Source organism: Terrihabitans aquatilis (assembly GCF_052542005.1).
Genome location: NZ_JBOCUO010000002.1, coordinates 167,173 through 222,967, shown reverse-complemented (window position 1 = coordinate 222,967; position 55,795 = coordinate 167,173). Strand labels below are relative to the sequence as shown.

Genomic DNA, 55,795 nt, shown 5'->3' with positions numbered 1-55,795 from the left:
ACGCCCGCATGGCGCTGGAACTGGCCGACCGCGCCTATGTGCTGCAGCACGGTCATGTGATCGCGGAGGGCACGGCGGCCGAACTCTCGCAGAACGAGGCCATCCGGCGCGCGTATCTCGGGATCGTCTGAGGAACTCACCGATGAACAATCCCCTGCGCGTCAATGCCCAGCGTCTCTGGAGCACGATCGAGGACACCGCGCGGTTCGGCGCAACGGCGAACAACGGGCTTGATCGGCAGGCGCTGACGGCCACCGACGGCACGGTTCGGGACTGGTTCTGCGCTCAGGCCCGGGGGCTCGGGCTCGATGTCCGCGTCGACCGTCTGGGCACGATCTTCGCCACACGCGCCGGCCGGAACGCCGCGCGCGATGCGGTGGCGATCGGCTCCCATCTCGACACCCAGCCGAAAGGCGGCCGCTTCGACGGCGTGCTCGGCGTGCTGGCCGGGCTGGAGGCGTTGCGCACGCTCGATGACGCGGGAATCGTCACGGACGCTCCGCTGACGCTGATCAACTGGACCAACGAGGAAGGCGCGCGCTTTGCGCCACCGATGATGGCGTCGAGCGTATATGCTGGCGCGTTTCCCTTCGAGGCGGCGATTGCGGCGCGCGACAGCGCGGGCACGTCCGTGGGCGAAGCCTTGGCATCCATCGGCTATGCCGGCGAGGAGGATGTCGGCCAGCGCCGCTTCTCGGCCTATCTCGAACTGCACATCGAACAGGGGCCGGTGCTCGAAGCCCAGGGCAAAACCGTCGGGGTCGTCGGCGGCGCCAAGGGCATGATCTGGTACGATGTAGTCATCGCAGGCTTCGAGGCGCATGCCGGAACGACGCCGATGACGTTGCGGCGCGATGCGCTGGCGAGCTTCGCGGAACTGGCCAATGGCATCGAACGGCTGGTGCTGGCCGAGGGGCCGGAGGCTGTCGGGACGATCGGCAGAGTGTCGATTGAGCCGGGATCGCGCAACACGGTACCGGGCAGCGCCCGTTTCACGCTGGAATTTCGGCATTTCGACGCCGACGCGCTGTCACGGCTGGATGGCGCGCTGCGGGATCTCGCGCAGGCCATCGGTACGCGACGGCACACCCCCATTCAGATCCAGCCGGTGTTTTCCAAGGATCCGGTGCTGTTCGCTCCGGCGATATTATCCTCGATCGAGAACGCCGCTCGCGCGCTCGGGCACGATCCCGGATTTCTTCCATCCGGCGCCGGGCACGATGCCTGCGCCATCGCCGGCGCCGTGCCGTCGGGAATGATCTTCATTCCGTGCCGAGACGGCATCAGCCATAACGAGGCGGAATGGGCCGAGCCGGACCATTGCGCGGCCGGGGCCGATGTTCTGCTGAACGCGGCCCTCGACCTGGCGCGTTAATCCTGCGTGGCGGCGTCGCTTGGCGCGCTTTCATCGAGCGTGTAGCGGAAATCGCAGTGTGAGGCGCCGCCCATGATCGTCTGGGTGCGCTCCATCTTGATGCGCGGATCGTAACCCTCGCAGAACGTGCCATCGCGATTGCACGACAGGAGATGGCCGATCGAACCGAGGCCCATTTCCTTGTACATTTCGGCGTAGCGGCAGCGGTGCACATTGTAATCGAAGCGAGTGTCGCTGGCGGTCACGACCTCCACGGTCAGCGCATCGTCCTGCGTCCACAAATGCTGCAGGTCGATGAAGCTGCGCATGCTCGTGCCGCCGGGCGTCTTCTCGGCGAAGCTCTTGCCGGCCGCGATCGCCGCATCGCGTATCGCCTTGTCCAGCACACGGTTGGCGATTTCCTCGCCGAGCTCCTCGCGCATGGTCTGGTAGATCGGGCGGATGATACCCGCCTCGATCCGGCGGCGGGCGAGGATGCCGAGTTCGCCCTCTCCCGGCGCCGGGGGCACCGCACCATTCGTCAAAGAGGCCGAATTCGACATCGTGTTCCTGCGTAAATCTGCTGACATAGCTATCACGAAACTAGATAATCACGGCGTCGGCGTCTGTCATCCCTTCGCATAGCCGAGCGCCCTCCGGTCGGTTGGCGTTCAGGCCTTCAGATCGAGTTTTTCGCGATCCTGAAAATGCTGGGGAAGCACGAAAATCGTGTCGAACACGAAGGTGAACACGAACGTATAAACAAGAAAGAATAAAAGGAGCGCCGCCTCCATCATGAAGGCGTCTACAAAGCCGACGCGATACCAGAGCATGTAAAGCGGAACGATCACGACGAACAGGCCGAGCTCGAAGCCGATCGTGTGGAGGATTCGTACCTTCAGAGTTCGCTCGGAGATCTTGCGCCAGCGCTCCCAAGCCTCGAACATCATGTTGAAGGCATAGTTCCACATCATTGCGATGGCCGAGACGATGATGGCGATCGGCAGGGAATCCTGCGCCGGTCCACCGCTCAGGAACATCAGGAGGAGCGTCGAACTCGCAATGGCGATGATCTCGAAGACGATGACGTAGACAACGCGCCGCAGACGCGGTTCGAGGGCGAACATCCTGGCTCCCGAAACCTCAAGGGTTTCAACGATGAAGGCTGGACCGCCCCAGACATGTTTCATTGCGAGCATGGGCCACGGTTTCCGCCCATAGGTGGAGAGATAGTCGCCCGCCTCCGAAAAGGTCAATCAAGACCAACGCTGCATAGAGGCGGCTGCCGTTGCCGCGCCGCCACCAGGTCAGTGCGGCGGCGTTATTTGAGAAAATATTGTGTGTCGCCTGTATTCAGACGTGATGGAGCGCCACCGGGCGGCCGTCGATCATTTCTACCCGCATGTCGTAGCCGAAGATCTTGGCCAGCTGACCGGTCGTCAATATCTCGGCGGGCGCGCCGTCGGCCACGACGCGGCCGTCGCGCATGCCGATGATCCGGTCGGAATGGTGGGCGGCGTGGTTGATGTCGTGCAGCACAACGATGATCGTGCGCCGATCCTCGTCGGCGGCACGGCGAAGCCCGCGCATGAGGTCGCGCGCGTAGAACATGTCGAGATTGTTGAGCGGCTCGTCGAGCAGCAGGTAATCCGTCTCCTGACAGAAGGCCATCGCCACCAGTGCACGTTGGCGCTGGCCGCCGGACAGCGTGTCGATGAAGCGATCGGCGAGGCCCGTGAGGTCGAAGCGTTCGATCGCGGCGCGGGTAAGGGCGCGGTCATTGTCCGTGGCGCGGCCGCGATTGTGCGGGAAGCGGCCGAACGCAACGAGCTCCCGCACCCGAAGCCGGCCGGCGACACCGGGGTCCTGCCGGAGGATCGCAAGCGTGCGGGCAAGTTCGCGGCCGGGTGTCGTGTCGACCGGCAGATTGTTGACCGTGATGCGGCCGGTTTGGAGCGGCTGAAGGCGGGCGATCAACGACAGAAGCGTCGATTTGCCGGCGCCGTTCGGGCCGACCAGCGCCGTGACGCCGCCCTTGGGGATGTCGAGGCTGATCCCGTCCAGGATGCGTGTGGTGCGACGGGTCAGGGAGACGTTCTCGATCCGGATCATCGCCGCACCGCCGAAATCAGCATGGCCAGGAAAACGAGGCCGCCGACGAATTCGATGACCACTCCCAGCGTGGTTGCGCCGCCGAGCAGATGCTGGAAGAGTGCCTGCCCACCCACGAGAACCACGATTGCGACCAGCGCGGCGGCGGGCAGCAGCACCGCATGGCGGCGGGTGCCGGCAATCCGCTCGGCCAGCGCGGCGACGAGAAGCCCGAAGAAGGCGACAGGGCCGACGAGCGCCGTCGATACCGCGACGAGCGAGGCCACCAGAACCAGCATCCAGCCGATGGTCCGCCGCCATTCGACGCCCAATCCGATGGCGGGATCGGCCCCGAGCGCGACGATGTCGAGGACGTGCCGCTGCTGCCAAGCGGCGGCACAGGCAATGATCGTGACGATCGTGCCGACACCGAGGAGGGCGGCGTCGACATCGGCGAAGTTCGCGAAGCTCGATCCCTGGAGCACCGCGAAGTCGTTGGGATCGATCATGCGCGAGAGGAATTGCGACAGGCTGCGAAACAGCACGCCGAGGGTCACGCCCGCCAGCAGCATCATCGTCATATCGATCCGCGCGCGCAGCATGGGCACGAAGATCGTGACAGCCAGCGCGACGAGAAGCAGGCTTTCGCCGGCGAATTTCAGACGGGCGTCGAGCGCCGAGAAGCCGAAGCCGCCCAGTGTGAAGATGAGCGAGGTTTGCACCAGGATATAGAGGGCGTCGACGCCCATGATCGAGGGCGTCAGAAGCCGGTTTGCCGTGACGGTCTGGAAGATTACGGTCGAAACGGCGATGGCGATGGCGACCTGAACCAGAGCCGCAAGCCGTACGGCCCGCAATTCGAGCACGAAGGCGAGATTGCCGCGCAGCCCGTAAAGCATGAACGCCGAGACGCAGAGAAGCGCGGCGAGGCCGAGGCCGCCGAGGAGGACATGCCGCTCGGGCCGGATGCGCGTGTGTGACGGGAAAGCGGCCGCCGGCTCAGGCATCCGCTCGCCTCCGGAACAGCAGGATCAGAAACAAGGCCGCGCCCACGACGCCGAGAATGGTGCCGATGGGGATCTCGTAGGGATGCCTCACCAGCCGTCCGAGGATGTCGCACAGAAGGACGAGCCCGCCACCCGAAGCCGCGACCCAGGGAATGGCGCCCCGGACATCGTCGCCCATCACGCGCGACACCAAATTGGGCACGACAAGGCCGATGAATGGAATGATGCCGACGACGACGACGGTCAGCGCCGAGATCACCGATACGATCACGAGGCCGATCTGCATCATGCGCCGGTAATCCAGCCCGAGGCCGATCGCCACATCGCGGCCGAGCGACAGGACGGTGAGCTGATCGGCCACCCACCAGGCCAGCGCGATCATGACAAGCGTGACCCACAGCAATTCATAGCGCCCGCGCAGCACGCCCGAGAACTCGCCTGTCGTCCACACCTCGACATATTGCAGCAGGTCGGCCTGCCAGGCCAGGAACGTGAGAGCCGCGCCGACGACTCCGCCATAGACCAGCGCGAACAGCGGAACGAGAAGCGGCTGCTCGGGGGGCAGCCGATGCGCCACCATCAGGAAGACGCTCGTTCCGACCAGCGCGGCGAGGCTGGCCGCCAGCGTCTTCACGGCAATCGAGGCATCCGGCGCGAGCAATGTGACGATGAGGATGCCGAGCGCGGCGCTTTGTCCGCTGCCGGCGGTCGTCGGCTCGACGAAACGGTTGCGTGCGAGCGTTTGCAGCACAAGGCCCGCGATGGCCAGTGCGGCGCCCGCCAGCACCGCCGCCAGGGTGCGGGGCAGGCGGCTGTCGAGGATCAGGGAAATCGCCTCCGCGCTGCCGCCCGGCGCGAGATCGCCCACGCCGACGAAAAGGCTCGCCGTCATGAGCGCCGCAAGCAGCATGGGCGCCGCGATCGATGTTGGCGCCCGGCGGCTGCGAAGCGTCATCAGGGGCGGGCGAAGCGCGACGTCAGTGTTTCGAGCACGCGCGTCATGGCCTGAACACCACCGGCCGCAATGTAGAGATCGGCGGCGGGCAGGTAGACCACCCGGTCGCGCTGCCATGCGCCGGTCGCGCGCACCAATGCATTGTCGAGCGTGGCGCGGGCGCTCTCGTCCGACGCCCCGATCGCTGCCGCCCGGTCGATGACGATCAGCCAGTCGGGATCGACCTTGCGGATGAACTCGAAGGAGATGACCTCGCCGTGGATCGCGGAGGTGATGTCGGCGGAGGCGGGTTCGAGGCCAAGTTCGGTGTGCAGCCAGCCGAAGCGCGACCCCGGCCCGTAGGCCGAGATCTTCGGGCCGTTGGTCATGATGATCAGGCCGCGCCCCTTGCCGGCGATCGCGGAGCGCGCCCCGCCAAGCGCCGCGTCCAGATCCTGCGCGGCTTTTGCGGCCTCGTCCTCGCGACCGAACAATTGGCCGTAGGTGGCCAGGCGGGCCTTTGCGTCCACGACCAGATTGCCGTCGCGGATCGACATATCGATCGTCGGCGCCACGCGCGTGACGGAGGCGAGCCGTGGCGAGGAGCGTCCTCCCACGATGACGAGATCGGGCCCGAGCGCGCTCAGCGCTTCGAGGTCGGGCTCGAAGATGTTGCCGACGATCTTCGCGTCCTTGGCCGCTTCCTGAAGCTGCGGCAGGTAGACCCGCTCTGGCACGCCGGCCGGGCGCACGCCCAGCCGTGCCAGCGTGTCGAGTGCTGCGATGTCGAAGACGGCAACGGTCTCGGGCCGCGCCGCGATCTCGACCTGTCCCTGCGCCGTTTCGACGCGCACAGGCTCGGCGACGGCCAGTAAGGGCGCAATCGCGAACAGGGCGGCGGGAAGCAAACGCGTGACGATCATCATCATCCTGTCCAGCCGACGCAGAGTGGGCACGGCCTTCAGATCTTTCGAAAGCCGGCGATAATTCATCGTCGTGCGGATGGCAACGTCAAGCGGTAATCTCCAGACTAGTCTTTAATTAGAAGAATTTAAATTTCTATCTCTGCCGTTGACTCGGATTTATTCATGAGAAATGGAGAACATGTCGAAATATAAAAAAGTATAACTTTTCTAATCTGTGGTTGGGGTCGGGGAATGCGCGAGCTTGCGAGAACCGCACATCTGTGTGGCACATTATCTCTCAGTGTCCTTGGGCTGGCGCTCGCAGGTGGAGAGAAAGCCTCCGCGCAGGATGCAAGTGCGCGCAATTCGGCGAATGCGACGTCGGTGGTGCTCGACGAAATCGTGGTCGAAGGCGCCGCCGGCGATGCGGGGCGGGCTCCCCCGACCGGCACCGTGGGGCAGCCGCCGGCTCCCTATGCGGGCGGGCAGGTCGGCTCCGGCACGCGTCTCGGCATCCTGGGCAATCGCTCGGTGCTGGAAACGCCCTTCAACGTCACCGGCTATACGGAGAAGCTGATCCGCGATCAGCAGGCCCAGTCGGTTGCGGATATCGCGCTGAACGACCCGTCGGTCCGCGCCGACGCGCCGCCCTTCAGCGAGCGCGATTCCTTCTTCATCCGGGGCTTCTCGGTCACCAATCTCGACGTTTTCTATGACGGCCTGCCCTACATCGCCAATCCGCGGCGGCATTTCCTGGAAGGCATCGAGCGCGTCGAAATCCTGAAGGGGCCGACGGCGCTCATCAATGGCGGCACGGGTCGCGTCGGCGGCACGATCAACCTCGTTCCGAAGCGCGCCACCGACGAGCCGCTGACGCGCCTGACGACCACCTATCGCAGCGATACGCTCATCACCCCGCATCTCGATGTCGGCCGCCGCTTCGGTGAGGACAATGCGTGGGGCATCCGCGTCAACGGCTCCTACCGCAACGGCGATACGGCCTTCGACAACAACGAAGCGGAGGTCGGCGTCGCGTCGCTCGGCCTCGATTATCGCGGCGACCGCTTCCGCGCTTCGCTCGACCTCAACCATTCCACCCAGAACCTCGACGCGCCGACGTCGCTGTTCAACGCGCTGGAGGCGGGCGTTCCCGTCCCGCGCGCGCCGGATGGCCGTATCAACACGGCAAATCCGTGGGAGTATCACGACAGCGAATACAACATGGCCGCCGGGCGGGTGGAGTACGACATCCTGCCCAACACGACGGTGTATGCGGCCGCGGGTGCCAGCCGGTATCGCGAAGACTTCCTGACCACGTCCTACACGATCCTCAACGAGGACGGGGATGCGCGGGCTGAATTTGGCTATAACCCGCAGCAGATCCAGGGCTTTTCCGGCGAGATTGGCGTGCGATCGGAATTTGACACCGGGTTCGTCGGCCACCGGCTGAACGTCTCGTTTTCAAGATCCCTGAACGAGAACAATCGTGGTGAGTTCAATCCCAGGATTCTCGGTTTTCCGACCTATACGACGAACATCTATAATCCTGTTTACGTGCCTCCCGGCTTCGCGGATACGACCGGGCTGCCCCGCTCGAACAACCTGATCCCGTTTGCGGATCTTCTCTCCACTAGCGTTGCGATCTCCGATACCCTGTCCTTTGTCGATGACAGGCTTCAGCTGACCATCGGCGGTCGCTATCAGGACATGCTTTCGAGGGGCTTCAACACCCGTCCCGGAATCCCCAATGTACCTGTCGGCGAGATCAATTATTTCTACGAGGAAGATCGGTTCAGCCCGGCCGTCGCCGTTCTGGCGCGGGTGACGGACAATTTCTCAGTTTACGCCAATTACGTAGAGGCGCTGACGGAAGGACCCATCGCGCCGACCAGTGCGCTTAATTCCGGGGAAGTCTTTCCGCCCTCGGTAAACGAGCAGAAGGAAATCGGCTTCAAATACGATGCCGGGTCGTTCGCTTTCACGACGTCCTTGTTCGAAATTCAGCAGCCCAATGGGTTCACGATTGGGCGTGAGTTCGGCCTCAATGGTCTTCAGGTCAATCGCGGTCTTGAGTTCACGTTGTTCGGGCAACCGATCGAGGGCCTGCGGCTTCTCGGCGGTATCACCTTCATCGATGCCGAGCTTGAGAGCACCTTGGAAGGTAGGTTCGACGGCAATCGCGTGCCCGGTGTCGCCCGGACGGCGATCAGCCTGTACGGCGAATACGATCTGCCTTGGGTCGCGGGCCTCACCGCGACGGGTCGCCTCGTCTACAACGGCAGCACCTTCTACAATCAGGCCAACACCCAGAAGGTGCCCGACTGGACGCGCGTCGATGTCGGCATGCGCTGCGCGTTCGAGGATCCGTGGGACCGGCCGGTCGTGGTTCGCGCGGGCGTCGAGAACGTTTTCGACGAGAATTACTGGGCCTCGTCGGCGCGTGGCTTCCTTGCCGCCGGCGCGCCCCGGACCTTCACGCTCTCCGCGTCGATCGACTTCTAGCCGGCACCTCGGCCGGTCTGTGGCCGAGGTCCACCTCAAGCAAAGGGGCGGAGATCAATCTCCGCACCTTTTCCATGGAAGAGAGCCGCCATGAGCGTTCAGGAAATCTCGGGCACCGTTCCGACCGCCAATGCGGGCCGTTACCTTCAGCAGCTCTGCCGCCATTGGCAGCACAAGCTCGAGGTTTCGCACAGCGAGGAACGTGCCGAGATCCGGATGCCGTCAGGCGACCTGGTGAACCTCGAAGCGGATGACGCGGCCCTGAACATCAGCATCCGCAGCAGCACCACAGACAGCCTCGCGATCACGCGCGGTGTGGTCGAGGAGCATCTGAACCGCTTCGCCTTCCGTGAAGCGCCGCTCGCTTTCTCCTGGGCCTGAGCCGGAAGGCCTTTAGGCCTCAGCGGGTACCGAATCCTCAAGCATTCCAAAAGTTTCGGCGAGCTTCCGGCCGAGCGCGCTTGCGCGAGCACCCCCGAGGTGGGCTCAACAATCTCCCGGTCATCGGTTAGTGTCGGGCCATGATCGTTTGCAGGGCGCTTTTCGCGCGACTAGCCCCGGCAAGATCCATCAAAAACTTGGCGTGCGGCGGCCTGTGGATGCTAAACGGTCCCGCGTGGGACGCGACGCGTTTCGGCAAAGCTATCAAATCCGCGCCGGCAGCGGCGCAGCAGAGGGCGAACCCCATGTACATTCCGACGCTTGAGGACATGCTCACCGCGCGTCAGCGCATCGAGCCGCATATTCATCGTACGCCGGTCCTCACGTCGCGGATGCTGAACGAACTGACCGGCGCGGAGCTGTTCTTCAAATGCGAGAACCTGCAGAAGGCCGGCGCGTTCAAGGCGCGTGGGGCGTCGAACGCAGTGTTCGGCCTGTCGGACGAGCAGGCGGCCAGGGGCGTCGCCACCCATTCCAGCGGCAATCACGGCACCTGTCTTGCCTATGCGGCGGGCCGTCGCGGCGTGCCCTGCACCGTGGTGATGCCGCGCACCGCGCCGCAGGCCAAGAAGGACGCCGTTCAGGGATATGGAGCGCGCGTGGTGGAGTGCGAGCCTTCGACCTCCAGCCGCGAAGCGGTGTTCGCTGAGGTGGTCGCCGAGACCGGCGCCGAGTTCGTGCATCCCTATAACGATCCGCGCGTGATCGCTGGCCAAGCCACCTGCTCGGCCGAGATGATCGAGCAGATCGAGGGCCTCGACGCCGTAATCGCGCCGATCGGCGGCGGCGGCATGGTGTCCGGCACCTGCCTGACCTTGTCGCAGCTGGCCCCTCAAGTGAAAATCTACGCCGCCGAGCCCGAGCAGGCCGACGACGCCATGCGCAGCTTCAAGGCGGGGCACATCATCGCCGACGATGCGCCCGACACCATCGCGGACGGCTTGAAGGTGCCGCTGAAGGACCTCACCTGGCATTTCGTGCAGAACCACGTCACGGACATCCAGACGGCCTCCGAGCAGGAGATCGTCGATGCGATGAAACTGATCTGGAAGCGCCTGAAGATCGTGATGGAGCCCTCCAGCGCCGTGCCGCTGGCCGCCATCCTGAAGAACCGCGAGACCTATGCCGGCAAGCGCGTCGGCGTCATTATAACCGGCGGCAATGTCGATCTCGACAAACTGCCCTGGAATTGAGGAGAGGATCCATGAACGCACCCTCTAACATTGCCGCGGGCAATTACGCCGATCTCGAAGTCGGCTACGACGTGCCGGCCGTTCCGGGCATGAATGAAGCCGACATCCAGACGCCGTGCCTGATCCTCGATCTCGACGCCCTGGAGCGCAACATCAAGAAGATGGGCGATTACGTGAAGGCGCACGGCATGCGCCACCGCGCCCATGGCAAGATGCACAAATCCGTCGACGTGCTGAAGCTGCAGATGGAGCTTGGCGGCGCCATCGGCGTCTGCTGCCAGAAGGTGTCCGAGGCGGAAGTGTTCGCCCGCGCCGGCATCAAGGACATCCTCGTCAGCAACCAGGTGCGTGACGCTGCCAAGATCGACCGGCTGGCGCGCATGCCGAAGCTGGGCGCACGAACCATCGTCTGCGTCGACGACGTGGCCAACGTGGCCGACCTGTCGGCGGCGGCGCAGAAGCACGGCACGACCATCGAATGCCTGGTCGAGATCGATTGCGGCGCCGGCCGCTGCGGCGTCAAGACCACCCCGGAAGTGGTCGAGATCGCCACCGCGATCGACGCCGCGCCGGGCCTGAAGTTCACGGGGCTGCAGGCCTATCAGGGCGCGATGCAGCACATCGACAGCTATGAGGACCGTAAGGCCAAGCTGGACGCGGCCATCGCCCAGGTGACGGACGCTGTCGAGGCCTTGAAGGCCAAGGGGCTGACGGCGGAACTGGTGTCCGGCGGCGGCACGGGCAGCTATTATTTCGAGAGCAATTCCGGCGTCTACAACGAGCTGCAGTGCGGCTCCTACGCCTTCATGGACGCCGATTACGGCCGCATCCACGACGCCGACGGCAAGCGCATCGACCAGGGCGAATGGCAGAACGCGCTGTTCATCCTGACCAGCGTGATGAGCCATGCCAAGCCGCATCTGGCGGTGGTCGATGCCGGCCTAAAGGCACAGTCGGTCGATAGCGGCCTGCCCTTCGTCTACGGCCGCGACGATGTGAAATACATCAAGTGCAGCGACGAGCACGGCGTGATCGAGGACAATGGTGGCGTGCTGAAGGTGAACGAGAAGCTGCGGCTGGTGCCGGGCCATTGCGACCCGACCTGCAACGTCCACGATTGGTATGTCGGCGTGCGCAACGGCAAGGTCGAGACGCTGTGGCCGGTCTCGGCGCGCGGGAAGGCCTATTGATGTGGGTCGTTCCTGAAAAGGACATCGCCGGACTGATGACGGCCGAGGCGGCATTCGATGCCGTCGAGGCCGTCTTCGCCGCCATGGCGCGGGGCGAAGCGCGCAATTTCCCCGTCATCCGCGAGGCTCTCGGTCATGAAGACGCACTCTACGGCTTCAAGGGCGGCTTCGACGCCAGCGGGCTCAATCTTGGCCTGAAGGCCGGCGGCTATTGGCCGAACAACCAGAAGCACGGGCTGATCAACCATCAGTCCACGATCTTCCTGTTCGACCCGGACACGGGCCGCGTCTCGGCGGCGGTGGGTGGAAACCTGCTGACCGCACTGCGCACCGCCGCCGCGAGCGCCGTCAGCAGCAAGCATCTGGCGCCGAAGGGTGCGAAGGTGCTGGGCATGATCGGCGCGGGCCATCAATCGGCGTTCCAGATGCGGGCCGCCGTGCGGTTCGGTGCGTTCGAACGGGTGCTGGGCTGGAACCCGCATCCCGACATGCTGTCGCGTCTCGCCGACACCGCCGCCGAACTGGGCCTGCCGTTCGAAGCGGTCGAGCGCGAGCAATTGGGCGCGGAAGCGGATGTGATCATCTCGATCACCTCGGCCTTCGAGCCCTTGCTGCTGGACGGCCACGTGAAGGGGCCGACCCACATCGCGGCCATGGGAACTGACACCAAGGGCAAGCAGGAGCTCGACCCGGCCCTGGTCGCCCGCGCCCGGCTGTTCACCGACGAGGTGGCCCAGTCGCTGACCATCGGCGAGTTTCAGCACGCCGCTGCGGCCGGCTCCATCACCGAGAGTGATGTGGTGGCGCTCGGCAAGGTGATCATTGGTGAGCACGAGGGACGTGGTGACGCCGGGATTACGATCTTCGACGGCACTGGCGTAGGCCTTCAGGACCTCGCGGTAGCGGGCGCCGTCGTCGAACTGGCGAAGCAACAAGGCAAGGCCCTTCAGGTCGAGATCTGACCGGATCCTCAAACGTGAAAGCCGTCCCCGATGGAAAATCAGGGACGGCTTTTTGCTGTAACCTTGCTGGTTTCGATCAGCTGTATCGCTTGACGACGCCGTCATCGGCGTACCAGTCGAACACATCGTCCTTCAGATTGACGATGACGTTTTGGATCTGCGTGTATTCTTCATAGGCGACCAGCCCGTTCTCGCGTCCGATGCCGCTCATCTTGAAGCCGCCCCAGGGCGAGGCCGGATCGATGCGGTGATGGTCGTTTATCCAGGTGATGCCGGATTGAAGCTTGGCCGCCACACGGTGGGCGCGGGCTACGTCGCGCGTCCAGATGCTGGTCGCCAGGCCGAACTCGGTGCCGTTGGCGATGCGTATCGCCTCTTCCTCGCTGTCGAACGGCATCACGCAGACGACAGGCCCGAAAATCTCCTCCTGCGCGATGCGCATATCCGGCGTCACATCCGTGAAGATGGTGGGCTGGATGTAGTAACCGGCGTCGAATTCGGCGCCGTCGGGGCGAACGCCGCCATAGGCCAATGTCGCGCCCTCGTCGGTGCCGATGCGGACGTAACGTTCCACCATGTCGCGCTGCTTCTCGGAGACCATCGGGCCCATCTGGGTCTCGGCAAGCTGCGGGTCGCCAAGCCGGATCCGTGCCGCGCGGCGGACCAGGCCCGCGACGACCTCATCATGCACGGAGCGATGGACGAGGAGCCGCGCGCCCTGCACGCAGGTCTGCCCCGAGGCGATGAAGGAGGCGAACATAGCGGCGGATACGGCGCGATCCGCATCGGTGTCGGGGAACACGATCACGGCGGCCTTTCCGCCAAGCTCGGCCGCGACCTTGGTGAGGTTCCGGCCCGCGATGGAGGCCACCGCCTTGCCGGTTTCCGTGCCGCCGGTGAGGTCGATCTTGCGGATGCGCGGGCTCGCCGACAGCGCGAGACCCGCCGTGCCGCCGAAGCCGGGGACGACATTGTAAACGCCGTCCGGCACGCCCGCTTCCTTCAGCACCTCACCCAGCAAAAGCGGAGTGATCGGCGCGAGTTCGGACGGCTTCACCACCATGGTGTTGCCGGCGGCGAGCGAAGGCGCGACCTTCTTGGTCAGGATCAGCAGCGGATGGTTCCAGGGCGTGACATGGCCGACCACGCCGAGCGGGACGCGGCGGGTGTAGTTGAGGTAGTCGCCGGCGAAGGGCGGAACCGTGTCTTCATGGGTGCGCGCCACCGCACCGAAATAGGAAAACCATTCCGGCAGGCGGGCAAGCTGCGCCGCCATCTCGCGGCGCGGGCGACCGATCTGGTCGATCTCGATGGTGACGAAATCGGGCAGGCGCCGCTTCAGGATCTCGGCCGCGCGATGCATGATGTCGCCGCGCTCGGCGCCGGTCAGGGACGACCAGACCGGGAAGGCGCGCTCCGCCGCGTCGATCGCAATGTCGACGTCGGCGGCGTCACCTTCCGCCACTTCCGCCATGACTTCGCGGTTCTTCGGGTTCTCCACCGTGAAGGTGCGGCCGGAGATGGCGGGGCGAAAGGCGCCGTCGATGAACAGGCCCCAGGCGGTGTCGGGCATTGGTCTACCTCGATGGATGGCGATATCAGTGGACGCCGAGGAAGCGCATCAGGGGCGCCTCGTCCTGGCGGATCTCGGCGGCGCTGGCCTCATGCACCACCTTGCCGGTTTCCAGCACATAGAGCCGGTCGGCCACGGACAGCGCGCTGTAGAGATTCTGCTCGACCAGAAGGATCCCGAGCCCAGTTTTGCCGAGATCGGCGATGATGGATTCGAGGTGCTGCACCATCACCGGCGCCAGACCCTCCGAGGGCTCGTCCATCAGGATCAGCTCGGGGTCGATCATCAGCGCGCGGCCAACCGCGAGCATCTGCCGCTCGCCGCCGGACAATTGATTGCCGCGGTGCTGGCGGCGCTCGGCGAGACGCGGGAACATCTCGAACACCCGGTCCACCGTCCACCCCTCTTTGGAACTGGCCGGCTTGAGCATGGTCAGATGCTCCGTGACGCTCAGCGAGGGGAACAGCCGCCGGCCCTGGGGAACGAGCGCGATGCGCCGCTTGGCAACCTCGTGCGGCGTCAGCCCCCGCAATTCCTCGCCTTTCCACAGGATCTGGCCGTCACGCACCTGCGGATTCGGCAGGCGCATGATGGAGCGGATCAGGCTGGTCTTGCCCATGCCATTGCGGCCGAGCAAGGCGACGACCTCGCCGGGCTCCACATGCATGGTCACGCCGTGCAGAACATGCGCATCGCCGTAGAAGCTGTGAACGTCGCGGACCTCAAGCATGGGCGCGCGCCTTTCCGAGATAGACGTCCTGGACGCGCTGGTCGTGGCCGATCGCGTCGGGCGCGCCCTCGGCGAGATGCTGGCCGTTGTTCAGGCAGGTCACCCAATCGACGAGCTTCAGCACCAATTCCATGTCGTGCTCGATCAGCACCATGGTGAGGTCGCGGGGCAGGGAGCGGATGATGTCGGAAACGATGACGCGCTCCACGGGGGAGAGGCCCGCCGCCGGCTCGTCCAGCAGCAGCATGCGCGGACGGGTGACGACGGCCATGGCCATTTCGAGCTGGCGCTGCTCGCCGTAGGAGAGGTCGCGCACCGGTGTCGAGCCACGCTCGCGCAGCCGCGACAGCGACAGGGCGGACGCGACGCGCTCCTCTTCCTCGGCGTTCAGGCGCGTCGAACCGAACAGCGAGAACTTGCCCCGCCCGGTGCCGCGCAGCGCGAGCTGCATGTTCTCGTCGACGGTGAGGCTCGGAAACAGATTGGTGATCTGGAAGGTGCGGCTGATGCCCATCCGCGCGCGCACATGGGCCGGCTTCCGCGTGATGTCCTGGCCGGCAAAGGTGATGCGGCCGGACGTCGGCGCGTGGACGCCGGTGATGGCGTTGAACAGGGTGGTCTTGCCCGCGCCGTTGGGGCCGATGATGGCGCGGCGTTCGCCTGCCTTCACCTGCATCGACACGTTATCGACCGCCTTCAGCGCACCGAAGGCCACCACAACATCCTCAAGGACAAGCGCGGGTTCTGACACGTACTGGGCTCTTCTCTCGGGAAATGATGCGGGCGCGGCTCGGCATTGCCGCGCCCATTTTGCTGGCGTGGATTACTTCTTGATGCCCTGATTGGTCCGCGAGAAGGGCGGATTCTTCAGGTATTCGTCCGCGTTGTAGGTCCAGAACTGCGAGACGCTCGGATAGGTCTCGACCGGCACGTTCCAGAACTTGCCCTCCGGGGTCTTCTCGACCTTGCGGATATAGACGTCGTAGACCGGGTTGCCGTAATCGTCGAACTTGACCGGGCGGCCGAGCGGCGAATTGTCGAGCTCGCTTTTGAGCACCGCGTCGATGAAGCCGTCACGGTTCGAGATGTCGCCGTTCAGCTGCTCGATGACCTGACCGATCCACATCGCGCCGGAATAATGCGAGAAGCCGTAGAGCGATGGCAGCTTGCCGTATTTCGCCGAATAGGCCTTCACGAAATTCTGGGTGGCGGGATTGTCGGAGCCTTCCGCGAAATGGGCGGAGGAGATGATGCCCTCGCATTCCGGGCCGAGCGTGCGGATCACCGATTGGTCGGTGAAGTTCTGCGCGCCGAGAAGGGGCAGTTGCCCCTTCAGGCCGAAATCGGAATATTGCTTGATGAAGCGCGCGGCATCGGCACCGAGCTCCATCGCGAAGACGGCATCGACATTGGCCGAGGCGATCTGGCCGATGTAGGGGCTAAAATCGGCGGTGTTGAGCGGGTTCCAGAGCTGGGCCACGATCTCGCCGCCGCCTTCGGTGAAGACCTGCGCGAAACCAGCGCACTGCTCGTGGCCGAACGTGTAATCCTGCGAGATCGTGGCGATGCGCTTGTAGCCCTGCTTCAGCGCCCAGTCGGCGAGGGGGCGCGGCATCTGGCTGGCAGTGTAGCCTGCAACGCGGATCACGTTCTTCACGCGCTGGCGCTGCGTCAGGTCGTCCGCCGCGATGACGGGAATGAAATAGGGAACGCCGTTGCCCTTCACGTAATTGGCCACGGCCAGGCCGGTGTTTGCGAGCAGATTGCCGAACAGGAAATCCACCTTGGACTGCTCGACGAGGCGGCGCGCCTTCTGCAGCGCGGTGTCGGGATTGCCGGCATCGTCCTCCACAAGGACCTCGACCTTGCGGCCGCCGATATTGTTGCCCTTCTCTTCCCAGAACATGTTGAAGCCCTCCGCGATCTCGCGACCGCCGGCGGCGACGACGCCGCTCAAGGGGGCCATGAGCCCGATCCGGATCGGGCCGGACTGGGCGCGTGCGAGGAAGGGCATGGCAAGCGTGCCGGTGGCCGACGCAGCCAGCGCCAGACCCGATGTCTTCAAGAACTGCCTGCGATCCATGATTGTCACCTCTGTTCAGGTTTCCGGGGCTAGTGGCGGTCGCGCCGCAGCAATTTGCGTGCCGCGCCGAGCACGCCTTCGGGCGCGAAGATCATCGTCGCGATGAACATGACGCCGAGCACCATCGGCCAGCGCGGCGTGAATCCGCTCACGAAGTTCTCGAGCAGGATGATGGCCGCAGCCCCGATGAAACCGCCGAACAGCGTGCCGATTCCGCCGATAATGGCCATGAGCAGGCCCTCGACCGACTGGGACAGTTGGACCGTGGAGGGGCTGACGAAATCGTTGAACAGCGCATAAAGCCCGCCCGCCGTTCCGGCGAAGAAGCCGGTCGTGGTGAAGGCGATGAACATGTGCAGAGCCGTGCCGTAGCCGAGGCTGCTCATGCGGCTGTCGCTGTCGCGCAGACCGCGCAGGGTGAGCCCGAACGGTGACTGGACAAAGCGCCAGATGATGAAGGTGCAGGCGAGCACCACGGCCAGCGTTACGTAGAAGAAGACGGTCGGATCGGCGATGATCTCGGGCCGGCCCAGGCCGCGAATGCCGTTCTCGCCGCCCGTCACGCTGGTCCAGCGCAGGCACACGCCCCAGACGATCATGCCGAGCGCGAGCGTCAGCAGCAGGAAGTAGACACCGCTGACGCGCACGGCGAGCAGGGCGAAGATCGCGGCGAGCAGGGTCGCGGCGGCTATACCCAGCGCAAGCCCAACCCAGGGCGAACCGCCGACCATCGAGGTCCAGTACATCACGACATAGGTCGATGCGCCGAAGATCGCGCCGTGGCCGAGCGACGTACGCCCCGCGAAGCCGGCCAGCACGTCGATCGACATGGCCAGCAGCGCGAAAATCAGGATCTCGTTGGCGACGCTTGTCTGGTAGCTCGACGCGAACAGAGGCAGTGCGCCGAACACGACAAGGATGACCGCGAAGGCGAGGATGGGAAAGCGTGTGGCGGAGGCCATTCAGGCGGTCCTCCCGAACAATCCAAGCGGCCGGAAGGCCAGGATCGCGGCCATGGGCCCGAAGATGACGAAATAGGCGAGCTCGGGGAACATGACCTGACCGATCGTGTTCAGCATGCCCACGAGGAGCGCGCCCACCGCCGCGCCGACAAGGCTGCCGCGCCCGCCGATGATGACCACGGCCAGCGAGAAGACGAGGATCTCGGAATCGGCGGTGGGGTAGAGCGTCAGGAACGCGCCGCCTACCATGCCGCCGAGCCCGGCAAGAGATGCGCCCAGCATGAAGGTGCCGAGGAAGACGCGGCGGATGTTGATGCCGAGCGCCTCCACCATTTCCGGATCGTCCACGCCCGCTCGGATCAGCGCGCCGAGCCGCGTCTTGTTCAGAAGCAGCCACAGCGCGATGAACACGACGACGCCGAGGACGAGCACGAAGAGCCGGTATTTCGGGAAGAAGGCGCCACCGATGCGCACGGCGCCCCGCAGCATCTCCGGAACCGGAACCGAGAAGGTGTCGCCGCCCCAGATGACCAGAGCGAGGTCGTTCAGCACGAAGGCGACGCCGAGCGTCAGCAGAACCTGCCGCAGTTCGAAGCCGCGCACGAAGCGCAGCAGCCCCTGGTCCAGCACCAGCCCCATCACCGCCACACACAGCATGGAGGCCATGATGCCGAGCACGAAATTGCCCGTGGCGCCGGCCACCGAATAGCCGACATAGCCGCCGAACAGATACAGCGCGCCATGGGCCAGGTTGACGATGCGCAACAGGCCGAAGATCAGCGTGAAGCCCGAGGCCACGATGAACAGCAGCGCCGCGAAGGTCAGGCCGTTGAGGAACTGGACGAGGTTGAGGCTGCCCACGTTCAGGCCCCGTTCTTCAGGGCGTCGGGGCGCTGGCCGAGATACCAGTCGTAGATCTCTTCGCCCGTCCAGAACTGGACATCGGGGAGATTGCTGATCTTCTCCAGGATGCGGCGGAAGTGCTTGGCGCGGTGCGGTGCTCCCATGATGTAGGGATGGACGACGAGAGCCATCACACGGGCCGAGTCCCGGCTGTCGTGATACAGTTGCTCGAACTGGTCCATCGCGCGGTCATGATATTCCGACGCCTTGTGATGCTGGATCAGCATCATGGCGACGTCGTTGCACTCCTGCGTGTAGGGGATGTTGACGATGGGTTCCGTGCGCGTCTTCAGCACCACGGGCTCGTCGTCGAGCACCCAATCGCAGACATAGTCGAAGCCTTCCTCGACGAGGAGGTCCGGCGTCTCCCAGGTCTCGGTCAGCCCCGGTCCGAGCCAGCCGCGCGGCGCCTTGCCGGTGAAGGCCTTGATGGCATCGGCGGTCTTGCGGATGTCCTCGCGTTCGTCCGGCACCTTCTGCATGTTCTTCTGGCCGAAGCCGTGGCCCATGAACTCCCAGCCGCGTTCGAGCGCGGCGCGGGAGATGGCCTCATAGGTGGCGATGGCCTTTCCGTTGATGGCCAGCACGGCCTTGATGCCGTGATTGTCGAGCATTTCCAGCAGCCGCCAGAAGCCGACGCGGTTGCCGTATTCGTGCCAGGCCCAGTTCGGAATATCGGGCGAGGGCGAACCGCCCGCCGGTGGCGTCAGCACCGTGCGCGGCATGGTTTCCTTCGGATCCCATTCCTCGATATTGACGATGATCCACACCACCATCCGGGCGTTTCCCGGCAGCTTGAGCGGTTCACGCTCCGTGATGGCGGAAAAGCTGATCCGTTCGGTGGGCAGCATGGATCACGCCTCCTTGGGGCCGATGCGGAAGGTGAAGGGCGTGAGGCCCTCGATCGAGGCGATGAGTTCGTCGCCCGGCACAACCGCGCTGACGCCGGCCGGCGTGCCCGTCATGATGAGATCGCCGGGCTCGAGCCGGTATTGCGTGGAGAGGTTCGCGATGATCTCGGGCGTGTTCCAGATCATCTGCTTCAGGTCGCCGCTCTGCTTTTCCTGCCCGTTGACGGTCAGCAGGATGGAGCCTTCGAGGCGATGGCCCACATCGTCGACGCGATGGATGGGCCCGCACGGCGCGGATTTGTCGAAGCTCTTGCCGATTTCCCAGGGCAGGCCCTTGGCGAAGCTTTCGCGCTGGCGGTCGCGGCGGGTCAGGTCGATGGCGGCGCCATAGCCGAAAACCACGTCGAGAGCCTGCTCCACCGGCACGTCACGGGCCGTCTTGCCGATGGCGACGAGAAGCTCGACCTCGAACTGGAAATCGTCGGTCAGCGGCGGGTAAGGAACGACCGCCCCTTCCTCAACCACGGAATCCGTGGGCTTCTGGAAGAAGAACGGCGGGTCGCGCTCGTCGCCTTCCTTCATCTCGCGGATATGCGCGACGTAATTTCGCCCGACGCAATAGATGCGACGCACGGGAAAACGGTCGTCGCTACCGACAATGGCGAGTGTTGTCACTTCGGGATCGAACGCCAGGGCCATCTCAGAGCGCAGCCTTCAACCGGACGACGAGAACGCTCTTGCGCATGACACCTACTCCCTCAAAATCCCGGCTGCATAGCCGCCATGCATTCTAGGCTGATATACATTTGGATGAATATCAAGCCCTAAATGTATACATTTAGTGGCGATGCTGGCCGCTCTGAGGCGTGGGAAGGTGCCTGCTCAGCGGGCACGAGGTGGGCAAAAAAGTTGCAGGCGAACATGCCGTAAGCAGCTAAACTAGCTGTGGAAACCAAAGGGAGTGCGTACACGATGGCAGCGAATACCGGGGTCCGTGCACGCCTTGGCGAGAACAATGGCGATCGGGAAGGCTCAACCCGAAGTGTATCCATTACGGAGGATCTTCGATGCGCGATCCTCGCTGGCGAGTTCCAGCCCGGCGAGCGCATGCTGGAGGTATCCCTGTCCGAGCGGTTGAATGTGTCGCGCACACCCATCCGCGCCGCGCTTCATTCGCTGGCGGGCGAGGGGCTTCTCGATCACTTCCCCAATCGCGGCTATTACGTGCGCGAATTCTCGCTCGACGAGATCATGCAGGCCTACGAAATCCGCGCGACGCTCGAGGGCCTGGCTGCGAAGCGCGCCGCGCAGATCGGTCTGTCGGACGCCGAGCGGGACATCATCGAAACCGCCCTGCGCGAGGGGGACGACCTCCTCAGCAAGCCGGAACTTGAGCCGTCGGCGCGCAGTGCCTATGCCGACATCAACGTCGCCTTTCACAGCGCCATCCATCAGGCCGGGCAGTCCCGCATGCTGCGCGACATGCTGCGGATGTCGCAACAAGTGGCGCCGTCCTCGCATCGCAATGTCATTGCCTTCGAGCACCCCGACGTGCGCCGGCGCCACGACGACCACCATCGCATCTATGAGGCGGTTCTCTATCGCGACGGTGCCCGCGCCGAGATGCTGATGCGCAACCACGTGGAGAGCGTCAGGATCTCGCTGATCCGTGCGCTCTCACGGCCGGGCGGCGGCGACAGGTGAAACGGGGCACGTCAGCCGGAGATTGAGCCCGGATTCTGGCCTCTGTACCAATCGAGGATCTCGGCGCCGGTCCACATCACCACGCCCTGATGGCCGAGAATGTAATCGTACAGCGCTTCGAGATATTTGATGCGGTGCGGCGCGCCGGTCAGATAGGGATGGATCGAAATCGCCATTACGCGCGGGATCTCCGCGCCTTCCAGATAGAGCCGGTCGAACTGATCGCGGCCACGGCGCAGGATCTCGTCGGACGGTGATTGCTGGATCGCGGTCATCACCACGTCGTTGATCTCGACGGTGTAGGGCACGGATACGATCTCGCCCGCGCGGGTGCGCAGCGAAACCGGCTGATCGTCCAGAACCCAGTCGGCGACATATTCGATCCCGGCTTCCTTCAGGAGATCGAGCGTCTCGTCGGTCTCGGTCAGGCCCGGGCTTTCCCAGCCGCGCGGCGGCTTGCCGGTGAAGCGCGTGATGGCCTCGACGGTCTGGGCAATGGCCGCCTTCTGGTCGTCGGTGCGGTGCATGGGCTGCTGCACGAAGCCGTGTCCCATGAAGTCCCAGCCGGCATCGAGCGCGGCCTGGCAGGCCTGCGGATAAAGCTCGCAGCAGGTTCCGTTGACGGCAAAGCTGGCCTTCAGATTTCGGTCGGACAGGGTCTTGAGGAAGCGCCAGAAGCCGACGCGCATCCCATATTCGTGCCAGGCCCAGTTCGGTACATCCGGCAAAAGCGGCTGGCCCATCGGCGGTGGCAGCACCGTGCGCGGCATCGGCCCGGTGGGCCGCCAGTTCTCGACATTGACGATGGTCCACACCGCCACGCGGGCGCCGCCCGGCAGTTCCAGGCGCGGGCGGTCGTGGATCGGCTGATAGTCCAGGCGGCTGCGAAGGGTGGTTCCGGTCTCGGAAGCGGCCATGTCGGTGTCCTCAAGCTGAACGAGATGGGAAATGCTCAGGCCGATTGCGCCTCGGTCAGGCCGAGCAGCCGGCGCGCGGTGCCGCCGAGGATGGCGGCGCGGTCCTGTTCCGGCAGGTCGAGCGCGTCCAGCACCGCGGCGGGGCGCTCGTAGCCCATGTCGAAGCAATAATCGCTGCCCATCAGCACGCGCTCCGGACCCACCGCCCGGATCAGGAAAGCGAGGGCCTCATCGGAATGGGTGATGGTGTCGTAATAGAAGCGCTTCAGATACGACGCGGCGCCGTCTTCGAGATGCTTCAGTTCCGGCCGCACGCGGCTGCCGTGGTCGAGCCGTCCCATCAGGAAGGGCAGCGCGCCGCCACCATGGGGCAGCACGATGTTCAGGCGCGGGAAGCGGTCCATGACGCCGCTGAAGGCCAGATGCGACGCCGCGACCGCCGTATCGAAGGGGTTGCCGAGCAGGTTCGACAGAAACCAGGGCTTCAGCCGGTCGGTCATGCCCAGCACCTTCAGGGGGTGCAGGAAGACCGGCAGACCGGATTCCTCGATGGCCTCGAAGACCGGCAGCAGGCTTTCGTCGGAGAGGTCCATGTCGCCGATCGCGGTGCCCATATAGATGCCGCAGATGCCGGGGGCACGGCGGATGCGCCCAAGTTCCGCGACGGCTTCCGCCGCTGCATGCGCGGGCAGCATGGCCAGGCCGTAAAGCCGGTCCGGGTAGCGCTCGCTGGCGGCGATCAGCTCATCGTTGAAGGTTGCGGACAGCTTGCGTGCCAGGCCTGGCTCGGCCCAGTACACCATGGGCTGGGTCAAAGAGAGCGCCTGCGCCTGCACGCCCTGCGCGTCCATGTCGGCGATGCGCATGTCGAGATCGATGAAGCGTCGCGCCAGCGGTCCGGCATGGAGCGGCCCGGCATCAATGATCGGCCCCTTCTCGTGGTGGCGCACGCTGCATCCGCAGGCGCAGCCTTCATGGTCGAGCGCCTGGATGAAGCGCTCCGGGTAGAAATGGGCGTGAATGTCGAGCGTGGTCGCCCGGAATGCGGACAGTGCGGCCATTGTGCCGATGCACCTTGGTTTGGGCTATTCAGCCGGGACGGGATGGCGGGGCGCTGTCTCGGAGGATGAGGCGAGTGCGGCCACGAGAGCATTCGCGGTGTTGTCGAGGTGGCGGCGGATGACGTCCTGCGCGGCGGCGGGATCGCGCTTTTCGCAGGCCTGCAGCAATTCCCAGTGCTCGCACTGCGATTGCTCGCGGCCCCGGAACGCCAGATAGCAGCGGACATAGCGTTCCACATTGCCGCGGAACTGGTCGATGCTTTCGACCAGGCGCGGCCAGCCGCTGGCCTCGTTGACGATGCTGTGGAACTCGTGGTTCAGGCCCATCCAGGGGTCGCCCTCGCCGGGATCGGCGACGAGCCCATCCATCGTGCTCAAAATCTTGCGCATGCGGGAGAGGTGGCTGGCTTTCAGCCCGGACACGGCCCGGCCCACGGCCAGGGTCTCCAGCGCGATGCGGATCCCGAACATCTCCACGATCTCGGCCGGCTCCAGCCGCGAGACTTCGACCCCGCGATAAGGGTAGACGGTCACGAAGCCTTCCGCTTCCAATTGCTTCAGGGCCTCGCGCACCGGCATGCGGCTGACACCCAATTGTGCGGCGATCTCGTTCTGGTCGAGCTTCTCGCCCGGGGGCAGGCGTCCGTCGATAATGGCCGCCTTCAGCAATTGCAGAACGGCATCCTTGCGGCTGAGCGGAGTGCCGATAAGCTTCTGTTCCTCGACGGTCAGCCTCATCCGCACGCGTCCCTCCAATGCCTTGCTCACTTTATAATCATGCTTGCTGCATAATCATCGGCCTTGCCAGCCGAAATCTAATATATCAGTCTAGCCTCCGCAACCTATTGTCTCCGACGACATCATGGATGCCGATCACAATGCGCCGACGAGCGGAGGCCATGATGCAAGCTGTTCTGAAAAAGATGATCCTGAGCGGAATCGTTGCGGCCAGCTGTATCGGCGCGGCAGGAATGGCTCTCGCCAAGGATTTGGGCACGTTCCGGATGATGTTCCCGGTCGAAAGCGTCAACCAATACCATCCCTTTTTCATCGCCGAGACCAAGGGCTATTTCAAGGAAGAGGGGCTGGAGGTCGAATATCAGGATGCCGGCGGGTCCAGCGCCGCGATCCAGCAGGTGCTTGCGGGCAACGCAGACGCTGCGCTTCCGGCGCCAAGCGCCTTCCTGAACGCGGTCGCGAACGGCCATGACCTGCGCTGGATCTCCTCCTACCAATACGCCAACATCTTCACACTGGCCGCCACCAGGCAATCCGGCATTGCCAATATTGCCGATCTGAAGGGCAAGAAGGTCGGCGTGTCGGATCTCGCAGGCGGCGAGGTTCCGCTTGTCCAGGCCGTCCTTGCCGCGGCCGGGCTGAGCGAGGGCGACGTGCAGATCGTGCCCGTTGGCGACGGGTCCGCGCTGACCGTTCAGGCGCTGCAGAACGGGCAGGTGGACGCCTATTCCTCCAGCCTGTTCGACATCGCCTCGATCCGTGCGCGGGGCATCGACCTCGTCACCATCCTGCCCAAGGAAGCGCAGGACTTCCCGGCCAATGGCGTGGTGGTGACCTCTGTGGCGCTCGAGAAGAACCGAGAGAAATATGCAGCGTTCCTGCGTGCCGTCGCCAAGGCGGTGGTCTATTCCGCGGCGCATGATGCGGAGGCCTTCGCGGAAGCCAAGAAGATCCGCCCCGAAGAGTTCGAGGACGAGGCGGTCGCCAGGAATTTCTGGGAAGCCGCGCAGACGCTGAAGACGCCGCCGGCGGAACTGACGGATCAGCCGATCGGCACCCATTTCATGCCGGGCTTCAAAGCCTTCCACGATTTCCTGCGCACGGGTTCCGAGCAGGAGGGCGGGCTCGCCAAGGACGTCGACCTGACGAAGGTGCTCGATTCCTCGCTGATCCCGGCCGCGAACGATTTCGACAAGGCGGCCATCGCGAAATGAGCGTGGCTGATACCGCATCGACAGGCGGCGCCGCCCCCGCGCCGTCTGCCGCACCGATCATCGAGGCCCGCGGCCTCGCCAAGGATTTCGTCATCGATGGCGTCCCGGTCACGGCGCTCAAGGGAGTCGACCTCGCCATCCGGAAGGGCGAGTTCATCTCCTTCGTCGGGCCAAGTGGCTGCGGCAAGTCCACATTGCTCAACATGGTGGCGGGGCTGTTGCCGCAGACGGCGGGCGAGTCCTTCTTCGAGGGTACACCCATTGTCGAACCCTCGAGGCAGGTTGGCTTCATGTTCCAGTCGCCGGTCCTGCTGGCATGGCGCACGGTGGAGGAGAACGTGCTGATGCCGGCCGAAGTGTTCGGCATCGACAAGAATGCGATACGTGATCGCGCCCGCGCCGTCATCGAGGCGGTGGGGCTTGGCAGCTTCCGGCAGGCCTATCCACGCCAGCTTTCCGGCGGCATGCAGCAGCGCGTCTCGCTCGCCCGGCTGCTGACCTATGAGCCCAAGGTCCTGCTCATGGACGAGCCGTTCGGCGCGCTGGATGAGTTCACCCGCGAGGCCATGAACCTCGAATTGCTGCGCATCACGCAGGCTGCCGGCATCACGGTGCTCTTCGTCACGCACAACATCTCCGAAGCCGTCTTCATGTCGGACCGGGTGGTGGTCATGACGCCGCGCCCCGGCAAGGTGTCTGGATTGGTGGACATCGATCTGCCGCGCCCGCGCGAGATCGCCGTTCTGCAGGACCCGCGCTTCACCGAACTGAACTTCACCGTCAGAAAACTTCTCGGGCAGGGCCATGACACACACTGATCAGGCCATTCCGGTCCGCCGCCCGGCCGATAGCGGCAAGATGAGGTACAGGCTCTATTCGATCGCCATCGCGGTGGCGGTGCTCGCGGCGTGGGAGCTGGCGCCCCGGCTCGGGCTCGTATCGCCCATCATCCTGCCGTCCTTCAGCGCCGTCATGTCCGCATTGTTCTCGCTGGTGACGACCGGCTTTTTCATGCGCCATTTCCAGGTGACGCTGAGCGAAATCCTGATCGGCTTTTTCCTCGGCACGTTCATCGGGCTCGCGCTCGGCACGGCACTCGCCATCTGGCCGGCGGCCAAGAAGATCACCTATCCCTTCATCGTGGGCTTCCAGGCCATCCCGAAGATCGTGTTCGCGCCGCTCTTCATCGCGTGGTTCGGCTTCGGCCAGAGTTCGAAAGTCGTGATGGCGATCGTCATCTCGTTCTTTCCGGTCCTTTTGAACACGATGGTGGGGCTGGAAAGCGTGCCGGACGATGCCCGCAAGCTGATGCGCTCGCTGAAGGCCACGCCGATGCAGACCTTCCGCAAGGTTTCGCTGCCACACGCATTGCCGGTGATCTTCGCCGGCGTGAAGGCGGCGCTGACCTTTGCCGTCATCGGCGCCATTGTCGGTGAGTTTGTCGGCGCGTCGGAAGGGTTGGGCTATCTGGTGGACCTCTACAATCACCAGCTCCGGATCGACCGCGTCTTCGCGGTGGTCGTGGTGCTGGCGGGCATCGGCGCGGGCGGCTATTTCGTGCTGGAATGGCTCGACCGCCGGCTGATCTTCTGGCGCTCCAACGACACGCATTAGGACCGAGACATGAGCAAGCCCAAGGTTCAGGTGATCGTGCTTGGCGGCACGATCACGATGATGCCCGCAGCCGAGGGCGGCATCACGCCCAGCCTGCGCGGCGAGGATCTCGTCGCCGCCGTGCCGGGCCTGTCCGATGTGGCCGGGATCGAAGTCACGACGCCCTTCCTAAAGCCGGGATCATCCTTGTCCTTCGAGGATCTGGCCGAGGTTTCGCGCATCATCGGCAAGGCTCTGGATGATGGCGCCGCGGGTGTGGTCGTGGTGCAGGGCACCGACACGATCGACGAGTCATCCTTCGTGCTGGACCTGCTCCATACCGGGCCGCAACCCGTCGTCGTGACGGGCGCGATGCGCGGCGCGGCGGCGGCCGGTGCCGATGGCCCGGCCAATCTTCTCGCCGCGGTCACCGTCGCGGCCAGCGGCATCGCGGAACTCGGCGTCTGCGTGGTGCTGAACGACGAGATCCACGCGGCCCGCTTCGTCGCCAAGGGGCACACCGCGCTGCCGTCGGCGTTCGTATCGCCGGGCTTCGGCCCCATCGGCCATGTGCTGGAAGGCGTCGCCCGCGTATTGCTGAAGCCGGTGCGGATCGATTGCGGGCTGGCGGGCGCGCCGCAAAGGCCCGCGCGCGTCGCCGTGATCAAGATCTGTATTGGCGATGACGGCCGCTTGATCTCCGCCGCTCTCGGCGCCGGCTATGAAGGCCTCGTCATCGAGGCCATGGGTGCCGGTCACCTTCCGATGTCGGTGCTGGATGCGGTCACGGAAGCGGCTGCGTCGGTGCCGGTCGTGCTCGCCACCCGTGTGCCCGGAGGCCCGGTTTATCGGGAAACCTACGGCTTCCCGGGCTCCGAGCGCGATCTGATCGCGCGTGGCCTGATCCCCGCAGGTTATCTGGCGCCGCCGGCGGCCCGGATCCTGACGGCGCTCCTGCTTGGCAGCGGTGCCTCCCGCGAGCGTATCGCGGCCTCTTTCGCCGCTTATGGCTAGGCGCTCGGCTCTCCGCGCGGCGGGGGCTCTATGATCGCCTGGATCGCCTGGATCGCCTGAGCCATGAGCGCCTCACCTTCGGCCGCCTCGATCCCGGCGGCGGCGGAGGTTTGCAGGAGGTTGCGCAGAATACTGAAGCCGATCAGCAGCGACATGATCATCGATGCCCGGGCCGGGTCGGGGTCCCCGATCTTTTGGCGCAGCGGCTCGATGAAGTCGTTGTGCAGGCGTTCGCTGACAAGCGCCCCGGCGGTGGTGCTGGCAAGGGATCGGATCAGAATGAGCAGCGGCTTCGGGCCGTCGTCCTGCTCGCGGAGCGGGCGCGTCAACAGGGCCTGGGCGTAATATTTCCCGAGGTCGTCGACCGCGACGTTCGAGAGGTCGGACCTGGCGCTTCTCGATTCCAGGACAGCCCGAAACAGGTTCTCCTTCGATCCGAAGCTGCGATGCACGTAGGCGACATCGACCTCGACGTCAGCCGCGAGGTCGCGCAGGCTCACATCGTCATAGGATGCGCCGGCGAACCGCTCCGCCGCTGCCGCCAATATGTTTTGGCGGGTTTTCCCTTCACCCCGCAAAACGCTCTTCCGCATCATCGATCCTGCCTCGTCACCGCCCTAACATGCCGCCATGTGGTTGAACGTCAACGATCGTTGACGTAAAACGCTCGCCATGGGACCTTGAGGTAATCCGCGATTCCTGAAGATGTTCTCGGCATCCTGATGGAATCCTTCGTGAGGTGGCCCGATGAAGACCGATGGCAAGAGATGGCTGATCGTCGGAGCGATTGCCCTCGCGGCCTTCGCCGTCTACCTGCTCTGGCAGCGTGTCGCCAATCCGGGCCTGCCCGACAGCGTCGCGAGCGGCAATGGCCGCATCGAGGCCGTCGAGATCGATATCGCGGCCAAGACCGCCGGGCGCCTCAAGGATATTCTCGTCCGCGAGGGTGATTTCGTCACCGCGGGGCAGACGCTCGCACAGATGGACGTCACCCAGCTCGTCGCCCGCAAGCGCGAGGCCGAAGCCCAGCAGCGACGTTCCGAGATTGCCATAGAGACGGCCAGAAGCCTCGTGACGCAGCGGGAAGCCGAGCGCGCCTCAGCGCAGGCGGTCATCGAGCAGCGCGAGGCGGAGCTCGAGGCCGCCGAGGGCCGGCTGGCCCGCTCGGAGCAGCTCATCCGCACGAACGCCGTATCCCAGCAGATTTTGGACGATCACCGCGCCGCGCAAAGAGGCGCCAAGGCAAATCTCGCGGCCGGGCACGCCTCCCTCGCCGCGTCCGAAGCGGCCATCGGAGCCGCAAGGGCCCAGGTGGTCGATGCGGAGGCTTCGGTGGAAGCGGCGAAGGCGGCCATCGAAAGCCTCGACGCCGATATCGCCGACAGCACGCTCGTCGCACCCCAGGACGGGCGCATCCAGTATCGCGTCGCCCAGCCCGGCGAGGTTCTGGCCAGCGGCGGCCGCGCGCTCAACATGGTCGACAGCACGGACGTCTACATGACGTTCTTCCTGCCGACGCAGCAGGCCGGCCGCGTGGCGCTCGGTGCGGAGGTGCGGCTGGTGCTCGATGCCGCGCCCCAGGCTGTCATTCCGGCGCGGGTGTCGTTCGTTGCCGATGTCGCCCAGTTCACGCCAAAGACGGTCGAGACGGAGGAGGAGCGGCTCAAGCTGATGTTCCGGGTGCGCGCCCGCCTCGATCCCGATCTCCTCAGGAAGCATATCCAGCAGGTCAAAACCGGGCTTCCGGGCATGGCTTACGTCAAGCTCGACGCGGAGACCGAATGGCCCGATTTCCTTGAGGCGAACCTGGTGAAATGAGCGGGGCCGCGTCTTCCCCGGTTGTCAGCTTCGATGGGATCAGGCTGGCCTACGGCCGGACGACGGCCCTGGACGATATCGCGCTCGACGTTCCGTCGGGCCGCATGATCGGGCTGATCGGGCCGGATGGCGTGGGCAAGTCCAGCCTGCTGTCGTTGATCTCCGGTGCGCGGGCTCTGCAGGAAGGGGCTCTGCAGGTTCTCGGCGGAGACATGCGTGACGCCGCGCACCGCCGGGACGTCTGTCCCCGGATCGCCTACATGCCGCAGGGGCTGGGCAAGAATCTGTATCCGACCCTGTCGATCTTCGAGAACGTCGATTTCTTCGGCCGGCTGTTCGGGCAGGATCGCGCCGAGCGGGAAGCCCGCATCGCCGATCTTCTCGAAAGCACCGGCCTCGCCCCGTTTCCGGATCGGCCGGCCGGCAAGCTCTCCGGCGGCATGAAGCAGAAGCTCGGCCTGTGCTGCGCGCTGATTCACGATCCCGACCTCCTCATCCTCGACGAGCCGACGACGGGCGTCGATCCGTTGTCGCGCCGGCAGTTCTGGGAACTCATCGACCGCATCCGGGTCGACCGGCCGTCGATGAGCGTGATCGTCGCCACGGCCTATATGGAGGAGGCCGCCGGTTTCGACTGGCTGGTGGCCATGAACGCTGGCAAGATCCTTGCCACGGGCACCAATGAGGAGCTTCTCCGGCAAACCGGCACGGACAATCTCGACGCTGCCTTCGTCGCGCTTCTTCCCGAGGAGGCCCGGCAGGGACACCGCACGCTGACGATGCCTCCGGCCCGCACGGATACGGGCGATGGCTATGCCATCGAGGCGCACAACCTCACCATGCGCTTCGGCAGCTTTACCGCCGTCGACAATGTGAGCTTCGCGATCCCGCGGGGCGAGATCTTCGGTTTCCTCGGCTCCAATGGCTGCGGCAAGACCACGACCATGAAGATGCTGACGGGCCTTCTCCCCGCCAGCGAGGGCACGGCCAAGCTGTTCGGAAGCGAGGTCGACCCCAATGACATGGCGGTGCGCCGGCGCGTCGGTTACATGAGCCAGGCTTTCTCCCTCTATGGAGAACTGACCGTCCGGCAGAACTTCGACCTCCATGCCCGGCTGTTCAAGCTCGACGAGGCCACGATCCCCGCACGGATCGAAGAGATGGCGCGGCGCTTCGATCTGACCGAGGTGATGGACGCCCTGCCTGAATCGCTGCCGCTCGGTGTGCGCCAGCGTCTGTCGCTTGCGGTGGCGATGATCCACGCGCCCGACATCCTCATCCTCGACGAGCCGACCTCCGGCGTGGACCCCGTGGCGCGGGATGGCTTCTGGGAGATCTTGGCCGATCTTTCGCGTAAGGACGGCGTGACGATTTTCGTCTCGACCCATTTCATGAACGAAGCCGAGCTGTGCGATCGCATATCGCTGATGCACGCGGGCAAGGTTCTGGTCAGCGACACACCGAAGGCAATCATCGCGAAGCGTGGAAGCGCGACGCTGGACGAAGCCTTCATCGCCTATCTCGAAGATGCGATCGGGGAGGCCGCGGCGCCGCAGGCTTCGCCAATCCGGGAGGCGGGTGCGCCGTCGGTCCCCGCCCCCACCCCCACGGCCGAAGGGCACAGGGCGCCGAACATCCGCCGCCATTTCGATCTGCGGCGCGTGCTGAGCTACACAAGGCGCGAAGCCCTGGAGCTTCGTCGCGATCCCATCCGCGCGACGCTTGCGGTTATCGGCACCGTCATCCTGATGTTCGTGATGGGCTTCGGCATCAACATGGACGTCAAGGATCTGACCTTCGCCGTGCTCGACCGCGACGATTCCACGATCAGCCGCGATTACGTGCTTCAAATCTCCGGCTCCCGCTATTTCATCGAGAAGGCGCCCATCACCGATTACGACGACATGGACCGGCGCATGCGGAACGGCGAGTTGAACCTCGCCCTCGAAATCCCTCCCGGCTTCGGACGTGACGTCCTGCGCGGCGATGCTGCGCAGATCGGAGCGTGGATCGACGGCTCCAACCCTCAACGCGCCGAAACCGTCAGCGGTTATGTGCAGGGAATGCATGGCGCGTGGATGGCGACGAAAAGCCGTGAGGCGCTGGGCCGGACGGCGAGCGAGGGCGGGTTCGGCCTCGAACTTCGCTATCGCTACAATCCCGACGTGAAGAGCCTCGTTGCGATGGTGCCGGCGGTGATCCCGCTGCTGCTGCTTCTCATCCCCTCGATGCTGGCGACGCTCAGCGTGGTTCGTGAGAAGGAACTGGGCTCGATCACCAACCTTTACGTGACGCCTGTCACGAAGCTGGAATTCCTGGTCGGCAAGCAGCTTCCTTATATCGCGCTCGCGGCGATGAACTTCGCCCTGATGACGGCGTCCGCGATCTTCATCTTTCAGGTGCCCTTCACCGGCAGCTTCGCGGTCTTCGCGTTGGCGGGCCTTCTTTACGTGGCGGCCACGACTGCCCTGGGCCTGGTCATTTCGTCCTTCATGAAAAGCCAGATCGCCGCCGTCTTCGCGACGTCGCTCATCACGCTGCTACCGGCCATCCAGTTCTCGGGCCTGACCGATCCGGTGTCGTCGCTGGAGGGTGTCGGGGCGGTCATCGCCCGGATCTATCCGACGACGCACTTCATGACGGCGTCGCGCGGCGTGTTCTCCAAGGGGCTCGGCTTCTGGGATCTGACCGGGGCGCTGCTGCCGCTCGCGTTGGCGATCCCCGTTCTGCTCGGCATCGGCGTGCTGCTGCTGAAAAAGCAGGAAACGTGACGATGCTGTCCTCGAACATCGTCCAGCTTGGCATCAAGGAATTGAGGGGCTTGCTGCGCGACCCCGTGATGCTGGTGCTGATCGTGTTTTCCTTCACGTTCTCCGTCTACACATCCGTCACCTCCGCGCCGGAGACCCTCAACCGCGCGACCATCGCGATCGTGGACGAGGATCAATCCCCGCTGTCCGGCCGGATCGCGACGTCCTTCTACCTGCCCTATTTCACGAAACCCGCAATGATCAGCGCCGCCGAAATGGACCGGCGGATGGACAGCGGTCTGGACACATTCGCGCTGGATATCCCGCCGAACTTCCAGCGCGATCTGCTCGCGGGAAAATCGCCGGTCATCCAGCTGAACGTCGATGCGACGCGCATGAGCCAGGCCTTCAGCGGCGGGGGCTATGTCCAGAACATCGTGACCGGGGAGGTGAACGAATTCCTCCAGCGCTACCGGGCAAAGACCGAATTGCCGGTCGAACTCAATCTGCGGTCCCGTTTCAATGCCGCGCTCAACAAGGGCTGGTTCAGCGCCATCACGAGCATCATCAACAGCATCACCATGCTTTCGATCGTGCTCGCCGGAGCCGCGCTGATCCGCGAAAAGGAGCACGGCACCATCGAGCATCTGCTCGTGATGCCGGTCACGCCGCTGGAAATCATGATCGGCAAGGTCTGGTCCATGGGGCTCGTCGTGCTGGTCGCCTCGGCGTTCTCGCTCGTCGTCGTCGCTCAGGGGCTGCTCCATATTCCGATCCAGGGCTCCCTCCTGTTGTTTCTGCTCGGCGCCGCCCTCCATCTCTTCGCCACGACATCGCTCGGTATCTTCCTGGCGACAATGGCCGGCTCAATGCCTCAGTTCGGCCTGCTGCTGATGCTGGTGCTGCTGCCCCTCCAGATGTTGTCGGGCGCGCAGACCCCGCGTGAAAGCATGCCGGAACTGGTCCAGACGATCATGCTCGCGGCGCCCAACACGCATTTCGTCATGCTGGGGCAGGCCGTGCTGTTTCGTGGTGCGGGCCTTGACGTGGTCTTCCCGCAATTGGCGGCGTTGCTGGTGATCGGCGCGGTCCTGTTCGCGGTGTCGCTGAAGCGGTTCCGCGCCTTCCTCCGGTGACCGGGAGGGATACCCCGCGACATCCTCCCGCTAGTCGGCCTCGGCGCCCCGGCGCCAATAGGACACGATCAATTGCCGATCAGCCGGGATTAGCAGGTCCTTGCGGAAGAAGCGGCGCAGCGCCTTGAACGCCTGGAACTCGCAGCCGACCCAGACCGACATGTGATCGCCCTGCGGCAAGGCGATGTGTCGGGCCACGCTTATCAGGCTGTGCCCGGATTGCCGGTAGATCCAGTGAAGTTCGACGTTCGGCGGCGCTTCCATCGGAACACGATCCGACGCCGTATCGATCTCGATGCATGCGAGGCCCCGGGATTGCGGCGGAAGCAGGCTCAAGATCCGCGCGATGGCCGGCAGCGCCGTCTCGTCACCCATCAGGACGGTGTAATCGGCCTTGTGCGCTGCTCGGCCGCCGGGCCCGATCATGCCCACCGTGTCGCCCGGCGCGGCACAAGCGCCGAAGCGTGATCCGGGACCTGCATCCTCGTGCAGCACGAAATCGATGTCGATCTCACCCGCTCGCGGATCGATCCTGCGGATCGTGTATTTGCGCACGGCCGGCTTGTTCGGCCCGGCGGGCCAATCGACGAGCCCGCTAGGCCTCATCAAGGGCCATTCCGGCGCAGCCGGATCGGGTGGCAGCAACAGCTTCACATGAAGATTGGAGACGGAATCGTAGCGCGCGAGGTCGTCTCCCGCCAAGGTGATGCGCCGCATGCGTGGCGCGATCATTTCGGCTCGCCGCACCGTCATCAGGCGAAAATAGGGGGGATGCTTCGCTTCGCCTCCATGCCCGTGCCAGACCAGGTCTTCGGCAGGCATCCGGCTGAATTCGAGGAAGTGCGAGGCCGCGATCTCCCGCAATTCCAGCATATCGCCCAACGTCGTGGCTTCGACGTCGATCGCGAAGCCGTCCTGCTCGCGTCGCAAGCGGATGCTCCCTTGCGGAAAGTTCGCTTCGGCCTCGCCGGCGCCGACCCGCGTGCGCGCGTCGTGCTCCTCAAGATGCTCGCAGATGTCGGCGATGATGCCGTCTGGCAGCGTGCAGGCAGGCCGCGCTTCCGCAACGAACAATTCAGGCGGGCTCATCACGATCCGAGCGCGATGGTGAAGCGGCCGGGAAGGGGGATCGCCAGGAAGCGCTCGTTGATTTCCGCAAGCGTGGCTTCTGGGTCCACGTCGGGGAACACGTCAGGGTGGATCCAGCGCGCCAGGGCTTCTACGGCAACCACGTTGATCGGCGTGGCGTGGAACAGATGCCAGAAGCCGAACACCCGGCCGTTCCGGATGGCGTCGATCTCCGCCACGCCTGAGCGCATCACGGCCTGCTCCAGCGTGGCGCGGGCTTCCTCGGCGCCGACACCCGGTCCGATGATCAGGCCGGGCTTGCCGCGCAGATGTGGCCCGCCGGTCGCCACGAACAGGTCGATCTCGCGTGACAGCACATATTCCTTGCTGGCCTGCACCCAGGGCACGTCGCGCAGAAGGCCGGCCCCGATATTGCTGCCGCCGGCGAATTCGACGAAGCGGCCGAGGCCTGCCGAACCCGGCAGCCAGCAGCAGGTCCACCCCGTCGCGCCGGCCATGGATTGCAGCATCAACGAGGGCCGTTTCTCGACCGTCTTCAGCCGGTCGGAGATACGGCGCAGCCTGTCCTCGTGGAAGCTCGCAAACGCGTCCGCCTTGCGCACGGCGTCGCCGCCCAGCGCCGCGCCGATGCGGCGCATGCTGTCGGCGGTGTTCTTCAGCGGATCGCGGAAGAAGTCGACGAACAGCACCTTCATGCCCGCGCCCTTCAGCCGATCGATCAGCGTCGTGGATTGCGGGCCGGGCCCATAGCAGCCGGCGAAGATGGCAAGGTCGGCGCCGCTTGCCAGCGCCAGTTCCGCCGAAAAGCTGTCCGGGCTCGCACGGCCCATCTGCGGCACATCGCCCAACGCCGGGAACCGGGCCTTGTAGGCGTCGAGGATCTGCGGGCTGTGCAGGGCCAGATCGCCCTGCCAGCCTGCGATGAGGCTGACGGGGTCCGGGTGCACCAGAGCGAGCGCGAGCAGGAGATGCCCGTCGCCCAGCAGCAGCCGAGGCGGAGCCGCGAATGCGCGGGCCGGCATCAACGCTGCCGCGGCCGCAGCGCCGCAAAGCGTGAGCGCCTCGCGCCGCGACAGGGCGTGCGTGCTCATATTGCCGTTCATGCGCTCACCAGCGATAGCTCACCGTGCCCAGCACCGTGCGGCCATTGCCGTAATAGCAGGTGTTCACGTCACCGCAGGTCGCCACGTAATCCTTGTCGAACAGATTGCTGGCGTTGATCGAGACGGTCGCGCCCTTCAGGCGGTTGTCGAGATGCGCGAGGTCATAGCGCGCCACCGCGTCAAACAGGGTGTAGGACGGGATGTCGATGTTGTTGAGCGTGTTGCCGGTGTGATCGCCGAAATAGCGCACGCCGCCGCCAAGCATCAGCCCGGCCAGGGGACCGCCATCCCAGGTGTAGCCGGCAAACAAAGCAGCCTGATGCTCCGGCGTGACGGGCAGGTCATTGCCCGAGACATCGACGGCTCCCTGAAGGCCGCGCACGATCTCGGCGTCGAGATAGGAGTACGACGCCAGCACGTCCCAGCCCCGGAAGAAGGAGATCTTGGCCTCGAACTCGACGCCGTTGATCTCGACTTCGCCGACCTGGCTGGTCGTGGTGCCGGTCCCGACCACCAGATTGTCCTGCTTCAGTTTGAAGATCGAGGCCGTGAACAGGCTGTTCGTGCCGGGCGGCGCATATTTCACACCGCCTTCGATCTGCTCGCCCTTGGTAGGCTCGAACGGCTCGCCATTGATGACGACCGGGCCCGAAACGCCGCCCGAGAAGCCGATGTTGACGGTGGGCTGGAACGAGGTCGAGTAACTGACATAGGGCGAGATGCCATGGTCGAGTTCGACCACGAGGCCCGCGCGTCCGGTGAACTCGCTGTCGTCCTGTTCGGTCCTTGCGCCATTCAGTTCGTTCGTGAAGCGGTTGTCCACCCAGTCATGGCGTCCGCTGAGCATCAGGATGAAGCGGTCGAACCGGATCTGATCCTGCAGGTAGACGCCGGTCTGGAGGATATGCTGGCTGACATCGCCGGTCACGCCCGGTGCCGGATCGACAGCGCCGTAGACCGGATTGAAGATGTCGAAGGGCGTATTTATGGCGGCGTTGCTGGTGGCGAATTGCGACCGCAGGTCACGCACGTCGACGCCGGCAAGGAATTGATGCTCGACCGGGCCGGTCGTCGTTTGCCACAGAAGCTGGTTGTCGACCGTGAAGGCGTCGATCTTGTCGTCGAAGATCACCGCCCGGCGCGTGACGTTGCGGCAATTGCCGGGAGCGGGCGACGTCGCATTCGGATTGCAGGCTGCGAACCCAAAACCGCGCACCACCGGCAGGTTCACGTCAACCTCCGTGTAGCGGAGGTTCTGGCGCACCTTCAACGCGTCGGAGAAGCTGTGCTCGAACTCGTATCCGACGCCGAATTCTTCACGCTCGAAATCGTCGAAGCCGGGCTCGCCGAGAAAGCGGTTGCGCGGAATCTTGCCGTTCGGGTTCGGCGTCAGCGTCCCCTGCGACGGCAGGAATTGCAGGGACTTGGCGTCGTCCTTGATGTAGTGCGACAGGAAGGTCAGCGAGGTGCTGTCGCTCGGCTTCCAGGTGAAGCTCGGCGCGATGAAGAGCCGGTCGTCATTGACGAAGTCGACCTCGGTGTCGGACAGGCGGCCCAGCCCGACGATGCGATAGAGCAGGCTCTTGTCATCGTTCATCGCGCCGGTGAAGTCGAACGCGCCCTGGAAGCGGTCATGGCTGCCGACCTGGAAGCGCACCTCGCGCTGCGTCTCCTCCAGCGGGCGCTTGCTGACGAAATTGACGAGGCCGCCGGGCGGGGACTGGCCGTAGAGGATGGAGGCCGGTCCCTTGAGCACTTCCACGCGCTCGACGCCGAACGGCTCGTAGCGCGGCGTGGCATAGGTGCTGTTCGGCAGCAGCAATCCGTCGAGATAGGCCGGGACGTCGATGCCGCGAATCTTGATCCAGTCATAGCGCGGGTCGGCGCCGAAGCGCTCCACCTGCACGCCGGCGGTGTAGCGCAGCGCCTCGCTGGGGTTCTGCGCGGCGAGCGTTTCGATCTGGTCCTGCGCCACCACGGAAATCGATTGCGGCGTCTCGGTGATGGGCGTGTCGGTCTTCGTGCCGGTCGCGCTGCGCGTTGCCACGAAGCCTTGAACCGGGCCGGTGGCGCGCTCCCCATTACCGCCATTGCCGGCGCCCCGACCCTGCCCCTCGACCACGATGGCGTCGAGCTGGATCTCGCCGGCCTGCTGGGCGAGGGCCGGAACGGCGATCACCGCCAGCGAAATGCCGGCGAGCAAGCCCCGCCTGAGCACCACGAGAAGTCCGGAGCCGTTCGCAAACATCGTTCAATCCGCGCCAGAGGGCGCGCCCCACCATAAACCCGAGGGCTCTCTAGACTGTGAGGAAAGGCCGCAGCAACGTCGCCCGTATTCGCGATATCGTCTTTGTTTTTCGTGAAATATTAGAGATGTTTCGATCTACTCTGACTAGTCTTGAACACTTCTAGAAGTTTTTCGGCAAGAGCGCGCTGGGCGGCATGCCGAACCTGCGGCCGAACAGGGTCGCGAAATGCGCCTGCGTATAGCCCACCGCGCCCGCGACCTGGCCCACATTCTGGTGTCCGCCCGCCAGCATGCGATAGGCGGTCTGGAGCCGATGCTCCTGAAGAAAGGCATAGGGCGTCGTGCCGTAAAGTATCCGGAAGCCGCGGTTCAGCTTGCCGGCATTCATGCCGATCTGGACTGCCAGGGCAGCGATGTCCGGCGGCGTGTCGATCGAACCCATCATCAGGTCGCGCGCATGGCGGATGCGGTCGGCGTCGGCCGGGGGAAGGCGCCGGCTGCTGGATTGGCTGCGGGCGGCATCGAATCCGTCGAGCACCAGCGAGCTCAGTTCCAGTGCCTTTCCGAAGCGATAGAGATCGTGGTCGCGCCCCTCCGGGCACGCCAGGATCTGGGCGGCCACCGCTTCGCTGGCCGGATCGGCCGGCCGGATGCCGATGACGATCCTCGGCAGATCGACAATCGGAGACGATGCCCGGACGATGTCGGCGGGGTCGGCTCCGTGCTCACGCCGGATCAGCCCACGGTCGATCTGGATCAGCACGTAGCGGAACGGCTGGCCTTCGCGGAACACCTGGTCGCGCGCGATCTCGCCATCGCTGATCACGGCGATGACCGACGGCCCCTGAATGTCGATCGGCGTCTGGCCTTCCAACCCGAGGCTCATCTGGCCGTTGAGAACCACCAGCAGGCGCACACCGTCGCGGATCGGAGACGTGACCTGCGCGGGTTCGGCGTAGAGCGTATCGCCGGCCGCGATCAGGATCGCGCCGCCCAGATGGGTCGAGACAGTGTGGGGCTGGCTTGGCATGGCGGTCCTTGACGGGTTTCAGTCACCACCTTTTCGAGGTCGGGCACGGCGCCACGCCATCACCAGGTCCGATGTCAGCGCAGCACGTCGTCGACGAGAATCTGCAGCGTACCGCGCGAACAGGCCTCGACGCGAGCCGACACCTTGTAGACCTCGGCAAGGACGGCCGGCGTGATGGCCTTTTGCGGCGTGCCCGCGGCGGCGACACGCCCGGCCGACATGAGCACGATCTGGTCCGACCAGCGCGCGGCGAGGGCGAGGTCGTGCAGCACCATGATGACGATCATGCCCGTCTCGCGCGCCACTTCATGGACAAGCTGCATCACGCGAAGCTGATAATTGAGATCGAGCGCGCTGGTCGGCTCGTCCAGCAGCAGGATCGAGGGTTTGCGGACCAGAGCCTGGGCAAGCGAGGCGAGCTGGCGCTGGCCGCCGGAAAGGTGGTCGAGCCCCTCCATCGCAAGATGGGCGATGCCGATGCGCTCGAGCACGTCCACGGCGCGGCGCGTCATCGCATCTGTGCCCATATCGATGCCAGACGTGGGGGTGGCCCGCAGCGCGCCGATGACGGCTTCCAGCACGGTCAGCGCCACACGCTGCGGCAAGCTCTGCGGCATGTAGGTGACGCGGCTCGCATGCTCGACGAGCGGCAAGCCGACCAGCTCGGTGCCGCCGAGACGGATGGAGCCTCGCGCAGGCAGAAGGCCCGCAAGGCCGCGCAGCAAGGTGGTCTTTCCGGCCGCGTTTGGGCCGAGCAGCGACAGGATGCGGCCGGGTTCGAGGTCGGGCAGCGAAAGCTCGTGCACAACTTCGCGGCGGCTGTAGCCGGTGGAGAGATTCTGCACCCTCAGGACAGCGCCCGCCATCACACGCGCTCCCGGCGTCCGAAGATGAGGAGGAGAAACACCGGCACGCCGATCATGGAGGTGACGACTCCCACCGGCAGCAGCACGCCCGGCACCAGCGTTTTGCTGGCGACGGAGGCCAGCGACATGATGAGCGCCCCGGTCAGCGCGCTGGCCGGCAGGAGGAAGCGATGATCCTCGCCCAGCATCAGGCGGGCGATGTGGGGGCCGACAAGGCCGATGAAGCCGATCGTGCCGGCGAAAGCCACCGACGTCGCCGCCAGCATGCTGACCCGCAGCAGGGACAGGAAGCGCAGCCGGGCGACGTTGATGCCGAAGCTCCGCGCGCGGTCCTCGCCGAGGCGCAGCGCCGTCAGGCTCCAGGAGGCCCTCAGCGAGAACGGGAGCGTCGCAAGGAAGATGAGCGCCAGAACAGCCACGTTCGGCCATGTGGCCCGGGCGAGCGAGCCCATGCTCCAGAAGACAAGCTGCTGAAGCGCTTCCTGCGAGGAGACGAACTGGACAAAAGCCACCATCGCGTTGAAGGCGAAGACGAGGGCGATGCCGAACAGCACGACGGTTTCCACGCCGGCACCGCGCGTGCGCGCCATGAGCTGAAGAAGCAGGACCGAGCCGAACGCGCAAATGAAGGCGTTGATCGAGACGATCCAGTCGTTGGGCAGGAAGGGAACGGAAATTCCCAGCACGATGGCGAGAGACGCACCGAAACTCGCCGCGGACGACACCCCGAGCGTGAACGGGCTTGCGAGCGAATTGTTGAGGATGGTCTGCATCTCCGCGCCGGCCAGCGACAAGGCTGCGCCGACCAGGATCGCCAGCACCGCCGAGGGCAGGCGAACCTGCCAGATGATGGCCGCCTGCTGCCGACTGAGCGATTCTGGCGCGAACAGGCCGCGCACGACGTCGGCTGCGGTAAGCGATGAAGGGCCGGTCGCAAGATCCAGAACGAAGGCCGCCGCGCAGGCCAGCGCCAATGCCGCCACGATCAACGCGCGGCGGAATATCAGGCGGCGATAGGCAATGACGATCTGTTCAGAGGCAGGTGCGGCTTCGGGCAAAAGGCGGCTCGGTGCGGGCGGATATCGGGATGCGAGCCTCTAGATAGGCCGCTTCGCCGCTGCGGACGAGGCCATAATTTGACTGCCCGGGGAAGTAAGGCCCCTGATCAGGCGTCCACCTCAGACGACCGCCTGAATGGGAAACGACCGAGGCTTGCGCCGCGCCAGGATCATCTCCGCCAGTATGGCCGCGGCGATTTCCGGAGGCGATACGGCGCCGATGTCCAGACCGATGGGCGCGCGCACGCGATCGAGCAGGCTGGGATCAAGACCCAGATTCCCGAGACGCTCGAGGCGGGCGGCATGTGTCCTGCGGCTGCCGAGGGCGCCCACATAGAAGCAATCGTTTCTCAAGGCCTCCGCAAGCGGCCCATCGTCGATGCGCGGTTCATGTGTCAGCGCCGCGAGGGCGGTGTGCCGGTCCAGATGTCTTTCCGCGAGCGCACGTTCGGGCCAGTCCGCGATCAGGTCCACGTTCGGGAAGCGCTCCTTGGAGGCGAAGCCCTGCCGCGGATCGATGACGATCGTGTCGAAGCCCACAAGGCGCGCCATGGGGACAAGGCTTTGTGCAATGTGCACCGCACCGATGACGACGAGGCGCGGTGCGGGCAGATAGACATTGACGAACAGGCGAAGACCATCCCTCTCGACCAGGGAGGAGCGTCCGGATCCGAAGAGCGGTTCCAGCACCTCCCCGAGCGCATCCCGAGGAGCGTCGTCCGCACGGACCAACCGGGACCGGCCTCCATCGAGGTCGGTGACAAGTGCCACGGCCTCTCGCGAGCGGCGCGCTTCCGCGATCTCTTCCAGAATTTCGCGCCGCATCAGATCACCGGCTCGATGAAGATGCGGATAGTGCCGCCGCAGGACAATCCGGCCCGCCATGCCGTCTCATCCGCCACGCCGAATTCCAGCATGCGCGGCATTCCGCCGACCATCACATCCATCGCCTCGGCGATCACATCGCCCTCCACACAGCCCCCTGAGACGGAGCCCGCGAAATTCCCGTCGGCGTCGATGACGAGATGACTGCCCGCAGGCCGTGGCGCCGATCCCCAGGTCTGGACCACCGTTGCGATCGCGATCGTTCGTCCCGAGCCAAGCCAGGAGAGGGCCACATCCATCACGTCGTCTCCGGACCCGGTCATCGAATCGGCCGGGTCGTAACAGTCCTGTGACCCGGACGTGCGGCGTTGTTGCGGAGCTGGCCGGATTCCGCAGCGATCTGCCATTTTATAGGCATTCCAAGCCTCATAATGTTGCCCTCCGACGAGCCGCTCGCGACACGCGATGCGCCTGAGCGAAAGCATGCAGGAGGCATGCCTCTCTGGGACAACGCTCCAACAGGCCACATGGCACGCCCCTTGCTTTGAAATACGAATAACACTTCGTTTTTAGGCAAGGCCAGGGCTTTCAGCGGATGATCCCTCTTTCGAACATTGCCGGTGCGGGCCGATGAGCCGGCCTGACGCGACGCCGCAGGAGCGCTGGGCCGAACTCGATCAGGCCGAACGCGATGCGGCCTACAACAACAATGCCGCCGTCGTGAACAGCCCCGCTTTGATCGAGGCGCGAAACGCGGCGTCGATCGCATGGCGTCAGGCCCATCCCGAAGGGTTGGATGTCAAATATGGCGATGCACCCCGCATGGCGTTCGACCTCTATTCCGCGGCGGACCGCGACGCGCCGTGCCTGGTGTTCATCCATGGCGGTTACTGGCAGAAGAATTCGCGCGAGAATTTCGCGGTCTATGCGGAAGGCTTCCTGGCGGCCGGGTGGTCGGTGGCCATGCCGAGCCACACGTTGGCGCCCAATTCGAGCCTCACCGGCATAGCGGACGAGATTCGCCATGCGCTGGACTGGCTTGCCGCGTCCGGACCGGCCCATGGCCTTGCCGGTCCCATCGTGCTGGCGGGCTGGTCGGCCGGTGCGCAGCTTGCCGTCCTGCACCTGGATCATCCCGCCGTCTCGGCCGGTCTCGCGATCTCGGGCGTGTATGACCTCGGGCCCTTGCGCGACACCTTCCTGAACGGCGCGCTGCATTTGACGGACGACGAGATCGGCAGCCTGTCGCCGATGCGAGCTCCGGTTTGCCCGAAGCCATTGGCAATCGCCTACGGCGATCGGGAATTGCCCGCCCTCGTCCACGATTCACGAAATCTGCACCGCCTGAGGCAGGCCGCCGGGGCGCCGGGCGCTCTTCTACCCATTGCGGGTGCGGACCACTTCACCGTGCTCGACGACCTGCGCCTCGCAAACGGCACGCTGGTGGGCGCGGCGAAAGAAGCCCTCGCGCTTGCACGGAAGGACCCGAGGGCGGCCTGACCGCTGCCCGCGATCACCCATTGACCAACACCCCGCTGACCGGAGATCCGCATGTCCAGTTCACGCTTTGCCTGCACCGCCGCCTTTGCCTTCGCTTTGCTCGGAAGCACCGCGCTCGCACAGGATGCCATCAAGATCGGCGTCAACCAGCCGCTGACCGGCCCCTTCGCCGCTTCCGGGGCCTATGTGGTCAACGGCGCCCGCATCGCCGCCGACGAGATCAACGCCAAGGGCGGCGTTCTCGGCAAGAAGATCCAGCTCGTCATCGAGGACAACAAGTCCAACCCCACGGAAGCCGCGGCGGTAGCGGAAAAGCTGATCACCAGCGACAAGACGCCCGTCATGCTCGGTGCCTGGGGCTCCAGCCTGACGCTCGCCGTCATGCCGAAGCTCGAAGAATACGAAGTGCCCATGCTGGTGGAGACGTCGTCGTCCGGCAAGATCACGACATCCGGCAACCCCTACGTCTTCCGCATCTCGCCCCCCTCGTCGCTGGAGGCGGAGGCCTTCGCGCCCATGGTCGAGAAGCTTGGTGTGAAGAAGGTGGACTTCCTCGTCATCAACAATGATTGGGGTCGCGGCGCCGCCGCCGATTTCGGCAAGCTCCTGAAGGAAAAGGGCGTGACGGTCGGCCTGACCGAGACCATGGACGCCGCGGCGCAGGACATGAGCGCGCAGCTTGCCAAGATCAAAAGCACCGATTCCGACACGATCATGATCACCGCGGCCGTGGACCAGCTCACGCTCGTCTTCAAGCAGATGGCCAGCATGGGCGTGAAGAAGCGCGTCATCACCACGGGCGGCTCGCAGAATCCCGACCAACTGATCGATCAGGCTGGCTCGGCAACGGAGGGCACGATGCACCTCACGACCTTCCTGCCCTGGGTGCCGGAAGCGACGCCGGATCCGAAGGCCACGGCCTATTTCATCGAGGAGTGGAACAAGCGCGGCTACCCCTTCGCCGGCACCACGGAGAGCTTCCGTGGCTATGACGGCATCCGCGCCATCGCGGCCGCGATCGAGCAGGGCGGAGAGGCCGAGCCGGCCGCCATCCAGGAAGGCTTTTGGAAGGTCGAGATGATGGGCCTCAATGGCCCCATCAAGTTCCAGAAGTCCGGCCCGTCGGGCAGCGAGAGCGGCCAGAGCAAGCCACAGGTCTATCTGATCAAGATCGCCGACGGAAAGGTCGGCGAGGTCAAGCTCTAGCGCTTTGTCCTGCCGCGGCGGAAGCGGCCTTTTCCGCTTCCGCCGGTCTGGCATGCCATCTGCACATCATCAGGTTCGGCCATGTGCCGGAAAGTTCAGTTCCGCGACGGAGCCACGACTTGGAACAGTTTCTGCAGCACAGCGTGAATACGCTGGTTCTCGGCGGCGCCTATGCCCTTCTGGGCATCGGGCTAACCTTGATCTTCGGCATCATGAACGTCGTCAATTTCACGCATGGCGCGCTCTATACGTTCGGCGCCTACCTGATGTACCTCGCCAGCGCGGCGCTCGGCATCAACTTCTTCCTCTCGCTCCCGGTTGCCATCTTCGGTGGGCTCGTGCTCGGCGCGGTGATCGAGATCCTGCTGCTGCGCCCGTTGCGCAAGGCCGATATCGACACAACGATGCTGGTCATGATCGGCGCGGGCATCATCCTGCAATCCAGCACGCTGTGGATATTCGGCGGCGTGGCCAAGGCCATTCCCTCGCCCTTTCCCGAAAGCCCGGTGCAGCTGGGACCCGTGTCCATTTCATGGATGCGCCTTTTCGTCTTCGTGGCCGCTGGCCTCCTGATCGCCGCCGCCTACGGCGTCATCAATCTGACGAAGCTTGGCCGCGCCATGCGCTCGACCTTCCAGGATCCCGACACGGCCGCGCTGATGGGGGTCAACGTCAAGTTCATCTACACCGCCACCTTCGCGCTCGGCTCCAGCCTCGCCGCGGCAGCCGGCGCGCTGCTGGGGCCGGTCTATGTGGTCGTGCCGCAAATGGGCGATCTCGCCTCGGTCAAGGCCTTTGCCATCGTCATCCTGGGCGGGCTCGGCAATGTCGCCGGCGCCACGATCGGCGGCTTCATCCTCGCCTTCGTCGAGGAATTCGGCGCCGGCTACATCTCGTCCGGCTACCGCGATGCAATGGGTTTCATCATCATCATCGCCGTCCTGCTCATGAAGCCCACAGGCCTGTTCGCACGTGCGGAGCGCATCGGATGAGCCGCTATTTTCCGCCTCTGCTCCTCGTCGTGCTGGTGCTGCTGCCGCAATTCGTGAAGGATCCCTACCTGCTCAACGCGCTCATCGCGGGCGGCATCTTCACTATCGGTGCCATCAGCCTCAATCTGCTGCTCGGCTTCACGGGCCAGCTCAGCCTCGGCCACATCGCCTTTTTCGGCATCGGCGCCTATGCCAGCGCGCTGACCTCGCTCGGCTTCGATGTCGGCCTCTTTGGCGATGTGCGGGTCGTCCACGAAGGCTGGCCGCCGCTGGCCGGTTTCCTGGTCGCCGTCCTCCTGGCCGGAGCCTGTGGCTTCATCGTCGGGCGGCTGTCGTTTCGGGTGCGCGGCGCCTATTTCGTCATCGTCACCATTGCGTTTGCGGAAGTCGTGCGCCTCGTCGCGCTGAACTGGATCGAGCTGACGCAGGGTCCGCTGGCTCTCACGTCCATCCCGCAGATGCGGCTCGGCCTGCCCTTCATCGGCGAGACGGTGCTGCGGACGAAGACCGACAATTTCTACCTAATGCTGGGCGTGGCCACCCTTTGCTATGTGATCGTGGCGCGCCTCATCTCCGGCCGCTTTGGCCGCGACATGCGTGGGCTGAAGGAAAACGAGCCGCTGGCCATGTCGGTCGGCATCAACGTCACCCGCACGCTCACCATCACCGCCACCATCTCGGCGGCCATGGCCGGCGCGGCGGGCAGCCTCTACGCCCATTACTTCCGCATCATCGACCCGGACGTGTTCCTGTTCGCCTACACGGTGACCATGATCATCATGGTGGTGAGCGGCGGCAAGGGCACGCTGGCCGGGCCGCTGATCGGCGGCGTGATCTTCAGCATCCTGCCCGTCACGCTGCGGCCCTACATGGCCCCCGAAGCGCAATGGATCGTCTATGGCGCGGTGCTCATTCTCATCCTGTTCCTGACGCCGAAGGGCCTCGCGCCCTATCTGGACGAATGGTTCGCACGCCGCAGGGCACGGCCCGTGCCCGATCGTGCGCCGGCTCTCGACGCAGGCGTGGAGGCACGCCCATGAGCGCCGATCCCATCCTTTCCGTGAACCATGTCGAAATGTGCTTCGGCGGCCTGCGCGCCATCGCCGATCTGCATTTCGAAGTCGCGCCGGGCGAGATCCTCAGCCTCATCGGACCCAACGGCGCCGGCAAGACCACGGCCTTCAACATCATCACCGGCTATCTCAAGCCGACCAGCGGCCAAGTGCGCTTCAAGGGCACGGATCTGGCGGGCCTGTCGCCCAACCGGATCAGCCGGCTCGGCCTTGCGCGGACCTTCCAGCGAACCTCGGTGTTCGCCGACGACAGTGTGTTCGACAATGTCATGATCGCGCTGCATGGCGCCGATCATGGCGCAAACTGGCTGGACGCCTTTCTGAACCTGCCGCGCGAACGGCGAGGCGAGGCATCCCGTCGCCAGCGCGCTTTCGACATTCTGGATCAGGTTGGATTGACTTCGCGCGCCCAGACGCGTGCCGGATCGCTGTCCTATGGCGAACAGCGGCTTGTCGGTGTGGCGCTGGCTTTGGCCACCGATCCCAGCATGCTGCTGCTGGACGAGCCGGTGTCCGGCATGAATGCCTCGGAAACGCACAATTTCGTCCGTCTCATCCGGGCGATCCGCGACCGGGGCACCACGATCCTGCTGGTCGAGCACGACATGCCCATGGTCATGGCCGTGTCCGACCGCATCGTCTGCCTCAATCACGGCCAGCTCATCGCCAATGCAGCGCCGGCGGAAATCCGCGCCAATCCGGCTGTCATCGAGGCCTATCTCGGCAAGAGCGCGGCCACCACGAAGATCGAGGAGGAACTGGCCCATGCTTGAGATCCGCGATCTGCAATGCGCCTATGGCGCGGTGTCCGCGCTCAAAGGCATCACTCTGGATGTGGGCGAAGGCCAGCTCGTGGCACTGGTCGGCGCCAACGGTGCCGGCAAGTCCACCACGCTGCGTGCCATTTCCGGCCTCGCGCCGAAGGTCGGCGGCAGCATCCGCTTCTGCGGTGAGGACATCACCCGGCTCGAGCCTGCGAAGGTTCTCGGTCGCGGCATCTCGCACTGCCCCGAAGGGCGCCGCGTCTTCCCGTATATGAGCGTCGCGGACAACCTCATCATGGGGGCCTATCTCCGCAAGGATCAGGCTGGCATCCGCACGGATCTCGACCGGATCTACACCGACTTTCCCCGCCTCAAGGAGCGCCGCGCCCAGGCGGCCGGCACGCTTTCGGGCGGCGAGCAGCAGATGCTGGCCATCGGCCGGGCCCTGATGTCGCGACCGAAGCTCGTCCTGTTCGACGAGCCTTCGCTCGGCCTCGCTCCCACGATCGTCGAGCAGATCCTGGCCATGATCCGCGCCATCTGCGACAGCGGCACCACCGTGCTGCTCGTCGAGCAGAACGCCTTCGCCGCGCTTGAGCTGTGCGATCACGCCTTTCTTCTGGAAACCGGCCGCATGGTGAAGAACGGCAGCGGGCGCGACCTCATCGACGATCCGCACATCCGCGAAGCCTATCTCGGCGGCTGACAGCAGGCCGGCTGCCTAAATCGTCAGCAGCCGGTCTTCGCCCTCGCTCTGTCGCGCGGCAACGACGCGCCCCATCAGGGCGATGATCTGCTTCTGCTCGGCCGGCGAGAGCGGCTTCAGCGTTTCGGCATGGGCGCGCTTCACCTGCGCCTCCACGTCGCGCAGAAACTGCCGCCCCGCCGGCGTCATGCAGGACACCTGCCGGCGGCGATCGGTCGGCCCGGGGGTGCGTTCGACGAGACCGCGCGCGGCAAGGCGCTTCAAGATTCCGGTCGTGGTGGTGCGGTCGAGATAGACCGCCTGCGCGATCGCGGTCTGGTCGGCCGGCCCGAGCGTCTCCAGCGCGGACAGCACGCTGTATTGGAGGGGGGTGATCTGGCATTCGGCGAGCAGGTCCATGAACAGCCCGACATGGATCTGGTGCAGGCGCCGGATCAGGAAACCCGGCCGCTCGCCGATCGACCAGTCTTCGTCGCCCCCGCGTTCCCGCACATTTTTTCCACCCGTCATGCCCGCGCTCTTTCGTCACCTGCTCGTCACTCTGCCGTCTTTTCGCACAATGCTGCGCATCTGTCTGGATCGCTGACATGGCACAAGCTATGCATAAGAAAATGCGAAGTACGCTTCGTATATCTCGGGCCGTTACGGCACAACATGAGGTTCAGAATGGCTGACGTTTCGCGATATGACACGCTGCTGCGCGGCGGCCGCGTGATCTGCCCGGCATCCGGCATCGACGGCATCAAGGATGTCGCCATCCGCGACGGGCGCATCGCCGCCGTGGAAGACACGATCATCCCGACCAGCGCCACCGACGTCATCGATGTCACCGGCAAGCTGGTCCTGCCGGGCATGATCGACACCCATGGCCACATCTATCAATACGTCACCGGACGCTTCGGCCTGAACCCCGATATGGTGGGCGTGCGCTCCGGCGTAACCACGGTGGTCGATCAGGGCGGCCCCTCCTGCATGACGCTGCCGGGCTTCCGGCACTACATCGCCGAGAAAGCAGACACCCGAGTCTATGCCTTCCTCTCGGCCTATCTGGTGGGTGGGCTCGAGGGCCATTTCTACCCGAACCTCTACAGCCCCGAAGGCGTGGACGTGGACGCGACGGTGAAGTCCGCCACCGAGAACAAGGATCTCGTGCGCGGCATCAAGGGCCATGCCGAGATCGGTGGCTTTGCGCGCTGGGGCATCAAGGTCATGGAAATGGCGGCTCAGATCAGCCGCCGCTCCCAGCTGCCGCTCTATGTGCATTTCGGCCAGCTGTGGGGCCTGCCGGAAAGCGGCGCCAACGGCGAGGACGCCAACACCATCATGGAACGCGTCATCCCGCTGCTTCAGCCGGGCGACATTCTGGCCCATCCCTTCACCCGCCATCCAGGCGGCTTCATCAATGAGCAGGGCGAGGTCCACCACATCATCAAGGCCGCTATGGATGCGGGCCTGCGCGTGGATGTCGGCCACGGCAGCCATTTTTCCTACCGCGTGGCGCGCGCCTCGCTGCCGGCCGGCGTCATTCCCTACACGCTCGGCGCCGACATGCACGGCTACAACACCGAAGTGCCGCAGCCTGCCGGTACGCCGGACGAGCACCATGACGACGAGAACCACCCCTTCCTCGGCCAGGCGCGCTTCAGCCTGACCCAGGCCATGACCTCCATGATGGCGCTCGGCATTCCACTGGAAGACGTGGTGCCCATGGTGACGAAGAACCCGGCGGAAATGCTCGGCCTGTCCGACCGCATCGGCGCGCTGAAGCCCGGCTATGCGGCCGATGTGTCCGTTCTGCACGACGATCGCGGCCGCTTTCTGCTGCGCGACAACGAGGACACGCAGGTCATTTCGGACCGCCTGCTGCGCCCGGCCTTCTGCCTGCGCGCCGGCAAGCGCTTCGACGCGGATTCGCCGATCCTGCCACAGGCTGTCGCGGCTTGATCGCATCCGGCAATGAGGACCGGCCCGGGCGTTCGCGCCCCGGCCTTTGCGTGCGCAGGCTGATGGCTGAACCCGCGTCCGTCCAGCACTCCGAGGGGCTGAACTGGGTCGAGGCCTGCCCGCTCGATGCTTTGGAACGACGCGGGCTGATCGGTGTCTGCCTCCATGGCGAGCATCTGGTCGTGGCAATCAGCGAGGGCGCGATCTTCGCCGCGGAGCGCAAATGCCCGCACGAAAGCGCCGACCTCGCCAAGGGCCGCTGTCAAGGCGGGCGGCTGATGTGCCCGCGCCATCTGGCCTGGTTCGACCTCAGGACAGGCGAGGTGCCGGGCTGGGACGTGCGCAAGCTGCGCATCTTCCCGACGCGCGTCGACGAAGCCCGTGTCTTCGTCGGCCTGCCGCGTGTTCCAAAAGCGCCGATCCCGCCCGAGCCGTTCTGAGGGCGATCAGCCCCGTCGGCTGGAGAGTATACGCCCGAGCAGCGACCAAACTGTCCGCAGCATGAAGCCGATGCCGCCGATCGGCGCCGACGCCTGCACCTCATGCCCCTCGGCGGCCTGCGCCAGATTGGTCGCGAAGCGTTCCAGCAGGCGGTCCACGATGTCGGCCACCACGGCCGGGCGGCCGAATTGCGAGAGCGGCCCGGTCAGCTTGTAGGCGATCTCGACCGCCACGCGCGAGGAGGCGGCATCCATGGCCTCGGCGGTGAAGCTGATCGCGCCATCCGCCTTGGAGCGGCTGATCGGATCGCCGCCGCTGCCGATGACGCGCCCCGTGCGTTGCGCGGGATTGAACTCGACCTTGGCACGACCTCGGAAGGTTGCCTTCATCGGGCCGATGGCGACGAGAAACGCCCCGAGAACCAGGCCGTCTGCATGCTGTTCCTCGATGCTCGCGCCCGGCAGGCAGCGGGCCACGGTCCCGATGTCCTGAATGGTGGCCCAGAGCCGGTCCACCGGCACGGACACGGGGATTTCGCGATTGAGGACCACCGGATTGTCGAGCGTTTCGGGCAGGGGCGGCAGGCTCGCATCCGCGTGGGTCTTCGAGGGGGTGGCGGGCTTTGCGCGCACACTCGCGGCGGTCCCCGCCTCCTGCGGCGCCAAAGCGGGGCGCGTCACCGGGCGGAACAGCGGCTCCGGCGCGCCCGTATCCAGCACGCTGCGGATGGCGGCGACGATGCCGGCATAGCCGGTGCAGCGGCACAGATTGCCGGCCAGTTCCTCGCGCACGCGGTCGTCGTCGGCATCGGGCAGGCGGGTCACGATGTCGTAGGCCGTGGCCAGGAAGCCGGGCGTGCAATAGCCGCACTGCAAAGCGTGGTGACGGTTGAAGGCGGTGCGCAGCGCGGCCATCACGGGGTCGTCGCCGAAGCCTTCCACCGTGCGCACCTCCGCGCCCGAGCAGGTGGCGGCGAAGGTGATGCAGGAGCGGGTGGGGCGGCCGTCCACCAACATCGTGCAGGCGCCGCACACGCCATGCTCGCAGCCGATATGCGTACCGGTGAGGTTGAGGTTCTCGCGCACGAAATCGGCGAGATGCAGGCGGGGTTCGACGGGCTGGCTGATCCGCGCGCCATTGATCGTCATGGTGACGGTGTTCATCGCCTATCCGTTATGCGTGCTGTGGGCCAAGGCGATGGCGCGCCCGACCGCCGCCACATGAAGCGCCTGCGATTGCGCAGAGAGGCCGGGCGCCGCCTCCGCCACCGCCTCCGCAATGCCCAGCCGTCCGGCCAGCACCGCCTCGGGCTTTTTCAGCAGGGTCGGCGGACGCTCGATCGCGCCGACAAGCACGCGTGGCTCACCATGCTCGGGATCGATCAGAACGGCCGCGCTGGCCATCGCGAACTCGCCGACCTTGCGGCAATATTTCCAATAGGCCCAGCGAGCGTGCCTTCCGCGTTTGCGCACGCGCACATGGGTGATAATCTCGCCCGGCTCCAGAACCGTGGAGAAGGCGCCGGTGAAGAAGCCGGTCACAGGCATTGTGCGCTCGCCGCGTTTCGATTGCAGCACGACGGAGGCATCGAGCGCGGTCAGCACGTTCACCCAGTCGGCGGCCGGGTCCGCGTGAGCGAGGCTGCCCCCGAGCGTGCCGCGGTTGCGCACGGCGCGATAGGCGATGCGCCGCGCGGCGGAGGCGAGCCAGCCGGGCGTCGCATCCGGCACCGCGCCGTCCTCGATCTCGGCATGGGTCACGGCCGCGCCGTAGAGGATGAAGTCGCCCTCGTCCTTCACCTCGCGAAGCGCGGGAATGCGCGAGACATCCACCGCGAGGCCGGGCCGCGCGAGCCGCAGGTTCAGCATGGGGCCGATGGATTGCGTGCCGGAGATGGGCTTGGCCTCATCCCCACCAAGCGCCTCCAGTGCGGACGCCACATCCGCGGCCTGAACGAGATCGAAGGCGGCGGGCTTCACGCCGGCACCGCCAGTTCCGATGCGGCTTTGGCGCGCGCTTCGGCCAAGGCTGCGAGGATACGGCCGGGCGTCAGCGGGACCTCCGTCAGGAACGCGCCGGTGTCCTTGAGCGCGTCGTTCACCGCATTGGTGATGGCGGCCGGCGGGCCGATGGCTCCGCTCTCGCCGATGCCCTTCTGGCCGAAGCGGCTGATCGGCGACGGCGTCTCCATATGGTCGATGCGGATAGGCGGGATCTCGGATGCGCCGGGCAGATGATAATCGGCAAAGGTCGCGGCCATGGGCTGGCCGGCGGAATCGTAGCGCATCTCCTCATACAGCGCGGTGCCGATGCCCTGCGCCGCCCCGCCATGGACCTGTCCGTCCACGACCATCGGGTTCACCATGACACCCGCGTCCTCGACGATGCGGTAGTCCAAAATCTCGACATCGCCGAGTTCGGGATCGACCGCCACCACCACCGCATGGCAGGCATAGGAGAAGGTGCCGGTGTCGCGCACGGTCTTGTAGCCTTGCGTCACCTCCAGCCCCGCCGGGTCGATGTCGGGGGGCAGGTCCTGCGGCCGCAGATACCAGATCTTCGCGACGTCCTTGAGGCTGACGCAGCGCTCGCCGGCCCAGGCCGCGCCGTCGCGCAGCACCACTTCGTCGGGCGAGGCCTGCATGACCGAGGCGGCGATGGCGCGCACGCGTTCCGCCAGCCTGTCGCAGGCGGCCGCCACCGCGCCACCCGCCATGACGATGCAGCGCGAGCCCCAGGTGCCGGTGGAATAGGGCGTCAGCGCCGTGTCGCCATGCACCACCTTCACCCGGCGCGGATCCACGGTCAGCACTTCGTTCGCGACCTGCGCCAGCGTGGTTTCGAGGCTCTGCCCGTGGCTCTGTATGCCGACGCGCACTTCCAGCCCGCCATCCGGCGTCAGACGCACATTCGCCTGTTCGAAGCCGGGCACCATGGGGATGCCCCAGCCGGCGTAGACCGAGGTGCCGTGCGCACCCTGCTCGCAGAACACCGAAAACCCCAGTCCGATCTTGCGCCCGTCCGGCTCGCCCCGCGCCTGCCGTGCCCGGACCGCCGGCAGATCGATCGCCTGCACGGCGCGGTCGAGGCATTCGACGTAATCGCCGCTGTCGAAGATCTTCTTCGTGATGTTGGTGAAGGGCATGGCCTCCGGCGGCACGAGATTGCGGCGTCGGAACTCCGACGGCTCCATGCCGATTTTCCGCGCCAGCTCGTCCAGCATCACTTCCAAGGCGAAGCAGACGCCGGTCCGCGCCACGCCGCGATAAGGCAGGATCGCCGGCTTGTTGGAACACACCGACCAGGTGCGGCAGCGATAGCCGTCGAAGCGGTAAGGCCCCGGCAGGATGCTGGCGACCTGCGCGGCTTCGAGGCAGGCCGAGAACGGGTAGATGGAATAGGCGCCGGAATCGACGATGGCCTCGCACTCCACCGCCAGCAGGCGGCCATCGTTCGAGGCATAGCCGGTGATTTCGTAATGGTGCTCGCGGCAATTGGCGTTGCCGATCAGATGTTCGCGCCGGTCCTCGATCCACCGCACCGGGCGGCGTAGGTGCATGGCCAGCCAGGCGAGGCACACCTCCTCCGCCAGCAGGATGCCTTTGTAGCCGAAGCCGCCACCGACATCCGGCGCCACGACGCGGACCTGCCCCTGGTCGAGGCCAAGGCACTCCGCCAAGCCATTGCGCACGATGTGCGGCATCTGGGTCGAGGTGTAGACGACGATCTGTTCGGCCTGATTGTCCCAATAGGCGACGACGCCGCGTCCCTCCATGGGGGCCATGCTCTGGCGCGACGTGCGCAATGTCCTGTGCACGGACACGTCCGCCCGGGCCTTGGCGGCCTCGAAGTCGGTATCCACGAAGGTTTCCAGGAAGACGTTTTCCGGCCAGTGCTCGTGGATCAGAGGCTGGTCGGCATCCCGCGCCCGGATCATATCGACGACGGCGGGCAGTTCCTCGATGTCGAGCAGAACTCGTTCGGCGATATCCTCGGCTTCCGCCCGCGTGTCAGCCAGACACGCGGCAAGTGGCTCGCCCACATGGCGCACCTTGTCATGGGCAAGGATCGGCTGGATCGAACTGCGGAAACCGGCCAGCCCGGAATCGCCGCGAATTCCCGCCACGCCGGCAAGATCCGCATGGACAAAAACGCGCTCCGCATCGTCCGACGGCTTCGCCACCTCGCGGATGCGCCCATGCGCGACAGGGCTGCGGACGAAAGCCACGTCGAGCATGCCCGGCAAACGGATGTCGCCGATGAATCGGCCACGCCCGGTAAGCAGCCGATCGTCCTCCAGCCTCGGAAGCGACGCTCCGACGCCGCTGGCTGTGGGGCCCTGTTTCTGCATCGCGTCGCCCGTCACCCGCTCGCCGATTTTGGATTGCGAAGCATTGTTCGCTTTATTCCAGAAATCATAGCTATGAGCTTGAAGGCAAACGGACTTCACCTGAAAAGCGAGGATGTCGGATCGTATGTCCGCAATATGTGCAGCATGAGCAGCAAGCAGGCACGAACTGCCCGCTCACTGCGCATGCTGAAGCGTATCCGAAGGCCCGCTGAGCGGATTCTGCTTCAGCTATACTGGGCCAAAATCACGTCCGCACCGACCCCGAAAAGGTCGCCAGGTCCTTTCTGCGCGCAAGGAACCCCGTTATCATCGCTGACGCAACAACCTCCCGCGCGAGTCTGGCCGCCTCGTCACGTGGTCGTCTGGGTGAAGCGATAGCCAGAGCCCGGCAACATCTCGAAACAGTTCGGCCATCCGCATAAACATGTTCCGCTTCATCCATTCGAGCGACCTGCATCTCGGCAAGCGTTTCGGCAATTTCTCGGGCGATCTTCCGGGCCGGCTGCGCGAGGCCCGCTATGCCGTCATCGGGCGGCTTGCGCACCACGCACGCGAGCACGGTGCGACCACGATCCTTCTGGCCGGTGACACGTTCGACACCGAAACGCCGGCGCCGGATGTCCGAAGGCAGGCGCTCGCCGCGATGCGCGATCATGCGCCCATCCAATGGGTGATCCTCCCCGGCAACCACGATTCGCTTCAGGCGGCGGAGCTGTGGGCGACGCTGAAGGCCGAAGTTCCGGAGAATGTCGTGCTGGCGGTCGAAGCCCGGCCGCTCGCACTTGCTCCCGGCGTGGTGCTGCTGCCGGCGCCGTGCACGACCCGCCGCCCCGGGCGGGACCTGACCGAATGGATGCTGAACGCACCGAAGGCTGAAGGGATGATCCGCATCGGCCTTGCCCATGGCGCGATCCGCAGTTTCGCTGAGGAGGGGGGAGCCGCCGACGTGATCGCGCCGGACCGTGCCGCCCGT

Annotated in this window: 54 protein-coding genes (2 of these 54 running past the window's edge); 24 read left to right on the top strand and 30 right to left on the bottom strand. The window is 65.2% G+C overall.

The window, feature by feature from the left end; translation table 11 throughout:
- Positions 1-131, top strand: partial view of an ABC transporter ATP-binding protein gene (locus tag ACQ6S1_RS07070; protein ID WP_445040486.1) — the 3' end only. It extends 607 nt beyond the left edge of the window; the window shows 131 of its 738 coding nt (coding positions 608-738); its start codon lies beyond the left edge, outside the window; it ends in the stop codon at positions 129-131.
- Positions 132-142: 11 nt separating this feature from the next.
- Positions 143-1,375 carry a Zn-dependent hydrolase gene (locus ACQ6S1_RS07065; protein WP_445040485.1) on the top strand — a complete coding sequence of 411 codons (1,233 nt, stop codon included), beginning with the start codon at positions 143-145 and terminating at the stop codon, positions 1,373-1,375.
- On the opposite strand, the gene ACQ6S1_RS07060 is transcribed toward ACQ6S1_RS07065, so the two are convergent.
- The 6 genes from ACQ6S1_RS07060 to ACQ6S1_RS07035 form a co-directional block, all read right to left on the bottom strand.
- Entirely contained in the window at positions 1,372-1,917 is a 546-nt protein-coding gene (locus tag ACQ6S1_RS07060; RefSeq protein WP_445040484.1) for an L-2-amino-thiazoline-4-carboxylic acid hydrolase, read from the bottom strand. The genes ACQ6S1_RS07065 and ACQ6S1_RS07060 overlap by 4 nt on opposite strands.
- Positions 1,918-2,025: 108 nt before the next feature.
- Positions 2,026-2,553: a PACE efflux transporter gene (locus ACQ6S1_RS07055; protein ID WP_445040483.1), complete on the bottom strand. Its 528-nt coding sequence runs from the start codon at positions 2,551-2,553 to the stop codon at positions 2,026-2,028.
- Positions 2,554-2,707: 154 nt separating this feature from the next.
- The gene (locus ACQ6S1_RS07050) at positions 2,708-3,466 is read right to left on the bottom strand and encodes an iron ABC transporter ATP-binding protein (protein WP_445040482.1); all 759 of its coding nucleotides are present in this window, start codon (positions 3,464-3,466) and stop codon (positions 2,708-2,710) included.
- Positions 3,463-4,452: an iron chelate uptake ABC transporter family permease subunit gene (locus ACQ6S1_RS07045; protein ID WP_445040481.1), complete on the bottom strand. Its 990-nt coding sequence runs from the start codon at positions 4,450-4,452 to the stop codon at positions 3,463-3,465. Before ACQ6S1_RS07045 ends, ACQ6S1_RS07050 begins: the two co-directional genes overlap by 4 nt.
- On the bottom strand, positions 4,445-5,407 hold the full coding sequence (locus ACQ6S1_RS07040) for an ABC transporter permease (protein ID WP_445040480.1): 963 nt from the start codon (positions 5,405-5,407) through the stop codon (positions 4,445-4,447). The genes ACQ6S1_RS07045 and ACQ6S1_RS07040 overlap by 8 nt, the downstream gene beginning before the upstream one ends.
- Positions 5,407-6,342 carry a siderophore ABC transporter substrate-binding protein gene (locus tag ACQ6S1_RS07035; protein WP_445040479.1) on the bottom strand — a complete coding sequence of 312 codons (936 nt, stop codon included), beginning with the start codon at positions 6,340-6,342 and terminating at the stop codon, positions 5,407-5,409. The genes ACQ6S1_RS07040 and ACQ6S1_RS07035 overlap by 1 nt, the downstream gene beginning before the upstream one ends.
- A 201-nt stretch (positions 6,343-6,543) precedes the next feature.
- On the opposite strand from ACQ6S1_RS07035, the gene ACQ6S1_RS07030 reads away from it, so the two are divergent.
- The 5 genes from ACQ6S1_RS07030 (at position 6,544) to bhcD (ending at position 12,579) form a co-directional block, all read left to right on the top strand.
- On the top strand, positions 6,544-8,793 hold the full coding sequence (locus tag ACQ6S1_RS07030) for a TonB-dependent receptor (protein ID WP_445040478.1): 2,250 nt from the start codon (positions 6,544-6,546) through the stop codon (positions 8,791-8,793).
- Between the two features lie 90 nt (positions 8,794-8,883).
- A complete protein-coding gene (locus ACQ6S1_RS07025; RefSeq protein ID WP_445040477.1) occupies positions 8,884-9,174 on the top strand; it encodes a DUF2218 domain-containing protein in 291 nt (96 codons plus the stop codon).
- A 305-nt stretch (positions 9,175-9,479) separates the two neighbouring features.
- The gene (bhcB, locus tag ACQ6S1_RS07020; RefSeq protein WP_445040476.1) at positions 9,480-10,427 is read left to right on the top strand and encodes a beta-hydroxyaspartate dehydratase BhcB; all 948 of its coding nucleotides are present in this window, start codon (positions 9,480-9,482) and stop codon (positions 10,425-10,427) included.
- Positions 10,428-10,438: 11 nt separating this feature from the next.
- Positions 10,439-11,617: a 3-hydroxy-D-aspartate aldolase BhcC gene (bhcC, locus tag ACQ6S1_RS07015; protein WP_445040475.1), complete on the top strand. Its 1,179-nt coding sequence runs from the start codon at positions 10,439-10,441 to the stop codon at positions 11,615-11,617.
- On the top strand, positions 11,617-12,579 hold the full coding sequence (gene bhcD / locus ACQ6S1_RS07010) for an iminosuccinate reductase BhcD (protein ID WP_445040474.1): 963 nt from the start codon (positions 11,617-11,619) through the stop codon (positions 12,577-12,579). The genes bhcC and bhcD overlap by 1 nt, the downstream gene beginning before the upstream one ends.
- A gap of 76 nt (positions 12,580-12,655) precedes the next feature.
- Here bhcD and ACQ6S1_RS07005 read toward each other — a convergent pair whose 3' ends face one another.
- The 8 genes from ACQ6S1_RS07005 to ACQ6S1_RS06970 all read right to left on the bottom strand — a co-directional run bounded on the left by ACQ6S1_RS07005 (position 12,656) and on the right by ACQ6S1_RS06970 (position 20,380).
- Complete coding sequence (locus tag ACQ6S1_RS07005) at positions 12,656-14,152, bottom strand: aldehyde dehydrogenase (RefSeq protein WP_445040473.1); 1,497 nt, start codon at positions 14,150-14,152, stop codon at positions 12,656-12,658.
- Positions 14,153-14,177: 25 nt separating this feature from the next.
- Positions 14,178-14,882, bottom strand: coding sequence for an ABC transporter ATP-binding protein (locus ACQ6S1_RS07000; RefSeq protein WP_445040472.1), 705 nt, complete (start codon positions 14,880-14,882; stop codon positions 14,178-14,180).
- A complete protein-coding gene (locus ACQ6S1_RS06995) occupies positions 14,875-15,633 on the bottom strand; it encodes an ABC transporter ATP-binding protein (RefSeq protein ID WP_445040471.1) in 759 nt (252 codons plus the stop codon). Before ACQ6S1_RS06995 ends, ACQ6S1_RS07000 begins: the two co-directional genes overlap by 8 nt.
- 72 nt (positions 15,634-15,705) lie before the next feature.
- Positions 15,706-16,965 (bottom strand): ABC transporter substrate-binding protein, encoded by a 1,260-nt coding sequence (locus ACQ6S1_RS06990; protein ID WP_445040470.1) that lies wholly within the window; start codon positions 16,963-16,965, stop codon positions 15,706-15,708.
- A gap of 29 nt (positions 16,966-16,994) precedes the next feature.
- The gene (locus ACQ6S1_RS06985; protein ID WP_445040469.1) at positions 16,995-17,927 is read right to left on the bottom strand and encodes a branched-chain amino acid ABC transporter permease; all 933 of its coding nucleotides are present in this window, start codon (positions 17,925-17,927) and stop codon (positions 16,995-16,997) included.
- Positions 17,928-18,788, bottom strand: coding sequence for a branched-chain amino acid ABC transporter permease (locus tag ACQ6S1_RS06980; RefSeq protein ID WP_445040468.1), 861 nt, complete (start codon positions 18,786-18,788; stop codon positions 17,928-17,930).
- 2 nt (positions 18,789-18,790) lie between these two features.
- Complete coding sequence (locus tag ACQ6S1_RS06975; RefSeq protein WP_445040467.1) at positions 18,791-19,681, bottom strand: polysaccharide deacetylase family protein; 891 nt, start codon at positions 19,679-19,681, stop codon at positions 18,791-18,793.
- A gap of 3 nt (positions 19,682-19,684) precedes the next feature.
- On the bottom strand, positions 19,685-20,380 hold the full coding sequence (locus ACQ6S1_RS06970; protein WP_445040466.1) for a fumarylacetoacetate hydrolase family protein: 696 nt from the start codon (positions 20,378-20,380) through the stop codon (positions 19,685-19,687).
- A 273-nt stretch (positions 20,381-20,653) separates the two neighbouring features.
- On the opposite strand from ACQ6S1_RS06970, the gene ACQ6S1_RS06965 reads away from it, so the two are divergent.
- Positions 20,654-21,385: a GntR family transcriptional regulator gene (locus ACQ6S1_RS06965; protein ID WP_445040465.1), complete on the top strand. Its 732-nt coding sequence runs from the start codon at positions 20,654-20,656 to the stop codon at positions 21,383-21,385.
- An 11-nt stretch (positions 21,386-21,396) separates the two neighbouring features.
- Here ACQ6S1_RS06965 and ACQ6S1_RS06960 read toward each other — a convergent pair whose 3' ends face one another.
- The 3 genes from ACQ6S1_RS06960 to ACQ6S1_RS06950 are packed head-to-tail and all read right to left on the bottom strand — an operon-like array spanning position 21,397 to position 24,131.
- Positions 21,397-22,302, bottom strand: coding sequence for a polysaccharide deacetylase family protein (locus ACQ6S1_RS06960; RefSeq protein ID WP_445040464.1), 906 nt, complete (start codon positions 22,300-22,302; stop codon positions 21,397-21,399).
- A gap of 35 nt (positions 22,303-22,337) precedes the next feature.
- Positions 22,338-23,363, bottom strand: coding sequence for an amidohydrolase family protein (locus ACQ6S1_RS06955; protein ID WP_445040463.1), 1,026 nt, complete (start codon positions 23,361-23,363; stop codon positions 22,338-22,340).
- A 24-nt stretch (positions 23,364-23,387) separates the two neighbouring features.
- Entirely contained in the window at positions 23,388-24,131 is a 744-nt protein-coding gene (locus tag ACQ6S1_RS06950; RefSeq protein WP_445040462.1) for a GntR family transcriptional regulator, read from the bottom strand.
- Positions 24,132-24,262: 131 nt separating this feature from the next.
- Between ACQ6S1_RS06950 and ACQ6S1_RS06945 the strand changes: the two genes are divergently transcribed.
- From ACQ6S1_RS06945 to ACQ6S1_RS06930, 4 genes are read left to right on the top strand one after another with little or no spacing between them, the layout of a single operon-like run.
- Complete coding sequence (locus ACQ6S1_RS06945; RefSeq protein WP_445040461.1) at positions 24,263-25,315, top strand: ABC transporter substrate-binding protein; 1,053 nt, start codon at positions 24,263-24,265, stop codon at positions 25,313-25,315.
- A complete protein-coding gene (locus ACQ6S1_RS06940) occupies positions 25,312-26,133 on the top strand; it encodes an ABC transporter ATP-binding protein (RefSeq protein ID WP_445040460.1) in 822 nt (273 codons plus the stop codon). Before ACQ6S1_RS06945 ends, ACQ6S1_RS06940 begins: the two co-directional genes overlap by 4 nt.
- On the top strand, positions 26,120-26,929 hold the full coding sequence (locus tag ACQ6S1_RS06935; protein ID WP_445040459.1) for an ABC transporter permease: 810 nt from the start codon (positions 26,120-26,122) through the stop codon (positions 26,927-26,929). Before ACQ6S1_RS06940 ends, ACQ6S1_RS06935 begins: the two co-directional genes overlap by 14 nt.
- A 9-nt stretch (positions 26,930-26,938) precedes the next feature.
- A complete protein-coding gene (locus tag ACQ6S1_RS06930) occupies positions 26,939-27,922 on the top strand; it encodes an asparaginase (protein ID WP_445040458.1) in 984 nt (327 codons plus the stop codon).
- Here ACQ6S1_RS06930 and ACQ6S1_RS06925 read toward each other — a convergent pair.
- On the bottom strand, positions 27,919-28,515 hold the full coding sequence (locus tag ACQ6S1_RS06925; RefSeq protein WP_445041230.1) for a TetR/AcrR family transcriptional regulator: 597 nt from the start codon (positions 28,513-28,515) through the stop codon (positions 27,919-27,921). The two genes, ACQ6S1_RS06930 and ACQ6S1_RS06925, sit on opposite strands and share 4 nt — an antisense overlap.
- 154 nt (positions 28,516-28,669) lie before the next feature.
- On the opposite strand from ACQ6S1_RS06925, the gene ACQ6S1_RS06920 reads away from it, so the two are divergent.
- Genes ACQ6S1_RS06920 through ACQ6S1_RS06910 form a run of 3 tightly spaced genes read left to right on the top strand, consistent with a single transcriptional unit; the run spans position 28,670 to position 33,626 of the window.
- On the top strand, positions 28,670-29,740 hold the full coding sequence (locus ACQ6S1_RS06920; RefSeq protein ID WP_445040457.1) for an HlyD family secretion protein: 1,071 nt from the start codon (positions 28,670-28,672) through the stop codon (positions 29,738-29,740).
- Positions 29,737-32,511, top strand: a complete 2,775-nt coding sequence (gene rbbA / locus ACQ6S1_RS06915) for a ribosome-associated ATPase/putative transporter RbbA (protein WP_445040456.1) — start codon at positions 29,737-29,739, stop codon at positions 32,509-32,511. The genes ACQ6S1_RS06920 and rbbA overlap by 4 nt, the downstream gene beginning before the upstream one ends.
- A 2-nt stretch (positions 32,512-32,513) precedes the next feature.
- Positions 32,514-33,626 carry an ABC transporter permease gene (locus ACQ6S1_RS06910; RefSeq protein ID WP_445040455.1) on the top strand — a complete coding sequence of 371 codons (1,113 nt, stop codon included), beginning with the start codon at positions 32,514-32,516 and terminating at the stop codon, positions 33,624-33,626.
- Positions 33,627-33,656: 30 nt separating this feature from the next.
- Here the strand turns inward: ACQ6S1_RS06910 and ACQ6S1_RS06905 are convergent, their stop codons facing one another.
- From ACQ6S1_RS06905 to ACQ6S1_RS06870, 8 genes are all read right to left on the bottom strand, one after another.
- Positions 33,657-34,715 (bottom strand): DUF2218 domain-containing protein, encoded by a 1,059-nt coding sequence (locus tag ACQ6S1_RS06905; RefSeq protein ID WP_445040454.1) that lies wholly within the window; start codon positions 34,713-34,715, stop codon positions 33,657-33,659.
- Positions 34,715-35,806 carry a TroA family protein gene (locus tag ACQ6S1_RS06900; protein ID WP_445040453.1) on the bottom strand — a complete coding sequence of 364 codons (1,092 nt, stop codon included), beginning with the start codon at positions 35,804-35,806 and terminating at the stop codon, positions 34,715-34,717. The genes ACQ6S1_RS06905 and ACQ6S1_RS06900 overlap by 1 nt, the downstream gene beginning before the upstream one ends.
- A gap of 16 nt (positions 35,807-35,822) precedes the next feature.
- Positions 35,823-38,066, bottom strand: coding sequence for a TonB-dependent siderophore receptor (locus ACQ6S1_RS06895; protein ID WP_445040452.1), 2,244 nt, complete (start codon positions 38,064-38,066; stop codon positions 35,823-35,825).
- Between the two features lie 160 nt (positions 38,067-38,226).
- Positions 38,227-39,096 (bottom strand): helix-turn-helix transcriptional regulator, encoded by an 870-nt coding sequence (locus ACQ6S1_RS06890; protein WP_445040451.1) that lies wholly within the window; start codon positions 39,094-39,096, stop codon positions 38,227-38,229.
- Between the two features lie 74 nt (positions 39,097-39,170).
- Complete coding sequence (locus tag ACQ6S1_RS06885) at positions 39,171-39,962, bottom strand: ABC transporter ATP-binding protein (protein ID WP_445040450.1); 792 nt, start codon at positions 39,960-39,962, stop codon at positions 39,171-39,173.
- Complete coding sequence (locus ACQ6S1_RS06880; RefSeq protein WP_445040449.1) at positions 39,962-41,020, bottom strand: FecCD family ABC transporter permease; 1,059 nt, start codon at positions 41,018-41,020, stop codon at positions 39,962-39,964. Before ACQ6S1_RS06880 ends, ACQ6S1_RS06885 begins: the two co-directional genes overlap by 1 nt.
- A gap of 120 nt (positions 41,021-41,140) precedes the next feature.
- Entirely contained in the window at positions 41,141-41,845 is a 705-nt protein-coding gene (locus ACQ6S1_RS06875) for an XdhC family protein (protein ID WP_445040448.1), read from the bottom strand.
- A complete protein-coding gene (locus ACQ6S1_RS06870; RefSeq protein ID WP_445040447.1) occupies positions 41,845-42,168 on the bottom strand; it encodes an XdhC family protein in 324 nt (107 codons plus the stop codon). Before ACQ6S1_RS06870 ends, ACQ6S1_RS06875 begins: the two co-directional genes overlap by 1 nt.
- Before the next feature lie 307 nt (positions 42,169-42,475).
- On the opposite strand from ACQ6S1_RS06870, the gene ACQ6S1_RS06865 reads away from it, so the two are divergent.
- The 6 genes from ACQ6S1_RS06865 to ACQ6S1_RS06840 all read left to right on the top strand — a co-directional run bounded on the left by ACQ6S1_RS06865 (position 42,476) and on the right by ACQ6S1_RS06840 (position 48,086).
- Positions 42,476-43,345, top strand: coding sequence for an alpha/beta hydrolase (locus ACQ6S1_RS06865; RefSeq protein WP_445040446.1), 870 nt, complete (start codon positions 42,476-42,478; stop codon positions 43,343-43,345).
- Between the two features lie 51 nt (positions 43,346-43,396).
- Positions 43,397-44,551: an ABC transporter substrate-binding protein gene (locus ACQ6S1_RS06860; RefSeq protein WP_445040445.1), complete on the top strand. Its 1,155-nt coding sequence runs from the start codon at positions 43,397-43,399 to the stop codon at positions 44,549-44,551.
- A 119-nt stretch (positions 44,552-44,670) separates the two neighbouring features.
- The gene (locus ACQ6S1_RS06855; protein WP_445040444.1) at positions 44,671-45,543 is read left to right on the top strand and encodes a branched-chain amino acid ABC transporter permease; all 873 of its coding nucleotides are present in this window, start codon (positions 44,671-44,673) and stop codon (positions 45,541-45,543) included.
- Entirely contained in the window at positions 45,540-46,583 is a 1,044-nt protein-coding gene (locus tag ACQ6S1_RS06850; RefSeq protein ID WP_445040443.1) for a branched-chain amino acid ABC transporter permease, read from the top strand. Before ACQ6S1_RS06855 ends, ACQ6S1_RS06850 begins: the two co-directional genes overlap by 4 nt.
- Positions 46,580-47,389: an ABC transporter ATP-binding protein gene (locus ACQ6S1_RS06845; protein ID WP_445040442.1), complete on the top strand. Its 810-nt coding sequence runs from the start codon at positions 46,580-46,582 to the stop codon at positions 47,387-47,389. The genes ACQ6S1_RS06850 and ACQ6S1_RS06845 overlap by 4 nt, the downstream gene beginning before the upstream one ends.
- A complete protein-coding gene (locus ACQ6S1_RS06840; protein ID WP_445040441.1) occupies positions 47,382-48,086 on the top strand; it encodes an ABC transporter ATP-binding protein in 705 nt (234 codons plus the stop codon). The genes ACQ6S1_RS06845 and ACQ6S1_RS06840 overlap by 8 nt, the downstream gene beginning before the upstream one ends.
- A 15-nt stretch (positions 48,087-48,101) precedes the next feature.
- On the opposite strand, the gene ACQ6S1_RS06835 is transcribed toward ACQ6S1_RS06840, so the two are convergent.
- On the bottom strand, positions 48,102-48,596 hold the full coding sequence (locus tag ACQ6S1_RS06835) for a MarR family winged helix-turn-helix transcriptional regulator (RefSeq protein WP_445040440.1): 495 nt from the start codon (positions 48,594-48,596) through the stop codon (positions 48,102-48,104).
- Positions 48,597-48,752: 156 nt separating this feature from the next.
- Between ACQ6S1_RS06835 and ACQ6S1_RS06830 the strand changes: the two genes are divergently transcribed.
- Together ACQ6S1_RS06830 and ACQ6S1_RS06825 are read left to right on the top strand one after the other, a co-directional pair.
- Complete coding sequence (locus ACQ6S1_RS06830) at positions 48,753-50,030, top strand: amidohydrolase/deacetylase family metallohydrolase (RefSeq protein WP_445040439.1); 1,278 nt, start codon at positions 48,753-48,755, stop codon at positions 50,028-50,030.
- Positions 50,031-50,092: 62 nt separating this feature from the next.
- Complete coding sequence (locus ACQ6S1_RS06825) at positions 50,093-50,470, top strand: Rieske (2Fe-2S) protein (RefSeq protein WP_445040438.1); 378 nt, start codon at positions 50,093-50,095, stop codon at positions 50,468-50,470.
- 6 nt (positions 50,471-50,476) lie between these two features.
- On the opposite strand, the gene ACQ6S1_RS06820 is transcribed toward ACQ6S1_RS06825, so the two are convergent.
- The 3 genes from ACQ6S1_RS06820 to ACQ6S1_RS06810 are packed head-to-tail and all read right to left on the bottom strand — an operon-like array spanning position 50,477 to position 54,822.
- Positions 50,477-51,634 (bottom strand): xanthine dehydrogenase family Fe-S subunit, encoded by a 1,158-nt coding sequence (locus ACQ6S1_RS06820; protein WP_445040437.1) that lies wholly within the window; start codon positions 51,632-51,634, stop codon positions 50,477-50,479.
- Between the two features lie 3 nt (positions 51,635-51,637).
- Entirely contained in the window at positions 51,638-52,450 is an 813-nt protein-coding gene (locus ACQ6S1_RS06815; RefSeq protein ID WP_445040436.1) for an FAD binding domain-containing protein, read from the bottom strand.
- Positions 52,447-54,822, bottom strand: a complete 2,376-nt coding sequence (locus tag ACQ6S1_RS06810) for a xanthine dehydrogenase family protein molybdopterin-binding subunit (RefSeq protein ID WP_445040435.1) — start codon at positions 54,820-54,822, stop codon at positions 52,447-52,449. Before ACQ6S1_RS06810 ends, ACQ6S1_RS06815 begins: the two co-directional genes overlap by 4 nt.
- Positions 54,823-55,246: 424 nt before the next feature.
- Between ACQ6S1_RS06810 and ACQ6S1_RS06805 the strand changes: the two genes are divergently transcribed.
- Positions 55,247-55,795, top strand: the start of a protein-coding gene (locus tag ACQ6S1_RS06805; protein ID WP_445040434.1) for a metallophosphoesterase family protein. The gene runs 576 nt beyond the window's last position; the window shows 549 of its 1,125 coding nt (coding positions 1-549); it begins with the start codon at positions 55,247-55,249; its stop codon lies off the right edge, out of view.

Coding starts and splice junctions, on each gene's coding strand:
- ACQ6S1_RS07065 (WP_445040485.1), top strand. CDS start 143: ATGAACAATCCCCTGCGCGTCAATGCCCAGCGTCTCTGGAGCACGATC.
- ACQ6S1_RS07060 (WP_445040484.1), bottom strand. CDS start 1,917: ATGTCGAATTCGGCCTCTTTGACGAATGGTGCGGTGCCCCCGGCGCCG.
- ACQ6S1_RS07055 (WP_445040483.1), bottom strand. CDS start 2,553: ATGCTCGCAATGAAACATGTCTGGGGCGGTCCAGCCTTCATCGTTGAA.
- ACQ6S1_RS07050 (WP_445040482.1), bottom strand. CDS start 3,466: ATGATCCGGATCGAGAACGTCTCCCTGACCCGTCGCACCACACGCATC.
- ACQ6S1_RS07045 (WP_445040481.1), bottom strand. CDS start 4,452: ATGCCTGAGCCGGCGGCCGCTTTCCCGTCACACACGCGCATCCGGCCC.
- ACQ6S1_RS07040 (WP_445040480.1), bottom strand. CDS start 5,407: ATGACGCTTCGCAGCCGCCGGGCGCCAACATCGATCGCGGCGCCCATG.
- ACQ6S1_RS07030 (WP_445040478.1), top strand. CDS start 6,544: ATGCGCGAGCTTGCGAGAACCGCACATCTGTGTGGCACATTATCTCTC.
- ACQ6S1_RS07025 (WP_445040477.1), top strand. CDS start 8,884: ATGAGCGTTCAGGAAATCTCGGGCACCGTTCCGACCGCCAATGCGGGC.
- bhcB (WP_445040476.1), top strand. CDS start 9,480: ATGTACATTCCGACGCTTGAGGACATGCTCACCGCGCGTCAGCGCATC.
- bhcC (WP_445040475.1), top strand. CDS start 10,439: ATGAACGCACCCTCTAACATTGCCGCGGGCAATTACGCCGATCTCGAA.
- bhcD (WP_445040474.1), top strand. CDS start 11,617: ATGTGGGTCGTTCCTGAAAAGGACATCGCCGGACTGATGACGGCCGAG.
- ACQ6S1_RS07005 (WP_445040473.1), bottom strand. CDS start 14,152: ATGCCCGACACCGCCTGGGGCCTGTTCATCGACGGCGCCTTTCGCCCC.
- ACQ6S1_RS07000 (WP_445040472.1), bottom strand. CDS start 14,882: ATGCTTGAGGTCCGCGACGTTCACAGCTTCTACGGCGATGCGCATGTT.
- ACQ6S1_RS06990 (WP_445040470.1), bottom strand. CDS start 16,965: ATGGATCGCAGGCAGTTCTTGAAGACATCGGGTCTGGCGCTGGCTGCG.
- ACQ6S1_RS06985 (WP_445040469.1), bottom strand. CDS start 17,927: ATGGCCTCCGCCACACGCTTTCCCATCCTCGCCTTCGCGGTCATCCTT.
- ACQ6S1_RS06975 (WP_445040467.1), bottom strand. CDS start 19,681: ATGCTGCCCACCGAACGGATCAGCTTTTCCGCCATCACGGAGCGTGAA.
- ACQ6S1_RS06970 (WP_445040466.1), bottom strand. CDS start 20,380: ATGGCCCTGGCGTTCGATCCCGAAGTGACAACACTCGCCATTGTCGGT.
- ACQ6S1_RS06965 (WP_445040465.1), top strand. CDS start 20,654: ATGGCAGCGAATACCGGGGTCCGTGCACGCCTTGGCGAGAACAATGGC.
- ACQ6S1_RS06960 (WP_445040464.1), bottom strand. CDS start 22,302: ATGGCCGCTTCCGAGACCGGAACCACCCTTCGCAGCCGCCTGGACTAT.
- ACQ6S1_RS06955 (WP_445040463.1), bottom strand. CDS start 23,363: ATGGCCGCACTGTCCGCATTCCGGGCGACCACGCTCGACATTCACGCC.
- ACQ6S1_RS06945 (WP_445040461.1), top strand. CDS start 24,263: ATGATGCAAGCTGTTCTGAAAAAGATGATCCTGAGCGGAATCGTTGCG.
- ACQ6S1_RS06940 (WP_445040460.1), top strand. CDS start 25,312: ATGAGCGTGGCTGATACCGCATCGACAGGCGGCGCCGCCCCCGCGCCG.
- ACQ6S1_RS06935 (WP_445040459.1), top strand. CDS start 26,120: ATGACACACACTGATCAGGCCATTCCGGTCCGCCGCCCGGCCGATAGC.
- ACQ6S1_RS06930 (WP_445040458.1), top strand. CDS start 26,939: ATGAGCAAGCCCAAGGTTCAGGTGATCGTGCTTGGCGGCACGATCACG.
- ACQ6S1_RS06925 (WP_445041230.1), bottom strand. CDS start 28,515: ATGCGGAAGAGCGTTTTGCGGGGTGAAGGGAAAACCCGCCAAAACATA.
- ACQ6S1_RS06920 (WP_445040457.1), top strand. CDS start 28,670: ATGAAGACCGATGGCAAGAGATGGCTGATCGTCGGAGCGATTGCCCTC.
- rbbA (WP_445040456.1), top strand. CDS start 29,737: ATGAGCGGGGCCGCGTCTTCCCCGGTTGTCAGCTTCGATGGGATCAGG.
- ACQ6S1_RS06910 (WP_445040455.1), top strand. CDS start 32,514: ATGCTGTCCTCGAACATCGTCCAGCTTGGCATCAAGGAATTGAGGGGC.
- ACQ6S1_RS06905 (WP_445040454.1), bottom strand. CDS start 34,715: ATGAGCCCGCCTGAATTGTTCGTTGCGGAAGCGCGGCCTGCCTGCACG.
- ACQ6S1_RS06900 (WP_445040453.1), bottom strand. CDS start 35,806: ATGAGCACGCACGCCCTGTCGCGGCGCGAGGCGCTCACGCTTTGCGGC.
- ACQ6S1_RS06895 (WP_445040452.1), bottom strand. CDS start 38,066: ATGTTTGCGAACGGCTCCGGACTTCTCGTGGTGCTCAGGCGGGGCTTG.
- ACQ6S1_RS06890 (WP_445040451.1), bottom strand. CDS start 39,096: ATGCCAAGCCAGCCCCACACTGTCTCGACCCATCTGGGCGGCGCGATC.
- ACQ6S1_RS06885 (WP_445040450.1), bottom strand. CDS start 39,962: ATGGCGGGCGCTGTCCTGAGGGTGCAGAATCTCTCCACCGGCTACAGC.
- ACQ6S1_RS06875 (WP_445040448.1), bottom strand. CDS start 41,845: ATGCGGCGCGAAATTCTGGAAGAGATCGCGGAAGCGCGCCGCTCGCGA.
- ACQ6S1_RS06870 (WP_445040447.1), bottom strand. CDS start 42,168: ATGACCGGGTCCGGAGACGACGTGATGGATGTGGCCCTCTCCTGGCTT.
- ACQ6S1_RS06865 (WP_445040446.1), top strand. CDS start 42,476: ATGAGCCGGCCTGACGCGACGCCGCAGGAGCGCTGGGCCGAACTCGAT.
- ACQ6S1_RS06860 (WP_445040445.1), top strand. CDS start 43,397: ATGTCCAGTTCACGCTTTGCCTGCACCGCCGCCTTTGCCTTCGCTTTG.
- ACQ6S1_RS06850 (WP_445040443.1), top strand. CDS start 45,540: ATGAGCCGCTATTTTCCGCCTCTGCTCCTCGTCGTGCTGGTGCTGCTG.
- ACQ6S1_RS06845 (WP_445040442.1), top strand. CDS start 46,580: ATGAGCGCCGATCCCATCCTTTCCGTGAACCATGTCGAAATGTGCTTC.
- ACQ6S1_RS06840 (WP_445040441.1), top strand. CDS start 47,382: ATGCTTGAGATCCGCGATCTGCAATGCGCCTATGGCGCGGTGTCCGCG.
- ACQ6S1_RS06835 (WP_445040440.1), bottom strand. CDS start 48,596: ATGACGGGTGGAAAAAATGTGCGGGAACGCGGGGGCGACGAAGACTGG.
- ACQ6S1_RS06830 (WP_445040439.1), top strand. CDS start 48,753: ATGGCTGACGTTTCGCGATATGACACGCTGCTGCGCGGCGGCCGCGTG.
- ACQ6S1_RS06825 (WP_445040438.1), top strand. CDS start 50,093: ATGGCTGAACCCGCGTCCGTCCAGCACTCCGAGGGGCTGAACTGGGTC.
- ACQ6S1_RS06820 (WP_445040437.1), bottom strand. CDS start 51,634: ATGAACACCGTCACCATGACGATCAATGGCGCGCGGATCAGCCAGCCC.
- ACQ6S1_RS06810 (WP_445040435.1), bottom strand. CDS start 54,822: ATGCAGAAACAGGGCCCCACAGCCAGCGGCGTCGGAGCGTCGCTTCCG.